This is a genomic window from Streptomyces sp. NBC_01116, from assembly GCF_041435495.1.
Taxonomy (GTDB): domain Bacteria; phylum Actinomycetota; class Actinomycetes; order Streptomycetales; family Streptomycetaceae; genus Streptomyces.
On sequence record NZ_CP108645.1, the window covers coordinates 57672 to 109828 of the forward strand.

Genomic DNA, 52157 nt, shown 5'->3' on the forward strand with positions numbered 1-52157 from the left:
GCAGCAGGGCTTCGGGGGTCAGGTCCTTCAGGTCGATGCCGAAGACGGTCAACGCGCAGCAGACGTCGAACTTGGTCCGGGTCCGGCGTGCCTGGCTCATGGGCAGCTGGTCGGCCCGTCGGCAGAACTCCTCCAGCAAGGGGTCCTGGGCGACGCCGCGGAACCAGGGCGAGTAGTGGGAGAAGCGGTTGCTGCGGAAGCCCAGCAGGGTGGGACGCACCAGTCGCAGGGCGAACGCCTGGCCGGCCGCGCAGTTCAGCTTCATGCGCAGGGGCCTGTTGTCTCCGGCGGCATCCCCGACGGGCCGTCCCTCGTTGTGGCCGGAGGCTGCCCATCGCTCCTGCCACGTGTCTCCGGGGAAGCTGGCGAGGTGGCCAAGGAAGGCCCGCATATGGCCTCGCTGCTTCCATTTCAGGGCCTCGGACTGGGAAAAGTGATCAGCCGCAATGCTAGCGATGTCCTCCGCCGGCGCTGTGCTGAAGTCACCCAACGAGCGGGGCGGCCGGGACGGCGGCGGAGGCGGAGCCGGGAGGATCGCGGTCGGCGTGTAAATGCCGTCCAGGACAGGCGCCTCGGCGTCATGGCGGCGGACCCGGTTCGTCGTCGGGCCCTTCAGTCGCATGCTGTTTCCGACCTCACTGCCCGGCACCGAACACCGCCTCAATGTCGTCTGCGGCGTACTGGGTCGGCCACGACACCGGCTGAACCGGCCGGGCGTAGTAGGCCCCGAGCTTGTCCAGCAGGTCGTCCAGGCCGACGGCCGTGTAGAGCTCGGTGGTGCTGATGTGCGCGTGGCGCAAGATCGTCTGTACTTCGTGCAGCTTCAGCTCCGGGTCCCGGGCCATCCGCTTCGCGGCGGTGTGGCGCAGGTCGTGCAGGGTCCAGTTCGCCCCGAGCACCTCGCAGGCTCGCTGGAAGACGCGGCGTGCCGCCCAGTAGGTCAGCGGGCGGGGCTCGCCCCGGCGGGTCCGCCAGACCGGCGCCCCCTCCGGCGGCAGCCCGTCCTCCTCCAGGTAAGCGGCCAGGTAGGCCAAGCCCTCCGGGGAGGTCGGGACCGGCTGCCGGGCCCGAGTGCCCTTGGAGATCACCCAGAGCTGGCCCTTGGTCCACTCGATGTCTCCGAGGCCGACTCCCAGCAGCTCGGACGCCCGCGAGGCGGAGGCGAGGTAGCTCGACAACAGTGCCTTGTCCCGGACGCACTTCATCTGTGCGAACAGCCCGTCCCACTGGTCATCGGGGATAGACCGCGGATGCCGGACCGGCACCTTCGGCCGCAACCGGGCCCGCCGGTGCTGGTGGCGGACCTCCAACGGCGAACGGTGGGCCAGCGCGGCCCGCCGGGCCGCGCTCTCCGGGACTGGGTTGACCACCGGGCCGCGGCCGAAGGGCTGGTGGAAGGCGTAGAAGCCGTGGACCACCGTCAGGTTGTGGGCGATCGTCGACGGCGCGTATCCGGCCCGCAGGGTGGGCTTGCCCGTCTTCGGGTTCACGGACCCGGCCGGGTGGCTGCCGGGGCGCCGTCGTTCGCGCTGAGGGTTGCGGGCATGCCGCAGCCAGCCCACCAGGGCGGCGGTCTCGGCCTCGGTGACCTGTCCCCATCCCACGTCCAGGGCCCAAAGCACCCGATGCCACCGCAGCAGGTCGTAGCCGTAGCTCCGGCAGGTCGCCGTACTGGCGTCGCCGAGCATCCGGTCCCGCAGGTAGGCGCTGACCGGCTCGATCTCACGGTCGGCGGCGTCGACCACCAGCCACGGCAGCGACGGTGTCGTACCCGCGACCACAGCCCCGACCCGCGGCAGCCGTACCCGCCCGTCAATCAGATCTCGATGAAGCGAAGGAGTCTCATGCATCCCAGCATGCTCACCAAACACGGCCCCCGAGGCGACCAGATCAACCAGATAGTGCAGTTAACAGACCCCGCCCTCCACCGCGTGATCGGGATCGGCGCGGCCGCCGTCACCACCTGGCTCACCACCCGCCCCGGCGCCCGCCGGTGACCCGCACCCGTCCGAAGCACCGACGAGCACTACTGTCCCGCCAGGCCGGAACGCCGGTCAGCCTCCCCGACGCCGTCGGCCAGGTCGTCGACCACCCCAACCCCTGCCGCACCAAGTGGTTCGACGAGAGCCCCTTCTCGTACTTCCGCATGGTCAAGCGGGTGGGCGAGGTCCTGGAGGACACCGGCATCTGGCCCGCCATCTGGCCGGTGCGGCTCTGGATCGTGGAGCCGGTCGGCGATGCCGGGAACTGGAGCCACCAGCACTTCTCCTACCGGCTGCTCTCCCACCAGATCCGCGTACTGGAGGAGACCGACCCCTGGCCCGCGCTCGGTGCCGGCGGCCGGGAGGTCCTCGACGTCATCCACGAGCAGACCCCCGAGCGGGCCGCCCGGTGGGCCGCCGACTGGGACGCCGACCCCGAGGGCATGCGCGAACGGCGCAGGAACTGGCGCCTGTGCGGCACCCGGGACATCGGCCGCGGGGAGTGGGCCCAGACCGCGGCCGACATGACCGCCTACGCCAGCCGCGAGTCCGCCGCCCAGCGCTGGGCCGAGCAACTGGCCACCAGCACCGTCGAACGGACCCTCGCCGCCGCCGACTTCAGTCAGGACGCGGTCGACTACGCCCGCTCCCGCGCCGTCGAGCTCACCGTCGCCGCCCAACACCAGACCCGGCTCAGCCCGTACGTCCTCGACGCGCTGCGCGGCGTCCGCCTCGATGCCGCGCCGACCGTCGCCGCCTGACCCAACTGACGGAGGAACCCACATGAGCAAGACCACCGCGACCGTCCGGGCCGTCCCCGACATGCTGCGCGCGTGGTCGGTGAGCTGGCCGCAGTACACGCCCACCGACGTCACGCCCCCCGCCCTGCTCCCCGCAGCTCTGGCCCACCAGATGCCCGACTGGGCCGAAGCCGCACCCAGCCCGACCGACGTACGCGACTGGGACCGCCGCCAGGCCGACGCGCTCGTCCCCTACCAGCTCGACGGGCAGGGCCGGCCGCTGAACCCGCACGGGCGCACCGGCCACACCGGCAGGAACCTCGGCAAGTGGGCCGAGAACCAGGCCGCTGACCCGATCGTCGTCGCGGGCTACGGCCAGGAGCGCCGCGTCCTGCTGATCACCCGGTCCGACATCGAGGTGGAGGCCATCCCCGGCGGGATGGTGGATCCGGGCGAGACCGCTCCGGCCGCGCTCGTCAGGGAGCTCCGTGAGGAGACGCGCGTCGACCTGCGCGACCACACCCCGGTGATCCTCGGCGTCGACCTGGTCGACGAGTGGCGCAACACGGACCACGCCTGGGTGTCCTCGACCTCCGCGCTCTACCAGCTCCCCACCACGGTGACCGCCATCGGCGCCAGCGACGCGCTGGACGCCAACTGGTGGCCCTTCGTCAGCATCGAGCAGCTCGACGCGACGATCACCGCCGCCGGGCGCACCCTGTACGCCGCCCACCGGCCTCTCCTGCAACGCGCTCTCGACCACCTCGCCCAGACGGCGACCACGCCCCCCACCTCGATCGCTGAGCTGATCGCCCAGCACGCTACGAACCTCGCGCACCTCACCGAGGAGCCCCTCGCCGAGACCGGGTCCGACCTCATCGACCAGCTCCGCGAAGCCGAAGAGCGCCTCGACCAGGTCGGCATCTCGGGAGCCGACGACCTGGGCACCGCAGCCGGGCTGCTCGACCAGGCGCTCGACGTGGAGCTGGACGGCGGCACACGGCTGGAGCAGCAGGTGTTCGTCGCCCGCGCCGCGGGCCTGCTGCGCGAGCTCGCGGACATGACCGCCGAATACCGCGCCATGGTCTGACCCGGACACCGCCAGGACTGACGCCCGGTCGCTGCCCGCCCCGCCCGACCGGGGCGGGCAGCGGCTCATCCGGACCGCCCTCACACCTCGCCCGCAAGGAGATGCCCCATGAAACCGTTCCGCCTGGAGAACGCACTGCCCGTCGACACGACGATCCCCGAGCCCTCGTTGGTCTGCCTGATCGGCGCGGCCGGTTCGGGCAAGTCGACCTGGGCCTCCACCTGGCCCGCCACGCAGGTCCTCGAACTCGACAAGTTCCGGGCGTTCGTGAGCGATGACGCGGGTTGCCAGGAATCGACCGGGGACGCGGTGTCCGCGCTCCAGGTCGTCCTGGAGGCCCGCCTCGCGCGCCGGAAGACGACGGTCGTCGACGCGACGAACACCGGGAAGTCCGTGCGGGCCGACCTGATCGCGACTGCCCGCCGCCACGGCGTTCCGACCGTCGCCCTGGTCGTCCCGACCCCGGTCTCCGTGTGCGTGGAGCGCCAGGAAGGCCGGCCCGCGAACCGGCGCGTTCCCGAGCAGGTCGTCCGCGCGCAGCACGCCGCGATGGTCGCCGCCCTCCCCGGCCTGCCCGCCGAAGGGTTCGACCACGTCGTTGTCGCGGAGCACCTCTACCGCTTGGAGGAGTTGCTCCAGCCGCTCAGCGACGCCCGGCGCGCGGAGCTCGGCTGGGACGACAGCGAGGGCCTGGGCGACCTGCTCCTGGTCCGTCGCACCTTCGGCCCCGAGATCCTGCCGATGTGGCGCTGGCGCGACGGCTCGCAGCTCGCCGGCGGCGACCGCGTTGCGGAGATCCGCCTCGGAGCGGACCGCATCATCCTCGCCCAGCGCAACGACATCGACGGCGAGGGCGACGTCGGCTTCGACGTCTTGGTCGGCTGCCCCGCCGACGACGAGTGCGAGGGCCCTGCATGGGTCCCGGCCTACAACGTCACCGACCTCCTGCGCGCCCTGACCGGCGAGCTGATGACCGATCCGGACGTGCGCTGCACCGTCCACCACCCGGAAGACGACCGGGACCTGGAGGACGACCCCGAGGGCCGCGCCGACCTCGAAGCGCAGGCCATGGAAGCGATCTACGGATGACAACCAACACCCGCGAGAACCCGGCCCCGACCACACCGGACACCGTCCCCGCGGGCTGCCAGTGGTTCACCGACCCCGACGGCGCGCTCTGTCTCGCACCGGGCTGCATGGCCCGGATCCAGGACCCCGACGCACAGTGCCTGTGCGACTCGCTCGCCGCCCGCCTCGACCAGCTCACCGAGAAACTGCGGGACCTGGAAGAGCGGCAGAGGTACGCGGATGTGTGGTGGCACGCCCTGAGCAGCGTCGTACGAGACCACCCCGACAAGAGGGCGATCCTCACCGAGACCCGCGCCCGCACCGGTGCCGATCCCCGGCCACACCACCGCAACACCTGACGCCAGCAGCACACCAAAACGCCCGGGACCGCCGAGGCAACGGCGGTCCCGAGCTGTTCCCCACCCGTGTATGAGACGAGAGGGAGACCTCAGTATGAATGCCCCTGCACGCTTACCGGGCCGGATCGGCCCGCGCACCCTCCTGATCACCACAGCCGTGCCGCTGACCGGCTGGGCGGTCCACGCCGTCACCCTGCACAAGCGCCTCGCCGCCACCCGCAAGGATCCGCTGACCGGGCTGCTGCGCCGCGACGCCTACACCGCCCGCGCCCGACGCCTCCTCGCCCGCCACGGCGACGACGTCACCGTGGTCATGGTCGACGCCGACCATTTCAAGTCCGTGAACGACACCCTGGGCCACGCGGCCGGGGACACGGTCCTCGCCGCGTTCGGCAGTCGGCTCTCCGCCTGGGCGGGCCCCCGCGCCGCAGTCGGCCGTCTCGGAGGCGACGAGTTCGCCGTCACTCTGGAGCTGAACGCCGACCGACGCGAGCGGCGACTGGAGCAGCTGGTCCGGATGCTGCACACCCCGGTCGTCCTGGACGACGGCCGCACGGTCGACGTCGCCGCGTCGGTCGGCGCCGCGACCCCGGACGTGCTGGGCACCCGCGACCTGAGCGCGTTGCAGAGGGCGGCCGACGCCGCGCTCTACGCGGGGAAGCACTCCGGCCGCGCAGTCGTCGCGACGGCCGCGCACGCGACCACGCCGTCCATCAACGGCCGCCGGGCCGGCCGCCCGGGCACCACCGTGTGGGGGCGAGCCGCATGAGCGTTGCACTCCTGCCCGAGGGTGACTGGATCCGGGGCATCAGCATCAAGCAGCCCTGGACGACCGCGATCCTGACCGGGTCCAAGACCATCGAGAATCGCCCGCAGCCCTGGTCGTGGCGCGGCTGGCTGCTGCTGCACGCAGGCCGCCAGGTCGACCGCCCCGCCCTGCGCGCGCCGATGGTCGCCCGGGCGATCCGCAGCCGGGAGCTGACGACCGGCGCGGTGATCGGGGTCGCGCGGCTGACCGGTTGTCACCAGGACCCGGATGGCGCCCCGCCCTGCACCGAGTTCGCGCAGCCCGGGGCGTGGCACCTGGAACTCGTCGACGTCCATGCCCTTGCCCTGCCGATTCCGGCGCGCGGACAGCTCGTGCCCTGGCGGCCGACCGAGGACCTCGTCGACCAGGTCCTCCAGCAGCTGCCGCACCTGCGGCCGTGACCCGAGCCCGCAACAGGAAGCAGCCCGTCGAGCCCGGCCTGATCCCCGCGCCCGGCGAGCTGCTCGACTGGCGGGACAGCCAGCACTTCGACCGGTGGCAGGCCCAGCCCTGCGCACTGTGTCAGCAGCCCACGCCGATGCGTTCCCACGCCAAGGAACCCGTCCACAAGGCCTGCGCAGAGAGCTGGATCGCAGCCAACCCGGTCGAGGCACGTCGGGGCCGCTTCGCCTCGGACTCCCAGCCCAAGAGCCGGCACGAGAGCAACCACGCCTGACCGGCAGCACCGTCACCGAGGTGATTCGGTCACCTCACCACGGACGCGCCCCGAGTCGTGACCCCGTACGAACTCCCGCGGTGAGCAAACCGGTGACCACACCCCGGTTCGCTCAGAACACGCACCCACCGCCACGAGAACGCAACCCCCGCGACCCTACTCCTGAACTCCTCCCCCGGAGGTCCCTCATGAGCATCAGCCACCAGGACCACGCATACCCCGAACCCGCAGCCCACCCGAACTGGTCCAGCCGCCACCACAAGCCCCGGCCCCTCACCCCGGCCCAGCAGAAGCAGAACCGAGACGCACTCCTCCGCGCCCAGCACACCCCCCGCCCCCGCCACACCACCATGAAGGCCGCCCGATGAACCCCCTCACCCTCGACGGATACCTCGACACGGCCCCGGAACCCGGCCCCACCCCGCAGCCGCCCACTTCGACCTGATCCGCCTCCTCGACCACCTGGACACCACCGAACCGGACTCCTGCGCGCAGGTCTTCGCGTGCACCACCGAAACCCCCGCAGGCACCGAGCTGATCCTGCACCGGGCCCAGCTCGGCGACCTCCTGCGCATCTCCGGCACCGTCACGGAGCCCGGCTCCCCCGGCGCTCCCCCGCATCTGCGCGTTCACGCGATTGACGTCCTCGACACCGCGCTGCTCACCACCCTGGGAGCCACGGTGCTGGAGCGCTACGGCACCTACGTCCTCGTGTTCGACGCCGACCGCGACGAGGTCCCCGTCTTCACCACCACCGGCCGCTGGGTCGGCGAAGCCGCCACCCCCGACGCCATCGGCCACCTCATCCACGCCTTCGAGAACACCAACCCGCCCTGAAGACCACCACGCCCTCCCCCGCCCCGCCCCGCCGGCCACGATGCCGCGCCACCGAACCCGACCCAGCAAGGAGGCCGCTCATGCTCACCTTCTTCAACCAGTTCCCCCAGCGGATCTCCGACGTCACCACCCAGCTCACCACCCACGGCATCCCGCTCACAGCCCCCACCACCCCGGCCTCTCTCCAGGACCCCAATGACCCGTGGGCCAGCAGCCGGCCCACCCCGCCGGTCGACCGCACCGCCCTCGCCTGGTGCACCGCGGCCCAGATGCTGAGCGCCCACCACCGCACCCCCCTCAGCACCCAGGTGCTCTCCGCCGACGCGCTGATCCGCGAGCTCGGAGTCCGCGGGCTCGCCCAGCTCCACATCGACCTCCACGACGGTGCCCCCATCGACTACCGTCTCACCCGCTGCCCGTGCTGCTCCGGCTGCGGCGAGGACCCCCTCCTCCAGGACTGCGCGGAACTCGACTGCCCCCCGCAGTACGAGTTCATCGGCCACGACCACATCTGCCCGGTCTGCATGGGCGCCGACTACCAGCCCGACTGGTTCGCCGAAGAACGCATCACGGACCTTGACCGACTGCTTGCTGATGCTCTCGGGCGTCGAGATGCCCAGGGCCTCTGGCCGAGGGTGAAAGCCCGTCACCGCATGAGACTGGCAAGGCGGAGCTAGCTCAGCAGTAGATCGCAGGCCCCGTACGTCCCAGCGCTGGAACGTACGGGGCCGATTGTGTTTCGGGGTATGCAGTCTGGCTTCCGGCTCTCAAGGTGTACCGCCGGACCTGCTGGCTGACTGCTCGTGCGGCGATGGTTGGGCCGAAAAGCCACTTCTGGGAGAAAAGCGACCGGCAGGAAGGGGGTTCTGCCAGGCGAACTCGAAGGTGTTGGTGTGATCGGGTGCGGCCTGGACCGCAAGGCCCCCAGCGGGCCGCCCAGGGATTTTCGTTGTCTGGATCGCGGTGTGAGCGAGATGTATGCCCGAGGTATTACGGCGTAATGAGCGACTCCTGACTGCGATTCAATACAAAACTAACGCGCCGATGGTGGAGTCGATCTTTGACGTTAGTAAGGTATGTGCATGACTTCGTCTGACTCAGGTGACCGCGAGAAGGTCGTCTCTAAGCTGCCCCCCGCCCTGCAGCAGGGTCTGAAGGTCCGCGCCGCACAGCACGGCACCGACATTCAGCACGCCGTCGAGGCCGGGATCACCGCATGGCGCCGGCTCGGAGCGAACCTCCCCACAGCCGACACTGGAGGAGCAAAGCCGTTCGCCACCTTCCTCCCACCAGGCCAGTGGGACGAGTTCCGCGAGGCCTGCTCCTCCCGCGGTGTGTCGCTCATCCAAGGGCTCACGCAGTCTGTGCTGTTCTGGCTCGACACCAACCCGGCCCCCGGCGTCGTCCGACCGGAACACCCCAAGCGGATCATCATCTGCAACCAGAAGGGCGGCGTAGGCAAGACCGCGCTCGCCGCCGGCGTCGGTGAGGCCTACGCCGAGGACAGCGACCAGCTGCATCCCGTGCGCATCTCCAAGCACTTCGCCGCCGCCCTCATCGAGCCCGACCAGGAACCGGCATCCCCCCTCGACTACGAGGACCTTCCCGGGCTCGGACTCCGCGTCCTCCTCGTCGACTTCGACCCTCAGTGCCACCTCACCAACCAACTCGGACACGACCCGCTGCCCATCGAGGGCGACTCCCTCACCAAGCACATGGCGGGCGAGGCCAAGGGCGACCTCAAGAACCTCATCGTCCCCATCGAGGACCCGCGCTTCGGTGACCGCCTGCATCTGCTGCCCGCGTGCACCGACGCCTTCCTCCTCGACGTGAAGCTCTCCAGCGTACGAGCCCGCGAAGCAGCCCTCGAACGCGTCCTCGGAACAGTCGAAGGCGACTACGACGTCGTCATCATCGACTGCCCCCCCAGCCTCGGCCTCAGCATGGATGCCGCCGCCTACTACGGACGCCGTCGTGACGGAGAAGCCCCCGGCAACTCCGGCATCCTCATCATCGTCCAGGCCGAAGACAGCTCCGCCGACGCATACGGACTGCTCACCGCACAGGTCGAAGACCTCCGCGCCGACATGCACCTCGAACTCGACTACCTCGGCATCGTCGTCAACCACTACGACGCCCGCCGCGGCTACATCGCCACCTCCTCCCTCCAGTCATGGATCGACATAAAGGACCCACGGGTCGTCGGCGTCATCGGAGACCTCAAGGAACAGAAGGAAGCCGTCCGCGTGAAGCGGCCCCTCCTCGCCTACGCCCCCCGCTGCGATCAGGCCGTCGGCATGCGTGCACTCACCCGGGAGATCTCGTGAGCAAGGCAGACACCCTCCGCGCGAGCGCGTCCTTCGGCCAGGCCAAGGGAGGCATCAGCGCGCGTCGCGCCGCAATCGAAGCCGCCGCCGCTGCCCCCACCGACGGCGCTCCCCCGCCGCTCAAGCTCCCTGTCGACGTCATCAGCCTCAACCCCGACAACCCTCGGGAGAAGCTGGGTGACCTGACCGACCTTGGAGCCAGCCTCCGAGACCACAAGCAGAAGACCGCCATCAGCATCATGAGCCGGTTTGCCTACCTGGAGGGCAACCCCGACCGGAAGAGCGACCTGGAGGAGGGAACCAAGTACGTCGTCATCGACGGCAACTCGCGCCTCGCAGCTGCACGCGAAGCAGGACTTCCTGACATCAGGGTGATGCTGGACGACGAGCTCGGCAGTAACCCCGACGAGATCCTCGAATCCGCGTTCGTCGCGAACGTTCATCGTCAGGACCTCGACCCCCTCGACGAAGCGAAGGTCCTCCAGAGGCTGCTGCAGATCCACAAAACCCAGGAAGCCCTCGCCACCCGCCTCCACCGGTCACAAGGATGGGTGTCACAGCGCCTGGCACTTCTCGGACTGACTCCGGAGCTCAAGGAGAAGCTGCAGTCCGGTGAGGAGTCCGCAGCTCTCCTGCGCCGCGTAGGGAAGAAGAAGCCCGCAGAGCAGGAGGAACACCTCCGCCGTCTCAAGGAGAACGAGCGGCGAGCCCCGCGCACGAACGCGGCGCCGAAGGCTCCCGCTATCCCGGCCCCCGCTCCCCCGGCCCAGGATCATTACGCCGTAATGACGCCTGCCTCACGCAGCGATCAGGAAGCCGACGCTCCGTCCAGCGAGAACGCTTCAGGCGGACTTTCGAACGCCGCTCCAAGGCCCAGCGAGAACGACGACACACCTACAGCCGCGAAGCCCCGGCAGCAAGGTGAGATTCTCATGGACGCTGCCTTTGACCAACTCGACGCGGAGCAGCGAAGCGCCTTCATCCTCCGCTACTTCCAGCGCAGCACGGGAGTCGAAGCCGTCACGGCAGACATGCGGGGGAGCCTCCCTTCCGAGGCACGAACCTCGCTCGCAGACATCCTCCAGCAGGTTGCCACTGGCCTTCGCGGGGACACGTAGCGTCCGAGAGTCCGGCGGAGGTATCACCCGAGAACGCGGCGAGACGTAGGTGGCCGGCACCCACATCGGCAGGTGCCGGCCATCTACGTCTCGCCGATGCGACAGACGTACCCGCTCTTCAGGGTGGCAAGCACTAAGTTGGAATCGGTGCGTTCCGCTGCCTCTTCTCCGCTGAAGGCGGTACTGGCATCCACCGCGGGGATCTGAGGGGGTCAGCGGAGGCGAGCGAGCCGGGGGAGACCGGTAGATGCATGGGATCTGCGCAGCATCGACGCCCCTACCCATCCCGGCTCAGGATTATTACGCCGTAATGACGACCGCCGCACTGGTCGCTGCCCACGTACGCACTCGGCGGCCCGACCTTGGGCTTACGGTTCGAGACCTTCTAGCCAGGCAGTCACGTCCAGGGACCGCTGCAGGGCTGGTCCAAAGAGGTGTGGGTTGGCGTTGGCCAGAACGCGGTAGTGACTGACAGCTTCGCGGACTGCGGTCAGGCCTTCTTCACGTCGGCCCATCTCACCCAGGTCGATGGAGAGGTTGTGGAGGGCGCTGGCGAGGTTGGGCAGGTGGGCGTCGGGGTTGGTTTTGGTCAGGGCGCGGCGGATTTCGACAGCCTCTTGAACTGCGGCCAAGGCCTCGCCACGCTGGCCCACCCCACTAATAACGCCGCATGCGTATGCCGGTCCCCGCCGGAGCTCCACCCGGGCCGCTGGCTTCCACCCGGCCGGAGTCGACCAGGGAGAGGAGAGATCTCCGTCCCCGGCCGTTGGCCCGACTATCCCGGCTCAGGCCGTGGTCATCGGCCGCCCGGTGTAGGCGTCGCGGCGGATGTCGGCGAGGAACTGGTGAACCTGGTCGACCTCCTGCATGCACTCGATCAGGAACCCCGCCGAGGTGTACGCGCACTGCGCCCCGCCACCCGAGTAGCACCACCGCCTGAGGTACCGGGTGACCACCGCCACCAGCTTGTCCATGACGTACCCAGCCTCACAGTCGACGTGCCCGGCCGGCACCACAGTGAGGTAGCGGTCCAGCAGCAGCGCACCGAACTCGCCCACCAGCTGCGCCAGCTCCTTGCCGTCCCGGTGGAACTCCTCCAGCCGGGCCCACGCTTCCTCGTCGTCCTGCCAGACCAGCTCCACGTAGTCGCAGGCCCGCAGGATCTGCTCCGGCGCGAGCTGGGGCACCTTGGGCGACGTCGTCTCCATGACAACTCCTTGCTGTTCGCCGGCCGGGCGCCTGGTGCGCCCGGCCGATCCCCACGGTGCGCGTCCGGCCTTGTGGACAGAGACCGCGCTCCGGGACGTGGCGTGCGGGCATGACTCCGGTCACGGACAAACCGAGAGGACAAGGGGCGGTCAAGGGACGTACCGGACACCGGCGGCCAGCGGGCGTCAGACCGCGGTCAAGGGGTGACCTCGCACGGTGGCTCCGGCCCGTACGCACATCCGCGTACGGGCCGGACCTGTCACCGATCCGGCCGCGTAGGGCCGGAGAATCCCGAGGATCCGATGACCGCCGCACCCGACCCGCACACCCGCCCCGCCCCGGCGGACAGCACCACGACAGCAAGCCCCAAGGCGAGCCCTGCGGCAAGCCCCGCACCCAGCCCCGCAGCCATCGGCCGCCGCCTGAGCGTTGTTGCTGATCAGACCCCTGATTCGCCTGTCCCGGCCGGTTGCAACTCCTCTTCTACAAGTACTGATGTACTTGGAGAAGCGTCCCGGCCCCGCAAGGCCGCAGTCGCGAAGGCCGGCGCGGACATCCGCGGCGAGGTCCTGCTGACCCTCGCCCAGCTGCGCCTTGCCACACCCCGCCAGCTCAAGGCGCTGCTGCTGCCGCACCAGCAGGACACCGACCACGTACGCCGGGCGCTGCGCAACCTTCTGGAGGAGTCCCCGGCCCTGGTCGGCCGGACCAACCGCGCCCAGCAGAGCTACTGGCACTGCACCCCGGCCGGCCTCGCCGAAGCAGCGGCCTCCGGTGAACTCGCACCCACCACCGGCCGGACCACCGGCAAGCGCATCGCCGCGAGCAAGACCGGCCTTCGCGAGCACGGCCTGGCCCTGGTCGACACCGTCATCGCCTTCCACCAGGCGCAGGTCGCCGACCACGCGGACTGGCGGGTGGAAGCGCCCCACCCCACCCCGGCCGGGAACCTCCTGCCCGACGGCGTGGTGCTCCTGGCAGACGGTTCCAGCGCGTTCGTGGAGATCGACCGCACCATGTCCTACGCCCGCCTGGTCGCCAAGCTGGAACGCTACGACGCCTACCGGGGCGCCCCGGCCGCCGGGCGCGGGAACGCCGCCCGGCCCCCGCGCTCGCACTGGCACGAGAACTACGCGGGCCCGTCCCTGGACCGCCCGTTCCCGCCGGTGCTGTTCGTCTTCGCTCCGGCCCGACGCCGCGCGGCCCCGGACACGAGAGAAGCCGCCTTCCATGAGCGGGCCGGCCGGGTGGGGAGCGTGGGCTACCGGCTCACCGTGGCGACCACGACCCTGCCCCTGCTGACGGAGCACGGGGCGGGCAGGGCGGTGTGGCGGGTCGTCGGCAACGGCCGCGGTGAGGAACGCCGAACGCTGGCCGCACTGCCGAAGGCGCGATGAGCACGGCGGGTCCGGCCGGTCTTCTCGCAGGCCGGACCCACCGCCGCCGGCCAGGCGATCGCGTTCCATATAGAGGGCGGCGTTGGAACGCTGTGACCAGCCATTTTCCAACACGGAGCCGCTCGTTGGAACGCGGGCTGTCGTGGTGGGGAGGTGCCTTAGCAGCGGAGAGACGGTCCGGCTTCCATCCGCTCGGTCCGGCTGGAACGCACAAGGGCTCGTCAACCAGGTAGGGCCAAGCCCTGGCCGGGGCTCCCCCGGACCCGCCTCATTCAGGGGCCCGTTTTTAAAACCGGCCCCCGATTCTGACGGCGGCGGCTGCCGGACCGAGGACGGCGTCGGCGCGGTTGGCAGCGGGGCGTGCACGATGGCGCCCTTGTTCGCCTCGGGGACCAGGCCGTACACGATGATGCACGAGGCGTCTATCCGGCCGGGGCTGTCCGGGGTCGGACGGCTGTCACGTCGGCCCTTCCTCTCCAGGTCGGTGAACACACCTCGGATGTCGGTGCGCAGGTCGCCGATGAACGCCACCACGGTCCGGTGGACGCGGTAGCGCTGTTCCGGGGTGAGGTGCCTCGGTGAGCAGCTTTGCGAATCGTCCTCCGAGCGCTTCGCCTGCTCGGCTTGATCGGCCTGGTCGACCGGCAAAGTACGAGCGTCCTGGTTTGGCTGTACGTAGTCGACAGACGGCAGCCTGTATGGCGGTCAGGGCGGAGATGTGCGTGAGCCCGTTGCGGGGGTGGTGAGGAGGGGGCCGGGGCCGGCGGCCCTGCGGCCGGGGACGGCGGGGGAGAGGTAGCCGCGTGCTCGGGCTGCTTTGATCCAGTCCTTGATGGTCGGTTCCGGACGGTTGAACAGGTCAGCCAGGCGCCGGTGCAGGCCAGGTCCCTTGGTAGCTTCCCGGAGATAGGCGTGGGCCACGATCTGAAGCAGTTCGCCATCGAGCGGGGGCCGGCCTCGCTGTGCCGGCTGCGCGAGCGCGTTGGCGTTCTCCAGAGCTTGCCGGGACGCTGGTGTGAGGCCTGGGTCTGCTGCTCGGGCTCGGCCCAGGACGATGACGCCTTCCTCTTTCCATGTCTGGTCGGCCAGCTCGGCCTGAGCCAAGGCCACGATCTGACCGACAGGGATGCGACGCAGCACGTCACCCGAGATCGGTGCGTATTCTGCGACCTCCGCAGTCTCTTCCCCAGGACCGACGAAGTCTCCCCAGTCGTCCCAGTGCCCCCACTTCGGTTGCCAAAGCTCAAGCTCGACTACTCCGAGGCCGGAGCCCTGGTTCGCCAGGATGCCGTAGACCGTGACCGGCAGATCGGCTGCCTTGTAGAGGAAGTCCGCGACGTAACCAGGGCCCCGCCCTCGTTCCTTGACGAACAGGGTCAAAGACGGCCCCGGCACGGCGTTCTCGGGGATCTCCGCCAGATCGGGGTAGTTGCTCCAGGGTTCCAGCACGGTGGTGACGAGAGAACCCTTCCAGAGGTCCACCTCCTGACTGCTGCGCGCACAGTCGTAGGAGCGATCACGGACACGAGGATGGTCCGGCTTCACACGGAGCTCATCCTCGGGAGCATCAGGGTTGACGTAGTCATCGGTGCTGAACACTGGCTCGGGCATGCGTCCAGGCTAAAGACAACCGGCTCGCGCAGAGGAGGAGAAAAGGGGATGACTAGGCGTGCGGAACAAGTCACCCTGACCATGCCCGCAAACCCGGAGCCTGCTCCGGCCAGCCTTGACACAGTCACCCGCTGCTGCAATTACCCAGAGCCGAGGGAGCATCATCAGGAATCTCCTGTAGACCTGGCGGCATGAAGCTCAACGACCTCGGCCCGCTGATGGCCCGCCGCCAAGACGGCCGCCTCAGCTTCGACCGATTCCGCTCCGACCCGGCACTGGCCGCCCTGCACTGGCCGGACGACGTCCTGGAACAGTTCCTCTTCGAGCACGGCGACAACGGCGCTTTCGTGCACGACTACGGCACCATCGACCTTCGGCACATCACCTGGCAGCTGGAGACCATCCCCGCTGCGGACTTCCACACCATGCCGACCGGGAAGACCCACGCCGGCTGCATCGAGAGCTACGCCGCCCACCCGGTGCACTGGGTCGCGGTCCGGCCCCCAGAAGTCGGCCGGCACTGGGAAGAGCACGGGACCTGGCTGCGACCGCCGCTCCTGATCGACCGGCGCCTCCTGGACCCGGCGGACAACGGACTGCAGGTCCTCGAGGGACGTACGCGCGTCGGCGTCCTGCGCGGCCGGGCTCGCGAGCAGCTGCGCGTCGCCCTCAACCACCACGCGTGGGTGGGACGTCCGTAGAGGCGAACAGTGCTCGCTGCGTACGCTGCCAGCATGAAGGCGTTCTTGCGGAGGGGTGCCGATGACTGAGAAACCCGTCTGTGCCCACCGCTCATCGGGATACGGCGACACACAACGAACGGTTGATCTGAGGCTGGGATGAGCATCCGTGACTGAGGCCGCGCATAACACCGTGGGCACCAAGGACACACGTCTGATCGTGGTCCGCGGGAACAGCGCCTCGGGCAAGTCGTCCGTCGCGGCCGGCCTGCGCGAGAAGTTCGGCCGCAACCTCGCCATCGTGGGCCAGGACAACCTCCGCCGGATCGTGCTCCGCGAACGCGACCGGCTCGGCGGCGCCAACATCGGCCTGATCGACCTCACCACCCGCTACGCCCTCGACAACGGCTTCCACGTAGTTGTCGAAGGCATTCTCTACGCCGACCGCTACGGCCCCATGCTCCAGGACCTGGTGCGCGCCCACCGCGGCGTCTCCCGCTGCTACTACCTCGATGTGCCGTACGCGGAAACGGTGCGACGGCACGCGACGAAGCTGGATGCCGAGTACCTCCAGCAGGTCACCCCCGATCACCTCAGCGACTGGTACCGGGCCAAAGACCTGCTGCCCGGCGCCCTGGAGACCGTCATCGGGGCGGACAGCTCCTCGGAGGACACCGTCGCGCAGATCCTGCACGAGAGCGGGCTGGACGAGATCGCCCCGATCGACCGGTGAGCCCGCAACCGGCCCCCTGCTCGCCGCACGAACCGGTGATGGGGCTGGCCCGACCGGTCTGTGCCGCGCGGCCGTGCAGGACGGGTGTCGACCAGGAGTCCAGCGTGTTCGTGGGCTCTTGGCACTGTCACTCGTTGCTGTGGTTTCCCAGCGCGTGGCGTGCTGCGGCAAGGAACGTCCGACGGGTCTCGGTCAGGCGAGTGGACTGGCCCGTCATGTAGTCGAGGACGGTGACCCGGCCCTCGTGGACGGCATCGCGCAACAAGACAGCAGCCTCTTCGCGTGGCAGGTCGGTCCTCTCCAGGAACTGCACCGCAGTCTCGTACACGTGCCGCAGGGCAGCGTAGGCCTCACCGATGGATTCGAACGGGTGGCCACCTCGCGGTACGTAGTGGCCGAGAGCACTGATCGTTCCCGGACGGACACCGGGCGGCGCTTCCACAGCCGTATAGGCGTCACGCATGCCGGCGAGACGGACCTGGAGGTCGAGCAGCGCATTGACCGCATCGGTGACCGGTGTGCTCAACTGCTCCCGCCGTGTGACAGCGTTCCTCTCCTCCACCTGCCTGGCATAGAGGGCACGCCAGGTGCGGGCAGCGAAGCTGCTGCTCAGCGCCGCTTCAGCGATCTCATCGCAACAGGCCACCAGTTCCTGCGCGGCCCCCACCAGTTCCGCGTCACCCTCCAGCTCCAGGACAGCCAGCGCCCGCTGGAGATCACGGTTGGCCGGTCGCAGACTGTCCGGTACGCCCGTGCCGTCCAGGACCTGGTCCAGAATCCCGACCAGTTCCCCGATGGCGAGGAGGAACACCGAGCATGCCTCCCGGCGTACGCCGCGCAGCCACTGGTCGTGAGCCGAGTCCGACTGTGCTCGGACAGTGTCCAGCGCTGCTTGGTAGGCCGTCTCCGCCTGGCGGAGACCCGCCTGGTGCGTGGCACCGGCAGTCTGGAGGGCAGCGCGAAGCTGCCAGCGCCCGATCAGTAGCGTGCACGGCACCCCCACCACCGCTACCGAGGTGGTCACGACCAGCGCGATCCCTTGTAAGTCCATCGCAGCTCATCGTGCCAATCCGCAACAGACAAAGCACGGGATTCAGCACACAGGCTGGACCTGCGGCATCCCAAGGCGACCGGGGGCAACGGTACGGAGAATCTGATGTACACCAGAACCATAAAAACCATCGCAGAAGTGGCGGCGCGGCCAACCGAGTTACCCGCCTGACCCACCAGCGCGGGAGGCACCTGCTTCCGCTGCGACGAGCCCTTCCACGCCACCTCGTGCCAGAACTGCGGAGGGTTCCGCATCGACGGCTCCTTCGGCGTCTCCGGCACACGATCGAGAACCTCCCCGAAACGGTGCGGTGCTGGGACTGCTCCCACCCCAACCCGCTGCGCGACCCCGGGGGAGACGGCGGGCGCACGGTGACCTGAGAGGAAGCAAGCCGGTTAGGCCGTGTTTTAGAAGTTGCTGGTGTGCTGGGTAGGCCGTCCGGGAAAGTCGCGGGCGGCCATCCAGATGGTGAGGTCGCGGGCGATCCGATCGATGCTGGTCTCGGTGACGACGTCGTGCTCGCGGCGGGTGGTGTCGCGGCGGACGACCTCGTAGCCGCCTTCGTCCAGGACCGCGACGGAGGTGAACCAGGCTGGGTCGTCCTCGTCGGGCTGGATGACCACGAAGGTGTTGTCCGAAGTGTTGAGGTCGTTGATCAGCATGAACAGTGCGTCCTCGGACGGGTCCTCGATGTGGTCGCCGCTCTCACTCTCTGCCCGGTAGTACGCAGCCTCCATCGCCCCTGTTTCCCCTCTGTCCGCCGACCTGACTGCGGCCAGAATGACATGCGGGACCGACACTTCCGGCAGGTCACAGCCACTCGTTGATCGCGGCGACGAAGACGGTCGCTTCGAATCGGACCGCGAGCTTGTCGAAGCGGGTGGCCACCGCCCGGTTTCGCTTCAGCCGGTTGATGCCGCACTCGACCGCGTGCCGGGCTTTGTAGTCCTCACGGTCGAAGGCCGGAGGCCGCCCGCCAGACATACCCCGGCGCTTACGGTTGCCGGCCTGATCGGCAGGTTCCGGAATCGTGCACCGGATCCCGCGCTGACGCAGATACGCACGGTTCGCGCGCGACGAGTAGGCCTTGTCACCACGCACCCGCAACGGACGAACCCGGGGCCGGCCAGGTCCCAGGCGAGGCACCCGGATCGCCTCCAGCATGGCCGCGAACTGCGGGCTGTCTCCTCGCTGACCGGCTGTGACCAGCAGCGATAACGGCCGCTGCCCTTGTTCGCAGGCCAGATGAATCTTCGTGGTCCAGCCACCGCGGGAACGGCCCAGGCCGTGGTCGTCGGGTTCGTCCTGGAGGCCGCCCGGCGGTTCCTTCTGGGATTGGCCGTCCCGCCGCGCACCGGCCGCGTGCTGATGGGCCCGGCAGATCGTGGAGTCGACGTTCACCTCCCAGGTGATCAAACCAGCGGCGTCCGCCCGAGCCTGCAGCCCGGTCAGCACCGACGCCCAGACACCATCGCGCTGCCAGCGACGAAAGAGCCCGTAGACCGTCTGCCACGGCCCGTACTCGGTCGGCAGATCCCGCCACGGGGCCCCGGTCCGCACCCGCCAGCGGATCCCGTCGATCAACCGCCGCCGGCACAACGACGGTCTGCCCAACACCGTGACCGGCAACAACGGCCCCAGCACCGCCCACTGGTCATCTGAAAGATCCCCTCGCCCCGCACCGCGATCATCCCGGCACGAGGCCAGACCCGGAGCCCAGTTCTAAAACGCGGCCTAGCCCGGCATGAAGATTTCGTATCTGCCCGCCGGGCCCGCCGATGATGTTCCGTACGAGCTGTGGGAGGGCGAGGAGGAGGCCCTAGCAGCGGCCGCCGCCGCCGGTTCCCGGGCGGCGGAGTGGATCCGCTCCCTGCCGAGTGCGCCGTCGCCCTGCCCGGTCGGAGCCTGGCTCGCCGGAGAGCTCCCGCAGGCGATCGAGGCGGCGACGTCCTCCCTGGACCCGGGGGACTGCGACCGTATGGACCCCGAGGGGGTGATAGTCGATGGCACGGGCGGCATCGACGAGGAGACCCGCAGCAAGATGGCCGCCGTGCCGTGCGCGGTCGAGGACGCCCTGTGGCTCATCCCGGGCCAGCAGATCCGGCTCGTAGCAGTGGCCTCCCTGGTCACCGGAGCGGCCCGGCTTCTCGCGGAAGACCCGGGCACCGCCATCACCACGGGAGAGCTGCCACGGATGTGGGTCCTGGTGGACCACGCCATCGCCTGAAGCACGGCAACCAGGCCGGCGGCGTGCCCGAAGCGACAAGAAAATCGAACAAACGATCTAATGGCGAGATGAACGCGACTGACTTCCCTGACGACCTGGTGCCGACACAGCACGCCTGGAACGCCACCTACGCAGCGCTCGCCGCACTCCGCCCCCGCGACACCACCGCCCTGCGCCGACGCCTCCTGCTCCTGTCCGGACGCCTGCGGTGGCACCCCTACTGGGAGACCGCCTCTTCGGTACCGGCCGCCCGCTCCGAGCTGCGCCAGGCGGTCCGCGCTCAGCGGGCCGGCCGGGCAGCGTGATTGGACGCGCGGCTGAAACGCCACACTGAAACGCGAGCGTGAAACGGAGACCCGCGTTTCACGCTGACCTGCTAGAACACGCACGAGGCGGAGCGGGCGCAGGCGCGTTTCACTCCGTGTTGCAGGAGCATGGCGCGGCTGGTGTCGAGTCAGATGCGCTTGCCCCCTTCCTCGTCGACAAGGAAGGGGTTGTCCCAGAGGCGCTTGATTTTTGCTTCGGGGTTGATGGTGGCCTGGGCGCTTCCATTCCCCCGGCGCGGGCGCTGCCTCGGGCGGCAGGCGGGGTAGCGGACGAGGCAGTCGGTGTGGAGCTGGGAGAAGCCCGGGTTCGTACTGGGCATCGCTGACGCTGGTGCAGAGCCTGAGGAGGTCCGATTGTTGGTGCCCGTGGGTGAAGATGAGGCGATGCAGGAGAAGCGAGCAGAAGAGTATGGCCGGTGCGCCACGGTTCTGGACGTCGACTTTCAGGTACCTGGTGCGGCTGCGATTTTCGATCAGGCGTTAACGAACGGGTTGGCAGCCATCGTCGCTCACACCTGGCAGGGAGAAGAGATCGAGAAACGCAAGAACGGTGATCACCGGCTGAAAGCGGCATCGCAGCTGCTGAAGGTCATCGCAGAGAGATGCGATGAAGCCCACGAGGGCATATACGCAGTCCCCGACGCAGCCGTCGAATCGAAGATCACAGTGGACGTAGCGGCTCTGAGCGATGCACTGGAGCAGACGCAGCGCGTGCGACACGCACGCGGCGTGGGTGAGATCGACAAGCGGCACGTTGTGGCGCTGCTAGATCTCGATGGTCATTCGTGCCTGGGCCAGGTCAGTGAGGAACAGCGGGAATCCGACTGGGTCAAGCACCAGATCCAGGACCGGTACGAACGGCTGCGAGCCCAGGATTACCTGGAACTGATCGGCGAGCTGGAAGCCGATCGGCGCATCGCACTGGCAGCCGACCACCGGCCTGCGCACCCCGATGAACTGGCCGACGGCATGGACGTGACGGATTGCCCAGTCTGCGGACGGGAAACCCTCGCAGTATCTGGCATCGACGACTTCGGGGCTGGCTACGGCCCGGGTGTCTGCCTGGTGTGCTCCTACGTCCGCAGTTCCGACGCAGCCCACGACCTGGCGCTGAACCACATGCTCGCCCGCCACATGGACGACTGAGCAGTTACAGCCCGCCTTCTGGCTGGGCGAGGAGACACCGCAGCAGCGGCTGATAGCAGCGTGATAGTGCCGAGGAACCCGCTTGGAGGGGCATCACCTCTTACGCACGGCGATGTGTACCGAACTGTCTGCAGCCGGTACCGTCGCCGCATGTCTGGGGAGAACAACACACAAAGCACCGCTGTCGACGGGGTAGTTGGCGTGGCCAGCGCCGCTCTGCCAGTGCAGAGCGGTCCGCCGCTGACGGAGTTCGAGCTCGCGGTCGGCGAGCGCAAGATCCTCCAGTTCAAGAGGAAACCTCAGATCACGGCCATCGCCGAACTGGTGTGGAACGCCCTGGACGCCAACGCCACCGAGGTCAACGTCGAACTGCGCCGCTCCAGCATGAACGCGATCACTGACGTCGTGGTGACCGACAACGGTCACGGCATGACACCTGCGCGAGCCCGCACCGCCTTCCAGGCCTACGGCACCACCTGGAAGACCAGCAGGACTCATACCGAAGGCGGAGAGCGAATCCTGCACGGCCGCAACGGTGAGGGGCGCCTCTTCGCCTTCGCCCTGGGCGACCAGCTCACATGGGAGTCAGCGGCCGTGGCCGACGACACCTTGGTAGGGGTACGGATCACCGGCAACGCCGACCACGCCACCGTTTGGCAGGTCGAAGAGACCGAGCCGTCCCGGGAGACGCCCGGCACCACCGTCCGCATTTCCGTGCCGCAGGGCAAGCCGCTTGGCCGCCTGGAGCGTGATGATGCCCTCGCGAACCTCACCGCGAAGCTGGCGTTCTATCTCCTGGCCTACCCCCACGCACGCGTCACGTTCGACGGCAGGCACTTGGACCCCAGCGACATCATGGTGGGCGAACCCGTCGACCTGGAGCTGGAGCTGCCTCAGGAGTACGCCGGTGAAGACCCGCCCCCGGTCGTCACCTTCGTCGAGTGGAACAAGCGGATGGGCGACCGCAAGATGCTCCTGTGCAACGCCGACGGCATCGCCTTGGGAGAGCACGGCAGAGACTGGTCCGACGGCATCATCAGCTTTACCCCCTACCTGCGGACCAACCTGTTCAACGGCCTGACCATCGACGACCTGCATGGCCTGACCATGCACCACCCCGGGCTCCTGAACGCGGCTGTCACCGCCGTGCAGCAGCACCTCACAGTCCGCGGCGCCCAGATCTCCGCAGAGGTCGTACGGCAGCTCAAGACCGAAGGCATCTACCCCTACGACGACCAGCCGGCCACCGGCGCGCTCGCCATAGAGCGCCAGACCTTCGACGTCGTGATCACAGCTGCCCGCCACGCACTGCCCAACAAGGGACCGGCACGCAACCTCTCCGTCAACCTCATCCGCACGGCCCTCGAGAGCAGCCCCGGCGACCTCCACACCATCCTCGAGAAGGTTCTGGCGCTCAGCGACGATGACCGCCTGCACCTGAAGAACCTCCTCGACAGCACCGACCTGACCCACGTCATCGGCGCGGCCACCACCGTCACCAACCGCCTGAACTTCATCCAGGCCCTGCGCAAGCTCCTCGCCGACGACCACCTGCGCAAGAACCTGCGAGAGGTCGACCAGCTCCACCCCATGATCAACCAAAACCTGTGGCTCTTCGGCGAGGACTGGAACATGACCCGAAGCGAGGTCGGGCTCACCAACGTCCTACAAGCCCACTTGGAAGACCACCTCGGTGAAGACATCGTCCTGGAGCACGAACTCGAAGCCGTCACCCAGCCCGACGGGCGCAGCGGCCGCGTCGACATCCTCATGTTCCGCAGCCGCCGCAACGACAACTCCACCGAGCGCCTGGTCATCGAACTCAAACGACCCACCGTGAAGGTCGGCCCGAAGGAACTCGAACAGATCAGAAGCTACGCCAGCGCAATCGTGGACGACCCGCAGTACCGCGGAGTCGGCTGCAAATGGCGCTTCTACCTCGTCACCTACGAGTACTCCGACAAGATCCACCGCGCGATCCGACAGAAGGACCGCCCCGCCGGCCTTGCCGACGTACAGGACGATTACGAAGTCTGGGTCAAGAGCTGGGGCGAGATCCTCGACGCAGGAGAGAGCAGACTGCGGTTCTTCCAGGAACAGCTCAACTACGAGGCCACCGACGACCGCGTCACCCAGCACTTGCGCGAGAGCTACTCCCACTTCATTCCCGAAGCCCTGGCACAGCAGGAAAACTAGGCTGCGACAGTCGATCCGCAGACGTTGCGGAAGAGGCGCAGTGAGGCTTGAGACATGAGCCCGAAGCCTCACAAGACCTTGTCCGCACTGGAGGCCCCGGATCAAGAGGTCCGGGGCCCGGCCCGTGCGGTGCGCTGGTGTGGTTAGTAGTCGTCGCGTTCGGAGGGCGGCCCGTACTCCTCGATGAGGTCGCAGGTGCACGTGCCGCTCTCGTAGGACGTCTTGTCGCATTCGTCGTGGTGGTGCCGCTGTTGCAGACCTGTCGGCGGTGCGGGCTGCAGGGCGGGCCGTGCCGGGGCGGCCTCGATGGCCGGTGGGGGTCCGGCCCAGTCCATGCCCAGTTTCGCGAGGGCGGCGAGCTGATCGGTGTCCAGCCGGTCCCTTCTCGATTTGGTGTTCGAGATCCATACGCCGAGCTTCACAGGCACCGGCTCGGCTTCGCTGTCGACGGCGACCTCGACGACCGCGCCGCGAGGCACCGGCCGGTCTACGCCTTCCTGCTCCACCCACTGCGTGAGGGCGGCCAGACCTCGCTGGAACGCCGCTTGCGCCCTGCCCGGCCCCTTCGCCTTGGCCTTCGTCGTACGGGGTGCTGCCGGGGCGGGAGAAGCGGGCTCAGTGACGGGAATGCCCAGCGCGGCCAGCCGCTCCCGCTGTCCGGGCATCAGCTGCGCCTGAACGCCCGCGTTCTGCTGCGCCCACCTCCACGTACCGATGTCGTCCCCGTCGAACGTGACACCCGGCGCGATGTAGGGCAGGACGCCGTCGGCGTCGACCAGGTCGGCGAGCACCCGGTAGTGCCGCTGCCAGTTCAGCGGCCAGGGGCAGTTCCAGTCCGCGTCGATCGCCGTCAGCTGCTCCGCGCGCCGTGCTGCCCGCTCGGGATCTTTACCGAGGCCGCCTTTGCGGCGGAGGTTGGCCAGGTGCTGCCCGATCGGCACCATGCCCTCGGCTTCGCTCTCGCCCCACATGGCGTCCTGCCGGGGTGCGAGGTGCCCGGCCGCCTTCCGGTAGGAGCGGAGCGCGGCGAGCTTGTTCTCCCACGCTTCCTCGCCCGGTTCCCACACCATCCCGGCCTCCGGCGCGTCCAGCAGGATCTTGCGCCGCTCCTCCAGCTCACCGGCCCGCAGGGCTTTCCGCTGCTGATGGACCCATCGGCCAAGCGGGAACGACTTCGTGACCCCCACCTCGGCCTCGACGTCGTAGGGGACGGCGTGGACGCCGGTGATCTCGTTCTCCGTCCGCCACCGGATGAGTGCCTGGTAGCCCTCCAGCCAGACCAGGGACTCCGGCCGGTAGACCCGCGTTCGGAGGAAGGCCGCGATGGTCGCGGCGTCACGCGGGCTGGAGAAGTGGAGCAGGGCGGCTTCGGCGGCGGCCTGGGTGTCGTCGTCCTCCTGGTCCTCGCCGTCACCCTCCCCGCCGGTTCCGACGATCTGCCCGTTCTCGTCGCGCCGGACGTGGACCTTGCGCTTCCCGCTCGTGAGCGCCCGGGAGGCGAGCTGCTCGACCAGGCGCTCATCGTGGCTGCGCAGCCCTTGGAGCACGGCCACGAGCGGCTTGAAGCTGGCGCTGGCGACCATGTCGGTGGGGTCCTCGCCGGGCTCCAGGAACACCGGCACGATGATGCGGGCGACCTTGGTGGAGCCGTCCTTGTTGAGGCGGAGCGCCCTGCCGATGTTCTGCACGATCTCGACCTGCGAGCCGCGGGTGTCCGCGAAGCACACTGCCTCGACCCCGCGCTCGCCGGTGATGTCGACGCCTTCCCCGAGCACGCGCACGGAGGCGAGGAAAGCGCGGTGAACCCGGCGCCCGGCTGCGTCGATGCCGTTGGCGAACTGCCTCAGCGCCTCGCGTCGTTCGGAGACGAGGTGGTCGCCGCACAGCCATGCCGACCACACCCGGTCCGGGGGTACGTGGCGGCCGGCCTCCAGCTCGTAGAAGTCCGCGTCGATGGAGGAGTTCGGTAGCCGGTCGGCGGCGGCCAGGTCGGCGTCGGAGGCGTCGTTGACGTACAGCTCGGCAGCGGTCTCGGGCAGCTTCTCCGCGAACGCGCGCGCCTCCTCAACCTTCTGGTGGAACGTCATCACCGTCCGGAGATTCCGCGCGGCCGCGTGCTCCAGGAGCGCCGTCTGCAACAGAGCCAGCCGCCGGCCCCGCCGCGCCTCCTCCGACTCCCCGAGAACCGGCGAGGGGTCACGGATCTCCAGCACGTCGATCTCGAACCCGGCGAGGATCTCCCGCTCGATCGCCTCGTTCAGACCCAGCTCCGCGAGCCACGCGCCGTACGTGCCCTCCGGGTCATCGGCCATGGTCGCGATCTCCGCCTCCTGGCCGCCGGATCCCTTCTGCGGGCGGGCCGCGGCGAGGATGCGCGGGGTCGCGGTCAGATAGAGCCGGAAGTCGGCGGGGATCCGCTGGTTGTCGTGGATCGCCGCCCACGGACGCCCAAGATCACCAGCAGTTCCGTGAGCCTCGTCCACGATCGCAAGCGAAAAACCGTCCATACGCTGCCCGTACAGCCGCTCCCCGCCCGCAAGAGCGGCCTCCAGCGGCCCACGAACCTTCCCCTGGCCCGTCGTCGGCGCGGTGATGTCCTCGCGGTCCACGAGGGAGGCGTACGTGGCGAACACGACGACCGGCCCGGTACCGGCCCACAGGGCGAGCTGGATCGGGTTCGTGGTGGTGCGCACCCCCAGCGAGTTGAGCACCGGGTCGTTCTCCAGCGAGCACACCGCGACCATCGGCGCCCGGTGGCCCACCGCCCGCCACGCCTGGGCGGTCTGTGCGAGCAGGTCCAGGGTCGGGACGGTGACGAGGATCCGGCCGTCCGCGAAGCTCTCCAGTGCGCATGCGGCGGCCGTGATCGTCTTGCCGGAGCCGGTCGCGGACACGATCGTGCCCCGGGCGCCCTGCGGCGGTACGGGTGATCTTGTAGGGAAGCCCACCCACTTCCGGAAGGCCGCTTTCTGGTCTGCCTGGTGTTCGCGGAGTCTGATCACTTCAGGCTCCTTGGGGGGTGGCGGTTGTCGGCTGGGGTGCGGTTGGTTCGGGGCTTGGTGCTGGTTGTTGCTTGCGTCGTCGGCGTAGTTCGCGTTGGGCTTGGGCTCGGGCGCATTCGCGGGTGCAGTACTTGATGCCGCTGGTGCGGTACTGGCCGTATTCGGCGCGGCCGCGCTGGCGTACGAAGGGGCGCCGGCAGGTCTCGTTCGCGCATTCGCGGACGGTGGCGCCTTCGGCCATGTGGTTGTAGAGCTGGAGGAAGGCCACGGAGTAGATGGTGGGGTGGCGGTCGGCGAGGCCGCCGATGCCGATGCTGAACGGTTGCAGGGCTGCCTGCATCGCGCCTCTCAGCTGGCTGAGCCGGTCCCACAGGAGGTACTCGGACAGGACTTCGAGGTCTTGCGGCCATCCGTCGTCCCGGTGGGCGTTGCCGACCCGGAGCCGGGCCAGCCGGGCTTCGGTGACCTCGGGGGCGATGAGCTCGTCCAGGCCTCCTTCGCGGCAGCAGGCGAGCCACGTCGTGACGGCTTCCTGGGCTTCCCGGATGTAGATCTTGAGGAGGTCGCGGTGCATGCCGGACCCCCCGGTGTCGCCGTTGCCGCGGTCCGCGAGTTCCTCCAGGTGCCGCTGCTCGTCCTCGCCCCAGTCGGCTGCGGCGAGGCCGGTGCCGAAGTCGCAGAACATCCCGTAGGTGCCGATCCAGTCGGCCAGGGCCGGCAGATCGTCGGGGTGGAGTTCCAGCAGTTCACGCAGGTAGAAGTCATCGGGAAGAGCGGCCGACTCCCGCACGGCGCGCGGGTCCTGGAGGTCCCACAGGATCCAGTCCCCGTCGACGCGGACGCCGGTGACCGGTTCCAGCGGTGGCGCCGGAACGGGAGTCCCCGGCCAGAGCGTGGGACGAAACCGTGGGTCAACGTATGCCGCCATGACCGAATCCTAACCCCTACGGTGGTAGCACGAAGCACTCTTGCTTCGTACCACTCTCATCACACTGTGGGACCAAGGGGGAGCAGTGCCGACCTGGCCGGAACGCAAGGAGATAGGTGACCGACACGAGAGCCGGGTCATGCAGGCCCTGCAAGCCCGCGGATGGACGGTGCAGCCCTGCGGCCAGGGCATCTACCCCGCCCCGATCCAGGACGCGCTGCGCCGCACCCGCTCCACCCTGCGGCAGTTCCCCGACCTCATCGCCGCCCGCGGAGCCGACCTCGTCACCATCGACGCCAAGGAGCGCATGCCCAGCACCTGCAGCGACCGCTACGCGATCAGCACCGCCACCGTGAACGCCGGCCTGCTCTTCACCGCCGCCCACGCCCCCACACCGCTCTACTACGTCCTGGGCGACATGAACGTCCTCACGCCCGCAGAAGTCCTCCACTACACAGCGCACGCTCTGCGACACCGGAGCGGCGCCTATCACCTCGTCAGCAGCCACCAGGCCCACGCATTCGACGACGTCTTCGGCCCGAAGGCATCGCGCGTGGCCCGAGCTGCCGACACGCGGCGCCCGTAACACACGGATGGCCCGTACCTGTCGCCGCTACCGCTGTACGCGCCTATGTCGAGACCCGCGTCCGTAACCGCAACTGCGCGGAGGAGAGCTGTGGTGCACCACTTGCTCCTCGCGGTCTTCGGTCAGGGCCGAGCACGGATGCGTCAAGGGGCGCTGTGGCGAATTGTCGCAGCGCCGCTTCTCGCTTGAACCTGAAGGAGTACGTCGTGCGTCGTCTCGTCGCCACTGCCGCTCTGCTCGGTGCCGCGCTCGCGGCCCCGCTGGCCCTCACCGTCCCCGCCCAGGCGGCCGCCCCCGCTCACGCGGCCAGCGCCGCCGGTTACTGACCTCCGGGCATGCACTGGAATCCCATCTCGGAGGACTGCTGCCCGAACTGAGGAACTTCTGGTGCGGGGGCGGGCCTGACGCCGGCCGCTTCTCTTGTGCCGCCTCGGACCAGCCGATAGCGGTCGCTGCTGCGCAGGATCCGATGCCCCCGCCGCACGTCATCGCGGCGAGGGCGTCGTGCTGCCCGTGCCGGGCATCGGGATTTGGAGCTGCCCATGTGTTGCGCCCCCGGGGAGCAATTCACACTGGCGGATGAACACCTGCGGCATTGGGGCTGCATCGGGCGTTGGCAGCCCGGAAAGAGCCTTCCTATTCGGCACAGTTGGCGGTGTGAACGCATTCAACCTCCGCACCAGGCTCGTGCGCGGCGCAGTGTTGGCCGCAGTGATTATGCCCATGGCAGCCGCTCTGACTGTTCCGGCCCATGCCCTGCCGGCCCGCCCACCCCAGGCAACTCACGTCCGGGCGGAACCTGAACCCTGCTACACCCTGTCAGGTCTCGACCGCAAGCTGCAGCCCATCCTGGACAAGCTGCGCGCAGCCCCCGATCACGCTGCGGCCCAGGCCGCTGCGACGGACTATGCCACTGCAGTCAAAGGCTTCAGCGAGCTGTGCAGCGAGGGAAACGACCATCCTGTCGCCGACCTCGCCACCGTTCTGAGGCATGTTGTCGACGCCTTCCACTCCTACAGCGAGGGATGTGGCATCGACTGTCAGACGACCGAGTGGATTGACAAGGGTGATGATCCGACAGCCCGCTTCCTGACGGTTGTTCTCGGCAATATGGGCGGGATGTACAGCGTGACTGCCAAGTCCGTCGCCGTCCAAGCCGACGCATACCCGAAGGTGCTCGACCTCAAGTGGACCGGTACCGACTTCGTCCTCACGAAGGAGCAGTGACGGCGGTTGGGGGCTCGCGCCGTCGGCGCGAGCCCCCAACCCGGTAAGCCGCCAACAAAGCCCCGTGCTGCAGCAGGCCGACACCTCGAAGACGGGGATTCCCGGAGAGCAAGTCTGCCCCACCCCCGAGCGACGGGTGGGCAGATTCAGGAAGCCTTGTCGCGGGCCGGCAGCCTTGTTGGGGCGCGGTCCACGGCCCCACCTCGAAGGGGGTGCGCAGACGGGCTCACCACGTGCATCTCGTGCTCATCCCGCCCGCCGGGAAGTCGATATCGCGTCTGAACACACGACGTCTTAGCTGAGCTTGTTGCTCGACGTCCCGAAGATCGTCAGACCTTAAGGATCAAGCTAGTCCTCCTCGTCACCGTCCTCGGGCGCGTCTGCGTCGCGGAAGGGGCGCAGGCCCTGGCCGGGGCCGGTGGCGGTGGCGGTGATGTTGAACAGGTAGCGGCCCAGGAAGTTGATGTGCCGGTTCTTGAACGGGGGGAGCCGGGCGGCGTTCTCGTCCTTGGTGTCGTGGCTCTTGGCAGGGAGCCGGGTCACGGCGGCGTCCAGGTAGCGGGTGTTCCACAGCACGACGGCGTTGAGAACCAATCCCAGACTGGCCAACTGATCTTCCCGGCCCTCGCGGTACGCCTGGCGGATCTGGCCCCGGCCGCCGTGACGGATCGCGCGGGCGAGCCGGTGGCGGGACCCGTGCGGTCCTCGCGGCGAACCCTCGCGCGCGGCGTCCGGTACCGCGGTGCCGGGCGCGGGAACGATTCGCCAGGGCCCAGGGCGCCCGCAACGGCGGAGCGCAGGTGCGGACGCGCCCACCACCGGGGACCGGGGGCTGGGCCCGCGTCGGGGTGGATGCGAGGCCGGGCACGGGTGCCGGCTGGCTGGAGTGCTCCGTCGATGGGCTCCGGCTGCGTCACGGGCGCGCGGGGGGAAACGCTTCTGCGTTGTGGGATGAGGCGATGGTGGTCGGATGAGTCTCGCCGTTGTGCGGGAGTCCTGCCCCGCCGGCGGGGCAGGTTCCGCCGCCTGGTGGGGGCGGCGGTGAGTACCCAGTCATGAGAGAAGGGAACACTTCTGTGGCGTCAGGGACAGTGAAGTCGTACAACCCCGAGAGGGGCTTCGGCTACATCACGCCGGACGGTGGGGGTGCGGACGTCTGGTTCCACCACTCCTCGATCAACGGAACCGGCTTCGAGAACGTGAGCGAAGGCCAGACGGTTGAGTACACGGCCCGCAGCGGGCAGAAGGGCCCGATCGCCGAAAGTGTCCAGCCCGCCTTCTGACCGGTTCAGGGCGTAGTGCCCCTCCAGCGGGCCGCGACCGGAGCTCTTTCCCGGTAGCTCGGATGCCGAGAGCGGGGCGCTGTCGCGTCGTGGTTGCTGGCCAGGCCCGGTGCCTGGTCGATTGCTCCCCTCATATGGCTGCAGCGCGCTGAGCAGGCATCCAGGTACGTCTGAGTCTTCCCACGAATCGAGCACTGGATGGATCGTCAAGTCGGTTTGGATGCTGATGGTTCGGTGCCGTATGCGCTGGTGAGGTGGCGGTAGACCTCTCGTGCGACGAAGCGCTTGAGGCATCGGAAGATGTCCTTCGTCTTGAGCCCTTCGAGGGTGCGTCGTGCCACGTAGTCGCGGGTGCGAGGGGCGTGACGTATGCGGACGAGGACGATGGTGTGCAGTGTGCGGTTGGCCTGGCGCTCTCCGCCGCGGTTGAGGCGGGGATCTTGTTGCTCCACCACGCGGGGGAAAACGGTTCTGCCCGGGAAGGCGGCGGGGCTGTGATGGGGTGGGCTTTCCCGCCGTGTGTGCTGGTTGCGCTCCGGCGGGCCCGGCCGGGGCCCGATGGCGGGCCGGATGAGAGAACACCCGATGGTGACAGGAGCAGATGTATGCGTCTCACTCGCGTTCTGACGGCTTGCGGGCTGGCCGTGGCGGTGTTGGTCGGCGGTGCCGGTGCGGCTTCCGCGGCCGGCAACGACGATGAAGAGAGCGTCAACGGCAACCACGCCGTCCAGGCATTCGGCAACTCAGCCCTCGGCGGCCCCCAGGTTCCGCAGCTCGGTCTGCTGCAAGAGCGAATCGAGTGCGGCGGCTCGGTTCAGGGCGAGCCCGGTTCGCACCATCAGTGTGCCCAGGGCTCCACCCAGGCCGCGGGCGACGAGCTCTCGACCATCCTCGATGACGTCCCGGCCCCCTCCGGGAACGGTGCTGCCAACAACTGATGCGCATTGCGAGCCGTCCGCGGACCTGACCGGTCTGAGGTACGGCCCGGCAGCACGGGTAAGAGGGCCGAGCCGGGACTCCCGCCCGACTTGTGCCCGACAGCTACGAAGATCCTCGACAGCATCAGGCACTCAGGGTGGCGTACCGCCTGGCCGGGATCGGTCCGAGACGCCCGGCGGCACCTCCGATCGGACGACTCGCGCTCTCGGGACGCCGTGTCGGACGTGCGGAGGGGCCGGGAGCGGTGGAATGGTCCTGCGAACCATCCGTCCGACCTCAGGAGTTCTTGTGCGCACGCCTGTGTTTGTCCTTGCTGCGGCCTCGGCTGCCATCCTTGTCCTGACCGCAGCGGGAGCCGCCGCCGCGGACGATGGCTCCAAGTGGACCCCGAGCGCTGAGTTCACCACGAGCCAGAGCGAAGGAGGCGGCACCACGGCCACCGTGCAGAACGGAGACGGCAGCCAGAGCACCGTCACGTTCTTCGACGGCAGGGGCAACTTCTCGGGGGCCGCGCAGTTCCCCGACGAAGGTCCGGCCGGCCGGTAGGGCACGCCCACCGGCCCACGACGTTGAGGACGAGCTTGATGCCCCGGGCAACGCATCCCTGGGCTGATCGGGATGCTCAACCAGGCGCGACCGTGACTAGGACCGGAATCGGGCGGGAGCCACGCGGCTCGGGCATACAGGGTGATCATGCTCCAAGGGTGTGCTGTTCGCCCGAAGGGTCGCCTGTTCGGCCGCGGCTTGTGCCGGTGGACTGGTCACGGTTGTCCGGAGTAGTCACTGTCAGGCCGTGATTCCGGGGACGGTCCTGGGGGTGAGCGGGCCCTGCCCCGGTAGGGCGCGCACTACCGACGCGCCGCCCGCCAACTGCTGGCGCAGGTGGTCAATCGCCGTGGTGGCGTGGTGCAGGGCGCCGGCCAGTGATTCGACGTCGGCCTTGAGCTGGGCGAGTTCCTTCGCGTCGGCGGCCCGGAGTTCCTTCAGCTTGTGGACCTGGTGGCGCAGCGGCCGCTCGCTGTCCGGTGTCTGCCGGCGGGCGGACGCGGGCGTAGAAGTCGGCCTTGAGTTCGGTGTGGCGCTGAGTGAGGGCGTTGCGGGGGACCTGGGCCTCGGCCGCGAGGGCGACGATCGTCAGCGCGCCGTTGGAGTGTCGGGGGTGCCGTTCAGGATGCGGTCCATCGCCGCGTGGATGCGGTCGCGCTCGTCGGGGGCGGGACTCACTCGGTCGGCTCCTGGTGATGGATGCGGTCGTGTTCGTGGAGGACGGCCAGATCGCGCAACTGCCCGGCACGTCGGGCCCGGCCTTCCAGCAGTGCCGGGAACGGCAGCCGGTCGATGCCCGCGCCCCGGAACTCACCACACGGCCCGCCGTATTCTCCACGGCGGCCGGCTGGAGGGTTGCTCCCGGCGTTGGCTGAGTCGGCCCGGACGGGCGTGATCTTGGGGGTGGGGCCGGGGAAGCTGGAAGAGGACCTTCTTCGCGGCGGCGTAGTCGTGCAGGTCTGGCGCGGTGGCCATGACCATCAGTGGCAGGCCCTTGGTGTCGACGGCGCGTCCCGAGCAGCACCTTCGTCGGTCTCCGCTGCCCTGCTGGAGATCTTGTGTGATCGGTACCCCGGAACTCGGCCCGTTCATCCATGGTGGCTGGGTACGGGGCGTGTTTCCGGGAATTATCGTTCCTGCTCATGGCTCGACAAAGAGACTCGACCGGGTAGTCGATCCAGATTGGCAACCAGAACTGAGAAATTGAGACATCTTTGAGTGCAGAATCCTTTCCTTCTCACTCGCGCGGGTGAGAGGCCGCATGGCCGCTCTCGACATGTGACACGGTTTCAGTTGTCAGGCATCCACGAGATATTTGCCAGATCCCAGGCGGTCTTTCTCTTCTGGGAAGGTCCACGGCGGCGCAAAGTTTCGCGTCTCCATGGACGGATCAAATCAGATTTCCGGCAATTCATCTGGCGGGACGCGCACTGAACGAGCGAAGAAGGAGACGGGGTATGGAGAACAAGATCGGTTTCGAGGACGGTGTGGACGCCGCCACGCAGGGCGGCCACGGAAAGGGGTGGTGGTTCTTCAAGAACGAGTGGGCGGTGAAGGTGACGGGGAACGACCATGGCGACCCGATCCGCCTCGGGTCCGACGGTGGCTGGCCCGCGGTCAACAAAACGGTTTTCGAGCACGGCGTGGATGCTGCGGCCGCTGCCGGCCACGAGGAAGGGTGGTGGTTCTTCAAGGACCAGTGGACCATCAAGGTGGATGACGGTCGCGTTCCGCTGTGGGGGCCTGGCGATATCACTGCTGAGGGCGCCTGGCCGAACCTGAAGGGATCCATCTTCGAGAACGGCTTTGACGCCGTTGTCCGGACGGGTCACGAGGAGGGGTGGTGGTTCTTCAAGGGCAACCAGACGGCGAGGGTGGTCGAGGGACAGCCCGTGGTGAATGTCGATATCACCTCGGATCATGCATGGCCCATGCTGAAGGGCACCGTATTCGCGGAGAAGATCGAGGCCGCGTGCCTGGGCGGGCACCAGGGCGAGTGGTGGTTCTTCAACGGCAACCAGACCGTGAAGGTCAAGGGCGACAACATCGACCAGGGTCCCGAATTCATTACCGCCACGCAAGCTTGGCCCATGCTCAAGGGACTCTGAATTCCCTCAAGCCCCTGTGAGCGGCATGGGAGGCCTCAACGCCTCGCCGATGCGATTCTCTGACGGAAAAATCGGTATCGCCTCCCTTTGAGGTAGATCGACGAACCAGCCCCTCGCGACAGCGAGCGGGCGGGGCATCGCACACTCCGCGGCGGCGGGTTGATTCTCCCGTGGAATTGACCCGCCGCATAACTGAGACGCCGCCACTCATGGCGGTCGGATATTTTCCGTACGCCCGAGAGGTTTCCTTCATGCAGCCGACCACCGGCACCGTACCGGGAGAAGCGGATGCGCTGCTCCTGACCGGGATCTATCGCGCTGGGTCCCAGCCACCGGAGATCAGTCTGTACTCGGTGTGTCTGTCACCCATGCTTCCCCTGAAGAGGCAATGGGTGTGGAGTCCTGTCAACGACAAAAACCTGAACGGAAGCATGTGGGATGGGCTGCGTGATAGCTCATCGGTCACGGAGGTGAAGTGGGCCGACGGCGGAAGGAAGGTCGTGGCCCTGGTCGGCGACTACATCGTTCTGATCGCCGTACCGCAGCACCACGCAGAGGACCCCAGACTGGTATCCGCGATCAAGCTGGAGGAGAGTGCCTCCAACGCACACTCGGTCGAGGTACTTCCCCACAACAGAGTCGCAGTCGCCGACGGCGGACGGAACGCGGGCACGTCCGGCGTGCAGATCTACGCACTCGACGGTGGTGCGGGAAGTGGGCGGGCCGGCGGCCCCCGGATCGCCAACGGCCCGTGCCTGCAGAAACTGACAGGTTTCCCCTCCACGCACGGGCTGCTCTGGGACCAGACACAGCAGGTTCTGTGGGCGGTGGGCGACACCGCCTGGCCTCGGGGCCGTTCGCAAGGACTGCTGAGGGCTTACGGCTACGACGCATCCCAGCAGATGCTTGCTTCGGAACCCGTCGCCGAGCAGAAAGTGGGATCGGGTAAACGCACCTTGGAGGACCCGGAGTGGTGGGACGGCCCCCACGACATCGCCGGCGTCCCCGGCAAGCGGCAGCTTCTGATCACCACCGAGGAAAACGTCTTCCTCTGCGACATCAGTACAGGACAGGTCTCCGAGCCCGTCCAGGCACCTCAACTGGATGCCTTCACCTCGCACAGCGAACACCGTACCGAGGCAGACCGGCCACGCTCCCGCTTCAAGTCCATCGGCATGCGCGCGTCCGGCGCAATCATCTACACCCAGCCCTCCGCATGGAGGGACGATTACCCGGACATGATCGGCATCTACCTGGACCCGGACAAGAACACCGTCACCAACCTGGGGCGCACCACCTACAAGGCGCGCTGGTTCGAGGCGGTCGCCGGATGGGAAACACCCCCGATCGAACCTTCATTCTGACCGCGGGAGAGGCTGCACCGGCGGCAGCCGCCGATGCAGCCTCGACATCGCCAGCCGATACGGCCGGTAATGTCGGAACTGAAACGAGAACAACACCCCGAGTGCCGCCGTGCCGCGACGACTCGGATACCTGCTCGACAGGATCGAACTCGACGGCGTCTTCGCACCCGCCGAAGCCGGCGGATCAATGGCATGGACGAAGTCCCGGACGTGGACCGGGCCGTGCCGGTCGGCAGACGGACCCTGGCGGCACGCGAGAGCGGCTCGCCTGGTCCGGCTCAGCGCCGACGGACGCCCCTGTCCCGGGCCCTGAGGCGGCGAGCACGGCTTCGATGTCGAGCGCCACCCCATCGGCCACCCCACGCTCTCCGCGTCCGCTGAGCCACTGACACCACGGTGCGCAGCTCCGGGGCGGCTGAATGTGCGGTTCGAAGCGAGCAGTCGCAAGGTGTGCGTGGAGATCATCGACCGCGACTGACCTGACAGTTGACACCCATTTAACGCCTACATGTCGCACTTTGAGGTTATGTGTGATGTGCCGCGGCGACGCGCGGGGGGAAACGCTTTTGCCCGGGACGGCCGCGTAGGAGTGGTGGATTTACTGTCGCCGAGGTTGCGTGACGCCCGGCGGTTCAGCCCGGGGCCCGGTGTCTGGGTTTCCGGGGGTCTTCCAGCAGCTCCAGAAAGGGAACGTCATGGCGACGGGAACGGTGAAGTGGTTCAACGCGGAGAAGGGCTACGGGGCGATCAACCCGGACGACGGCAGCGCGGAGGTGTACGTGCACCACACCGCGGTCCTCGGTTCCGGGTTCCGCAATCTGGATGAGGGCCAGGCCGTCGAGTACGAGGTGACCAACGGGGCCAAGGGCCCCGAGGCGCAGAACGTCACCGGCGCCTGAACCCCGGGCCCGGGGCGGGATGACACAACCCCCGCCCCGGGCCCCACCGGCCGGAAGGGTGCCCCGCTCGCCAGGCTCCCGGAGACCGACCCCTGTTGGCGAAGATCCCCTGGCCGGCCCCGTATCGGCTGGTGCCGCGATGTGCGGGAGCTGAAGTTGCACCGGGAACTCCGGGCCTGACCCGCGAGGACGCAGTGCGTCCGCCGCACCGACGGTCACTCCGACACCTACGGCCCCTACACACAGGATGTCGCCATCGCCGACTGGCTCCTCCAGGACCACTACCGGATCTACCGGGCCGACGGCGAGAAGGTGATCCAGGAGTTCACCGTCACCGTCCCCGACACCCACGCCTGCCTCAGCTCCGGATGCGCCGACCAGGTCCAGTGCCGGAGCTCAGCAGGTGCGCTCTCCAGCCCGACCTCCCGGTGGTGGCCCGGCCGACGCCGGAAGCCGCAGGGCCGCGTCGTGGTGAGTCCAGCGCCAGCAGCAGAAAGGGAGCATTAACGGGGCCCCGGCACCCCGAAGGCAGAGCGGTACCGGGGTCTTCGAGCGCCGGTCCGCAGGGTGGTACAGCGGTAGGACGTACTGCTTGAGCACCAGACACGGCGAGGATGCATCAGCTCCTGGGGTACGACCCGCCCATCGGCCGTCCGGTCTCCCGTACCTCAGACGGATACGCAATCCTCGCCGTTCTCACCGCCTCAGGACGGATCAGGTCGCCCCTCCGCTGACTGCGGAGCCCGTGTGCGCGAAATTCCTGGCGAAAGATGCCCTCATCTGTCACAGATATCCGGCAGCAGAGGAGAGGGCTCCCGACACAGGGTGGTATCAACGGGTGCGGACCGGGTCGCCCAGCCGGCCCCGCGTTCCGGTTCTCCGCGAGTGTCCCCCTCCCTCCAGTGGTCCGCACCCGGCGACCGAGGCACCCTTCCACGTGGTCGCCGGGGGCGTGCTCCTTGCCGCCCCCGGGCCCGGCGGCGGGACAGGCTCCCGGAAGAACCGGGTCGTGCAAGGCCGCCCGGTGCGAGGGCTGTGCCGCTGCGGCGAGCGTGTATCCGCGAGTACTCGGCCGTGGCTGCCGGTCCTGCCGCCACCAGCCGACCGCATCAGGGGACACGTCCGCGCCGACATCCGCGACCGGCTACAGGGCACGGGGCCTTCGGCGATCACCCGCCGGAGTCCTTCCCGAAGCCTGCGGCCTCCCGGCTGTTCCCGCCTCCAGGCACTAGCGACCGGGAGACCACATTCCATACCCCTCTGCCGTCGTGCAGCTCAGCGGGGGGCGGAGCCGGACATCGACCTGGTCCGGTCCTTCCACGGGCGGTCTGGGAGGCTGTAGTCGGGCATCGACCCGGTCTGGGCGTGAGTCTTCCTGCCCGTGGACATCGGGTGGTGGTTCCACCGGCCGCCCTCGCACCACGAAACGGGGTTGTAGTGCAGGGAGGTTCCCCCGCCCTGCCGGCACTCGACGTCGCTGACCGTCTTGTTGTTCCGGGCGTTGAACGCTGCCACAAATGCCTCCAGACGCGCGATATCCGGATCCTTGCAGACGGCCGGCTCCAGTCGTTCAAACATCTCCTGATTCAGTTTCGTCGTTGCCTCTTCCTCCGTCATGCCAGGGTTCTTTTCCCTCATCTTCTTCACCGCCTCTGCCCGCTCCTGCATCTCCTCCCGCATTTCTGCTTCCGAGCGGTTCACGAACTTCTCGTTCAGGCTCTTCTTGAGGGCGGCGTCACACTCTTTGGACTTGGCCTGAAGGGAGGCCACTCCGCTGTGGCCCAGGCCCTGGAACCATTCCGCTTCGGCCTTCAGCGCTGCGGGCAGCGGACTGTCGTCGGCGGCGACGGGGGCCGCAACGCCCGAGAGCACCCCGAAACTCAAGGCGAGAGTGGTGAACGTACTGGCGAGGTTCCTCATGAGGGCTCCTAACAGGAACGGCAGACAGAGAAAAGAGGCGGGCGGCAGCGTGACCCACCGGGCCGCCCCTCTCAACCTGACACCCCGGTTGCGACGGGACCGGTCTCACCACGGCCCCCTCCCTCGTTCAGCCCACCCCAGGGACGTCGGCAGCGTCCACGGAACACCCGACTGAGAGTCAAGGCCGCATACACACGAGCCCTCGACGCCTCCGGTTCAGCGGGTTCGTCCGAATCCGCGTCCATGGTCGCTGCCCACGCGGCGCCGGAGCACGTCGTCGGCGATATACCGGCAACCGACCGCCCTAGGCGGTGATGTACCAGTTCGCCGGGTCCTGTTCCCGCCGCCACACCGACGGCTGCTCCGGGACGCGCGCGATGTCCCCGGCGCCGAAGCCCAGGTCGACGCCGGTGTCGACGACGCGGGCAGCAGAGTGACCGGCGTTACCCGCCCGCCAGGCCAGTCGTTGACTGGTGCATGAACAAGCTTTCCTCTGCTCGACTCGCGGCGGTCGGCGTGGCGATGGCCTTGGCCGTCGCCTTGCCTGCCGCTCCGGCCTCCGCCGAGAATTCCATCGAGATCACCACTGTCGGCCCGGCCGAGCTGACGGTCGACTACGCCTGCGATGCCTCGGCAGGAGTCGTCGAAATCAAGGCGATGGTGGGCGATCTCAACGCAGACAGCCCGTCAGCCACCGGAACTCAGACTGACGTCACGTGCGAAGGCTCTCGCCACTCCGCCACGATCGCTCTCGACGGTGAGCAGCCATCAGCAGGGCAGACCGTGCAAGTGCGCGTTGCGCTGGTCGACGGTGACGGCAATGTCGTCACAGGGCAGGCCAGAATGGTCACCCTCGGGTAGTGCCAGCATCAGAGCCACGCCCTCCGTCCTCGGTTCCTCCGACGCCAAGCCGATCGCGGCGTTCCGTGGCCATATGCGAAGTGTTCCGGTCGCCGACGGTGTGGTGGCGAGGCGATCGTGCACAGCGCGATGTGGCGAGGCGCGACCACAGAGTTGTGACCGAGCGCGAACGTGGTTCCGCGCGACAAATTCACGCTCGGAGGTCACATGCCGATGGCATCGCGAGCACGGCTCAGACTGTGTGAGCCGTGCTCGCGGGCAGCTGAAACGCCGCATCAGCCGCCCGTTCTGTCCGCATCAACGCATCCCGCCGGCCTCACCACTGGAACGGGATCGGAGCCGCACCGAGTGCACCGGTCCGGTCGTTGGGCATCGGGCGGTGCCCATCCGGGGTGCCGGGGAAGGGTGGGGGTGTGCCGGTGGTGGAAGCGGTCGGGGAAGCGGCTCGTTGGTTCGAGACCTATCTGTGCCGGCCTCATGAGGGTGTGGGGCGGCCCGGGGCGGTGTGCCCGTTCATGGTCCCGGCCCTGCGCGCCGACGGCGTACGGGTCCACGTGTTCCCCGGTAGTGCGGACCTGGACGGTCTGCTGTCCGCGGTCGATGCCATGGCCGAGGTCCTGCGGGGCGATGGGTGGCCGACGTCCAACCGCGCTCTGCACGCCGTGGTCACCGTCCTGCCCGACCTTCCCCAGGCAGACGAAGAGCTCTTGGACCAGGTGCAGGAGAAGGTCAGGACACCTCTGGCGCGGGAGGGGATGATGCTCGGCCAGTTCCACTCCCGGTGCGAGCAGGGTGCCGCGCGCAACCCCGGGTTTCCGGTGTCCCGTTCCCCGATCCCGATGCTGGCGCTGCGATGGATGGCCCTGCACGATGTGCTGTTCGTCCACGACGACGCGGACCGGTTCGCCGCCTATGAGGAGCGGTTCGGGACCGTGTACCGGTCGGGTCGCACCGTGGACCCGCTGTTCGCCCGCCTCTACCAGCAGGCACACCGCTAGGAGTGCGGGTGCCGCACCCGACAAAGTCAGGAAGCCAGGCTGCTGAGCGTCTGGGCGAGCTCCCGCGCCGTAGGCCGGCCTTGGTGGGCGCTGAGCAGGGCCTGCCGCAGGACAGCTTGGAGCTCGGGCCATGGTGTCTCGGCCCGCAGGGGGATGCGGCCGGTGGCGATCTGGGTGCGGAGCTGGTCCGAGGTCAGCTCCTTCGGTGTGATGCCGGCGGCCGGGTAGTCCAGGGGCCAGGTTCCGGTGACGCAGGTCCACAGGGTGGCGGCCAGGGTGTAGACGTCGGCCGCCCTACCCGCGTCCGGAGGCATGTCGCCCGCACCGTGCAGCGCCAGCTCCGGCGGCACGAGGTGGTCGATGCCCACCCCCGTAACCGGTGGCGGCCGCATTCCCTCCCGCCAGCTCCACGCCAGGTCGATCAGACGGACACCGCCGGGGGTGTGGATCCCGTGGTCCGGCTGGAGATCGGCATGGACCCAGCCCATGCCGTGCAGCGCGTCGACCGTCCGGCATAGTTCCACCGCCGCGCCGAGCCCCGCCCGCCGCCCTGTGCCGTTCTCCCGGAACGGGGTGAAGGCTTCCCACGTGGACGGCCCCTCGAACCACCGCGCCACCAACCACGCACTGCCCGGCCCCAGGCCCGCGGCGAGCAGATGCCCGGACCACCCCAACACCCGGAGAACCTCCGCCTCCCGCGAAACGGCTGCCGCGCCGTCGCCGGTGCCGATCTTCACGGCGAACCTCCCGCCGGCACCCGCTGCCTCCCACACCACCGCACCCCGGCGGGACGTCACCTCACGCAACCGGAAGCCGCTCCCGCAGCGGGCCTCGATCACCGCAAGAGCCTCTGCGTGCCCGGACGGAAATTGCTCCATCACTCGGACTCTCCTCCGTTGCGTTCGGCCCTCCGGCCGCGAATGCCGTCTCAGGACTCCCGAGCAGCGTGTGCGCCGACCTTCGGGGTGGGCCAGCGTTCGTCGGCCCCAGATGATGCCCGGAACTCCGCTCCGTGTGGTGGTCTTCCGGTCATGGCCGGGCCAGGGGGAGGGACCATACGTAGGCGAATGCGGCGCCTGCCTGGTGATCAAAGGTGTCGCCGGTTTCGTAGGTGGCCAGGGATCCGCTGTAGCGGGAGTTCGGGGAATGCCGGGCGACGACGGCGTGTGAGCCCTTGTACAGCTCCAGGGTGATGTCGCCGGTCATGGCGGTCTGGAGGCTGGAGACGAAGGCGTCCAGGGCGCGGCGCAGGTCGGAGAACCAGTAGCCGTAGTAGACGAGTTCGGCGTAGCGCAGGGCCATGGACTGTTTGTGGTGGAGTGTTTCGCGGTCGAGGACGATCGCTTCGAGTTCCTGGTGCGCGGTCATCAGTACGGTCGCGGCCGGTGCTTCGTAGATGCCGCGGGTCTTGAAGCCGACGATGCGGTTCTCGACGATGTCGACGCGGCCCACTCCGTGCCGTGCGGCGACGGCGTTGAGCCGGTGCACGAGCTCGGGAAGGGAGAGCCTCTGCCCGTTGAGGGCGACGGGGGTCCCGGTCTCGAACCCGATGGTGACTTGCTCCGGGTGGTCCGGGGCTGTCTTGGGGTCGGCGGTGAGCTGCCAGGCACGTGCGGGCGGTGGCCGGCCGATGTCGTCCAGTTCGCCGCACTCGATGCTGGTGCCCCAGATGTTGGTGTCGATGCTGTAGGGGCTGTCGGGGGTGACCGGTACCTGGATCCCGTGTTCCCGGGCGTAGGCGAGTTCCGACTCCCGGGTGGTCAGTTCCCAGTCGATGACGGGCGCCAGGACCCGCAGGTCGGGGTCGAGAGCGGCGACACTGGTGAAGAAGCGCACCTGGTCGTTGCCCTTGCCCGTCGCCCCGTGGGCGACCGCGTCCGCCCTCTCCGCCTGGGCGATCTCGACCATGCGTTGGGCGATCAGCGAACGCGAGAGCGGCGCGGCCACCAGGTACTTGTTCTCGTATCGGGCGTGGGCCTGCAGGGCGGGCAGTGCGAAGTCGCTCAGGAAGCGGTCGGTGAGCGGCTCGACGTACACCTTCGAGGCGCCGGTGCGCAGCGCCCGCTCCTCGATCGTGTCCAGCGGCTCGATCTGGCCGATGTCCGCGCAGAACGCGATGATCTCGGCGTCGTACCGCTCCTTGAGCCAGTGCAGGGCCACGGAGGTGTCCAGGCCTCCTGAATAGGCGAGCACGATCTTCATAGGGCCCTCCAGAGATGATGCCGGGCAAGGGGGCGACGCCGGTGGCATCCAACGCCTGCAGCGTCCAGGACGCTCCGCACAGACCACGGAACCCCTCCCGGAGTCTGTCCATCCCGCACGCACCGCACCCCCGCCCCGGGGCCCCGGAGCCCCCGCCTCGCGAGAGCCCGGCACCTCGCTGAGGCACTTGACCGACCACCGTCTCTCTGACAGGACAGAGCTGCTCCGTCACACCCCGGCATGCCAGCGGGGTCGGGGTGCTCGTCACCCGGTGGGCGACACTGACATGTCGTCACCGCGAGGTTGTTGGGGCCTGCGTCGGCCATCGACGTGGGAGTCGGATCCGGAACAACCAGATTGTTCCCGGGCCGGTTTGCGGACGGGGCTGCGCGGCCATGGATCGACCGGCTTCGACCTGGTCGTCTGCGGCACTCCTGCCCCCGATGGCAGCAGCATCCCCTCCCGGCCACCTGCGGCCAGCGGATGCTTCGCGAGCCACCAGCTGCTGCTGGCAGGGGCACTGCGCAGTGTCCGTGTCAGCGGCCGGTGACGGCTAGGGGGGGAACCCGTCCGACGCTGGACGTCCGTGGCGGGATTAGCCGATGGTGTGGGTTTTGCTCATCGTCGCCTTGGCGACACTGTCCGCGTCGCACCCGCCCTCGGCGCCGGCGAGGTCGATGGCCCCGTCGCCCTGGACGGCCTCGGCCTCCGCAGGGGAACTCACCACAGCCTGGTCGGAGCGTCCGCGCCCCCGGACTCACCACGCCACTCACCACGGCGGCCGGCTCCTCACCATGTGGCCGCGGTACTCACCACGCCACTGACCATGCGGTGGTGAGTGGGTCGAACAGCCCCGCTGTAGCGGCAGGGTCCGGCCTCGCGTTCCGCCGGCTCCTCGCGCCCGACCGCTCCCAGCTCGTCCGTTCGGCCGGTCCAGAGGTTGCGAAGGGGGTTGTCAGGGGCTTGGGAAGGGGGAGATCCACCTCGTGATCGCAGGACCCGACAACGACAGGCCAATGGTCGGGGTCGTCCCGTCGCGGTGGCGGACGCCGTGGGAAGCCGCCGGGGCCGGGCAGGGGCGGGCTCGCTCACGGATGCTGTCGGGGGAGTGGTCTATCGGGTACGGGCAGGGCCCCGGCGAGACGCCTCGCCGGGGCCCTTGGTCTGCCTTCGCCTCGCGAAGGCCAGGTTCAGAGGTTTCGCCGGAACCGCCCGATGTTCACGGCTGGGTGCGTAGCCCGCTGATAGCCGCTGTTGCCTGTCGGCGTGGGGTCAGGGCGAGGTGACCGTCCGCGGCTGGTAGCCGGACTGCTGTCCGGTGATCCGAACGGTGTAGACGTGTCCGGCAGGGTTGGCCGGCACGGTGAAGGTGGCGGCGCGCGCGGCGGTGATCGCCGTGCCGTTGTCGAGCCATTGGTAGCGGTAGCAGGAGCCGGCGGTCCAGTTGGTCGGGACGGCGGTGAGGGTGGCGCCGGCGGTCGGGGTGCCGGTGACGGCGGCGGTGCCCTGCTGGGCCGGCAGCGTGGTGTTGGTGCCCGAGGGGTTGGTCAAGGTGACGGTGACCTGCGCGGTGCCGGTGACGGCGCCGGTCGCGTCCACACGCACGGACAGGCCGCCGGCAGTGTAGGTCTCCGCGGCCTGGAGCGAGAGATTGCGCGGCGAGGTGGCCTGGGTGATCGCCTGCAGGACGCTCTGGCTGTTCCCGCCCGACAGGGCCTTCACCTTGTCCACGGTGACGCCGGGGACGAAGCCCGATGCCGCCACGAGCGACTCGGCGTAGTACGCGCCGGCGTCGCGGCCGGACTTGTTGCGCCAGTCGAGGAAGTACGTATCACTGGTCGTCGGGTCGACGATCTTGAGGCCGCGGGTGCCGTCCTTGGTGCCGCGCCCCCACAGGTCGTACGTCGCGGTGACGTCGTGCTGGCCGCTGCCCAGGCTGAGCGCGGGGACTTCGCATGTCTTGGTGACGCCGAGCCGGGCGCGCTCGAATGAGCCCAGCGCCGTGGACAGGAACGGCGGCCTCCCCGCGAGGCCGATCACGGAGGCCGCCATGACCGAGTAGAAGTCGCGCCCCCCTTCCTCGGCGCAGGTCGTCGTCCCGCCGGACGCCGTGCAGCGCACCGCGTTCGCGTGGTCGAAGCTGAAGTTGTGGCCGAGCTCGTGCACCAGGGAGGTGTCGATGATGCTCGGGCTGTCGGAGACGAACACGTCGCCGCCGCTGTTGAGTCCGTTCGCCAGGGAGCCGATGGAGGCGATGCCGGTGGGGCCGCATCCGCTCGGGGCGAGCACGATCAGGTGGTTGCCGGTGGCGCCGCCGAAGGTCACGCCGGGGAACAGGGCGTGCCCGGCGGTCCACGCACTGCTGTGGACGTTCGAGGCGGAGCAGTCCCCGTTGATCGTCGGCAGGCCGGCCGTGCGGGTGAACGAGGAGATCGCCTGATCGCTCTGGTCGACCCAGTAGTCCAGTGCCCCGTCCACGTGTGCCAGGAGCTGGGCGTCGGTCTCCGGGAACGTCCGGCCCTGGGGACTGGTGTCGATCAACTTCACCACATAGGCCTGGTGGACGGCCGTCGTGATCGCCGCCGGGACAGCCGCGACCGGCGTGACCGGACCGGCGTGCGCGGGCACAGCCGCGGTCAGGGCGCCGCCGAGCACGAGCGCGCACGCGGCGCCGGCGGCCGCTACTCGATGGCGCCGACGGCCGGAACGGCCCCGGCGCCCGGGGGGCGGGGTGGCAGACAGGTGCATGTGGGCCTCCTTGTCGCACGACCCACCCAGCGGGACGTCGTGCGGACGGTGGTGAAGGACAGGCGCGAGCACAGCCCCGATACACCGAAGCCGCACCGAAATCCTCGCCGCCCGTCACAAAGAGCGTTCATGCAATCACGGAGAATGGCCGAAGGATGGCAGTCATGCCCTGAAATACCCCCTTGCAGCGCCACCCCGGCTGGTCACACCACGGCGCTCCTCACCCCACCACCGACCCATCGGCACGAGCACTCAATGATCAGCGCGAGGGCATCCCCAAGCCCTCGGACGCGTTCTCGGTCTGCCTATACGTCCCGGAACTCGTGATCATGCAAAGCCCCCCTCACCTGGGCCAACGGTATGCCGCAGATCGAGAACAGGCACTGAACCTTTGAGGTGTCATACCTGGAGGGGGGCCTGCGGATAGCCGTCCGCAGGCCCCCCTCCAGGTGATCTGGGGTCAGGGGCAGGTGGCCAGGACGATGGAGATGACGGTGCAGGTCGCGGACGCGCTGTCGTTGGCGGCGTTGGGGTCGGCGGGTGCGGAGGCCGTGCGTACGCCGGTGACCGTCACATGCCCCAGGGACAGCAGGTTCAGGGGGATACGGAACGTCTTGTTCACCGCGGTGCCGTTGGCGATCGGCCCGTAGGTGCAGGTAACGGTGCCGGTGGCGGTGGTGCAGCCGGTGGAGAGGTTCGTGGCGCTCGCGCCGGGCGGCAGGCTGGCGGTCACGGTGGCCGAGGTGGCTGCGCCGGGTCCCAGGTCGCGGGCGGTCAGGGTGTAGGTGAGGTAGGGCACCAGGATGCCCAGGTGCGGCTGTGCGGTGACGTCCACGTCGATGTCAGCGGCGGCGGCCACGTAGGTGAACTGGTCGGCGGCGGAGGTCGCGCTGGTGCCGCCTGGGGTGGTGACCTGGACGTCGACGGTTCCTGCGGCGTGGGCGGGGGAGGTGACGGTGCAGGAGGTCGCGGTGCAGGTCAGGCCGGTGCCGGGGGTGCCGCCGAAGGTGACGGCGGTCGCGCCGGTGAAGTTGGTGCCGGTCACCGTCACGACGGTGGAGCCGGTGGTCGGGCCGGAGGTGGGACTGATCGCGGTCACGACGGGAGCGGGCGGCGGCACCAGGTCCGGGGCGATGTCGTAGGGGCGGGTGCCGACGGTGACGGTGGCGACGCTCGTCCGGGTACTGGTGTCGATGACCGACACGGTTCCGGCGTTGAAGTTGGTCACATAGGCGTAGGACCCGGTGGCGTTGAACGCGGCGGCGACCGGGCCGGTGCCGACCGCGATGGTCGCGGCGACGGTGTTGGTCGCGGCATCGATCACCGAGACGTTGTTGCTGGTCTGGTTGGTGACGTAGACCTCACTGCCGTCCGGGGAGACCGCGACGCCCTGCGGCAGGGAGCCGACCGTGATCGTCGCGGCGATGGTGTTGGCCGGTGTATTGATCACCGAGACCGTGTTGCCGACCTGGTTCGCCACGTACAGCAGAGTCCCGGCCGGGTTGCTCTTCAGGACCAGAGGGCCGCGGCCGACCGTGATGGTGTCGACCACGGTGGCGGTCGCGGTGCTGATCACCGAGATGGTGCCGTTGGCTGGGCTGACGCCCTGGTTGGCGACGTAGACGCGGGAGCCGTCGGGGCTGGCCGTGATCCGGAACGGTGCGGTGCCCACGGGGATCGCCGTGCCGGTGATCGTGTTGGTGGAGGTGTCGATCACCGAGACGGTCTGACTGGTGACGTTGACCACGTACACCCGCGTGCCGTCCGGACTGACCGCGATGCCCGCCGGTCGGGAGAACCCGCTGATCGTGGCGGTCACCGAGTTGGTGGAGGTGTCGATCACCGAGACGGTGCCGGCGCCGTTGTTGGTGACGTAGACCCGGGTCCCGGCCGCGTTCTCCGTCACCCCCTGCGGAGTGCTGCCCACCGGGATCGTCGCGGTCACCGAGTTGGTGGCCACGTCGATCACCGAGACGTTGTTGGATCCCGCATTGGCGGTGTAGGCCACATTGGGACCCGCAGCCCAGGCCGCCGGAGCGTCCACCACCGCCAGCCCGGTCACAGCCAGCGCGGCGGAACAGGCCACGGCAATCAGCGGTCGGGATATCAGGCGTATAGGCCAGGTTCTTCGTAAACGGGAGAACTTCACTGTCTCTCCTTCCAGTCCGCACCCCGCCGGCGGGAGCCGTCAGCCCTCGATGGACCGGCAGAGGCGCGGTCGTACCGAACTCGGCGGGACTGCCCAGGACTTGCACCACACGGGCGACCCTCCGCAGCCAAGCTGGCACAGCGCGTACCCATCCGAATCCGAAATCGATGAACAAGCCGTACCCTCAACCACATTGGCCGCAAAACACCGCCCGCGGGCCGCCGGAAGAGACAGTATTCGCCGAACACGCGAAGGCCCAGGCGAACCCCGATTCCGTCCAATCCCCCCTTAGCGGCCGTTGACGTGCAGCTACCGGGTTTAGAAACAGGCACTGACGTACAGAGGGTGCCGGTGACGTACGCGGCGGCGGCGGCCGGGACCGAGAGCCGGCCCCGGGCGGGTTGCACCGGGCGGGGGATCCACGGTTGTCTACGCAGGTGCGCCCAGAGTCGCACCGGGGGTTGCACCGGAGGTGGGAACCCCCCTTCCGCGATTCCGCGCGTTCTGCCTGGTCAGGCCTGGTGGGCAAGCCGGGCAACCGCGCCGACACCTCTTCTCCGCGTAGTCGGGGAAGAGGGTGTTCTCCTTCTCGGGCGGCGGCCGGGTGCACGGCCGGGATTCTGCTGTAACCGTCCCCGTGCTGGGGGTTACGGTGATCGCGGACCTGATCACGAACGCACCACGGGGGTGGCCTGGATGACGGCTCGGCTGAAACGTTGGACGGGCCTGTGCGCGGCTGTGCCGCTCGCGCTCGCCCTGGCCGCATGTGGTGGCGCCGACGATCCCGTACCGCCTCCTGCGGCGCCTCCGGCGCCTTCCTCGCCGACACCGTCGGTGGACCCGGACGCGGCGGAGAAGGCGGCGGTGCTCGAGGCGTACGAGGGGATGTCGGCGGCGGAGCTGGAGACGTACGCGACCGGCAAGCTGGCGCCGGAGCTGGAGGCGTACGCAGGGCACAAGGCGCTCGCGGACATCAAGTCCACCCTGTTCTGGTACCAGCAGCAGGGGACGGTGATGCGCGGTGAGCCGGTGCGCTCGCCGGAGGTGGACACGATCGATACCACGTCCGATCCGCTCCGGGCGACGATCGTGGACTGCGTGGACTCCAACGGCTACGACAAGGTCAAGAAGGGCTCGGGCAAGGCGGCGGCGACACCGTCCGGGCCGCGCCGCCACTACGTGACCTCGACCGCGCAGCGGGCCGGGACGGGCGAGTGGAAGATCTACACCTCCACGATCGAGCGGGACCGTACATGCTGACCGCGCGCCGTACGGCGGCGGCCTCCGTGCTCGCGCTCCTGGCCCTCCTGGCGCCGGCACCATCCGCGGTCGCGGACGGACCGGGCGGCTCGGTCCAGTGCCCGCCGAAAGAACTGGACTGCGACCTCACCGCAGTGGACCCGGGCACCGCGCCGGGCACCCCGGTGGACAGCAAGCCGGCCAAGCCCGGCAAGGGCGGCCGGGGCAGCAGCGCCCCGGAGTGCGCGATCGACGGCAAGGCCGTCCCCTGCTCCTCCGACATGGGCACCTTCAACCACGCCGATGCCTGCTACTGGCGCGCCCTCGACCCGCAGCCGGGCCCGGAAGACCCGCTCTGGACGTTCGCGACCGGCGTCCCGGCCACCTGGAAGCCGGGCGCCCCCGGCAAGCTCTACAACGTCACCTGCCCCGGCGCGGGCCGGGAGCTGGCGGGCGGGACGATGTTCTCCGCGTCCGCGCCGGCCGCCGCGCCGACGATCGATCCGGAGGTGGTGGCCCGGCAGGCGGTGGAGTCGATGCGGCTCACCGGCCCGGTGATCGCGAACCCGAGGGCGGAGGGCACCTACGTGGTCGGGATGCCGTTCTGGATGTGGGCCACCCCCTCCCCGACCACGTACGGGCCGGTCACGGCCTCCGCCACAGCCGGAGGCGTCACCGTGTCCGCCACCGCGAAGGTGACCTGGGCCGTGTGGGACATGGGCGACGGCGAGACCGTCACCTGCCCCGGGCCCGGCACGAAGTACACCGCCGACCACGGCAAGAACATGTCCCCCGACTGCGGCCACCGATACCGCCGCTCCTCCACCGACGAACCGGACAGCCGCTACGCCGGGTCCACCACCACCACGTGGTCGGTGGACTGGACCGTCACGGCGGGCGGCGCCCAGACCGGCACGCTCACCACCACCCGCGAGACCGCCTGGACGGCCCGGGTCGGTGAGGTCCAGGTCCTCAACACCAACTGACCCCGGGCGTGGTGAGTTCCACTCACCACCGCAGGTCACAGCCCTCAAACGCCGGGAACTCACCACGGCGGCGCGGCCACTCACCACGCGGCCCGCCGTACTCACCACGCCACTCACCACGCGGTGGTGAGTGGGCCGACCAGCCACCTGCGACGGCCGGTCCGGCCCCGCGCTCCGCCGGCTCCTCGCACGGGCCGCACCCCGCCCGTCCGATCTGCCCGTTTCCTGAGGGTGCACAGGGGGGTGCGCAGAGGGGTGCGAAGGGGGGTGCGCTCGTCCTGGGCGGCCTCTCCCGTTTCCCCAGGTCAGGCCCTGGTTTCTGTGTGGTGAGTGGTCAGACTTCCTCTTCTGCTGCCCTTCCTGCTCCCGGTGTTGTGGGGGAGTGGTGGGTGGTTTGGGGCGGTGGCGGTCATTGGAAGCCGACGGGGCGCTGCGCTGGCCGTGGGGGGCCGCGTCGGCCGGTGGCCGCCGCGCCCCGAGGGAGGTGCGGGGCGAATTCTCTTTGTTGCAAAGGGGGTTACTAAGGGGGTTGCAAAGGAGGTTGCTAAGGGAGTTGCAGAGGGGGTTGCTAAGGGGGTTGCACTCGTCCCGGACGACCCCTCTCAGTTCCCCCAGGTCAGGCCGTTTTTTTGGCGTGGTGAGTGGTCAGACTTCCTCTTCTGGCTGCCCTTTCTGTTCTGGGGGGTGGGGTGTTTGGGGGGTTGGGTTGGTGGCCGGATCGGAAGGCGGGCGCTGCGCTGGCTGTGAGGGGATCGCGTCGGCCGGTGGCCGCCGCGCCCCGGGGTGGGGCGGGCAGGGCGCTCAGGGGCACCTCCAGGCAGCCCTGGGGGCCCAAGGGCTGCCAGGCCTGGAGGGCTTGTAGGGCGATTCGTTGGGCTCGGCGCCTTGTCATGCGAAGCGTGTCCGTCGAGCCATCCGATCACGCAGGATAGGTGCGATCTCTCGACTGGGTGTCGGTGGTGGTGAGAGTCGGTGGTCTTGTTCTGGGGTGGAGTGTTCCGGGGCTGGTCAGCGGCAATTTGCGTGTGGGTGGGCCGCTGTCGTTAAGTGAGAGATCGTTGTGCGGGATCACTGTCATGGGGGTTTATCCCATAGCGGCTGATGCTGTCTCAGGGGCGAGAGTCCTCACTCGCCGTTCTCACCGCCTCAGGACAGATCAGGGCTCCCCTCGGCTGAGCCCGAAGGCCTTGTGCGCGAAATACTGTCGAACTCACGGATCTTGGGTGCAAGCTGATCCACAGCCCGGCTCAGCCGGCTCAATTCCCCTGCCATATAGGCTTCGTAAACCTCCTTCTCAAGCCGGATAACGTCACCCCGCACGACCTCCCACACGTCAAGATCAGTGGCGGCGTCGCACAGACCTCCGGTTGCAGCCTTGATGCTCTTCCGAAGGCCCACGACGTTTCGAGCTTCCGCATAGCCAGATTGCGTGCTTCTGATTTTCTCGGCCGAATTGAGAGCCCTCGCCAGGGTGTGCCCGCATTTCCCGGTGTCGGCCTGAGCGGCCGGAGCAGTCAGGCCGATGCTGCCAAGGGCCACCACCGCAGTGGCAGCGGCGACACCGACAGCGTGAAGCGAACGCTTCATCAGATCTCCCTAGATAGTCGGGCACCCAGCTATACCAACTCCCCTCCCATCCATCACGGCTCTCAACCAGCGGCGCGCCGAACCCGCATGCGCGGGTTACACGGACCGGTCATTGATCCAGGTACGCGTATCGCACCGCTGCCAGCTTCGGCTGCTCAGACCTTGGGCTCATCGCGGTGCAGCCACCGCGCGCCGCCCTCACGCTGCACCTGGTGCTGCTCGTGCGGGCCGTCCAGCCTGCGGTTTCCCCTGGAGGGGAACGTTGCAGGAGTCGCCCGCAACGCTTCCAACACCTCCGGCTCCCACGGAGTCAGACGCACAGGCAGCATCGCTGCAGCTCAGGGCACATTTTGTGAACAGACCCCGAAATCCTGCAACGCGTGGTCGGCCGCGTCCAGATCAGTGGCGGCGAAGGAGTCACGTACCTCCGCGGGTATCTCTCGATCGCTTCAGCGATGGGACGGGACTGAGAGAAGCTCTCACCAAAGAGGGCCAGGAAAGAACGTGGTACACCAGTATTCAGGGACCCCGGAGAATACCCCTGAGAGGCATACACGGGGTGACGCAGAATCCCATTCTCCACCCAGGAATTCGATGTTACCTCTAAGGTTCCATAACCTCTCCGGGGGTGTGGCCTGGTTCCACCAACTCAACATGCTGCATCACCTGATGCAGCCCAGTCGCCCGGAGGACCCCCCGGCCACCCTTCCGTGTAGCCAGCCCGGCCCGCGCCAGCGGGCCGAAGGCCGTGGAGGCGTAGCCGGAGGGGCCGTTGGGCGGGGGAGCGCAGCGGGCCGGCCCAACCCGGTACGGAGCGAAGCGGAGAACCGGTCAGGCCTTGCACAGCAAGGCCAGGCCTGGGAGCGCAGCGGACAGGCCGTCACCACCCAGGCGCAGCCTGGGTGGTGGGCGACTCGCGCAGCGAGTCGCCAGCGCGGACGCGGAGCGTCCGCGCAACCACCGGGCGCAGCCCGGTGGTTCGCTTGCCCATCGCGCAGCGATGG

The 52157-nt window shown here is 68.8% G+C and carries 51 protein-coding genes and 3 pseudogenes (1 of these 54 only partly in view); 33 read left to right on the plus strand and 21 right to left on the minus strand.

Features of this window, described 5'->3' with window-relative positions; all coding sequences use genetic code 11:
• Window positions 1-265, minus strand: the 5' portion of a protein-coding gene (locus tag OG245_RS37570; RefSeq protein ID WP_371628116.1) for a tyrosine-type recombinase/integrase. Its footprint begins 1790 nt before the window's first position; only the first 265 of its 2055 coding nucleotides appear in the window; the start codon lies at window positions 263-265; its stop codon lies off the left edge, out of view.
• Between the two features lie 370 nt (window positions 266-635).
• Window positions 636-1781: a tyrosine-type recombinase/integrase gene (locus OG245_RS37575; protein WP_371628117.1), complete on the minus strand. Its 1146-nt coding sequence runs from the start codon at window positions 1779-1781 to the stop codon at window positions 636-638.
• A gap of 63 nt (window positions 1782-1844) precedes the next feature.
• Between OG245_RS37575 and OG245_RS37580 the strand changes: the two genes are divergently transcribed.
• The 13 genes from OG245_RS37580 (at window position 1845) to OG245_RS37640 (ending at window position 11005) form a co-directional block, all read left to right on the plus strand.
• Window positions 1845-1997: a hypothetical protein gene (locus OG245_RS37580; protein ID WP_331761842.1), complete on the plus strand. Its 153-nt coding sequence runs from the start codon at window positions 1845-1847 to the stop codon at window positions 1995-1997.
• Window positions 1994-2743: a hypothetical protein gene (locus tag OG245_RS37585; protein WP_331745346.1), complete on the plus strand. Its 750-nt coding sequence runs from the start codon at window positions 1994-1996 to the stop codon at window positions 2741-2743. Before OG245_RS37580 ends, OG245_RS37585 begins: the two co-directional genes overlap by 4 nt.
• 22 nt (window positions 2744-2765) lie before the next feature.
• Window positions 2766-3812: an NUDIX domain-containing protein gene (locus OG245_RS37590; protein ID WP_331745349.1), complete on the plus strand. Its 1047-nt coding sequence runs from the start codon at window positions 2766-2768 to the stop codon at window positions 3810-3812.
• A gap of 108 nt (window positions 3813-3920) precedes the next feature.
• Window positions 3921-4901: an ATP-binding protein gene (locus OG245_RS37595; protein ID WP_331745351.1), complete on the plus strand. Its 981-nt coding sequence runs from the start codon at window positions 3921-3923 to the stop codon at window positions 4899-4901.
• The gene (locus OG245_RS37600) at window positions 4898-5239 is read left to right on the plus strand and encodes a hypothetical protein (RefSeq protein ID WP_331728649.1); all 342 of its coding nucleotides are present in this window, start codon (window positions 4898-4900) and stop codon (window positions 5237-5239) included. Before OG245_RS37595 ends, OG245_RS37600 begins: the two co-directional genes overlap by 4 nt.
• Before the next feature lie 94 nt (window positions 5240-5333).
• Window positions 5334-6008, plus strand: a complete 675-nt coding sequence (locus OG245_RS37605; protein WP_331745353.1) for a GGDEF domain-containing protein — start codon at window positions 5334-5336, stop codon at window positions 6006-6008.
• Window positions 6005-6448: a hypothetical protein gene (locus OG245_RS37610; RefSeq protein WP_331745356.1), complete on the plus strand. Its 444-nt coding sequence runs from the start codon at window positions 6005-6007 to the stop codon at window positions 6446-6448. The genes OG245_RS37605 and OG245_RS37610 overlap by 4 nt, the downstream gene beginning before the upstream one ends.
• On the plus strand, window positions 6445-6723 hold the full coding sequence (locus OG245_RS37615) for a hypothetical protein (RefSeq protein WP_331745360.1): 279 nt from the start codon (window positions 6445-6447) through the stop codon (window positions 6721-6723). Before OG245_RS37610 ends, OG245_RS37615 begins: the two co-directional genes overlap by 4 nt.
• 188 nt (window positions 6724-6911) lie before the next feature.
• Window positions 6912-7091, plus strand: coding sequence for a hypothetical protein (locus OG245_RS37620; protein ID WP_371628118.1), 180 nt, complete (start codon window positions 6912-6914; stop codon window positions 7089-7091).
• A 313-nt stretch (window positions 7092-7404) separates the two neighbouring features.
• Complete coding sequence (locus OG245_RS37625) at window positions 7405-7560, plus strand: hypothetical protein (RefSeq protein WP_331745363.1); 156 nt, start codon at window positions 7405-7407, stop codon at window positions 7558-7560.
• Window positions 7561-7640: 80 nt separating this feature from the next.
• Window positions 7641-8237 carry a hypothetical protein gene (locus tag OG245_RS37630; RefSeq protein WP_331745365.1) on the plus strand — a complete coding sequence of 199 codons (597 nt, stop codon included), beginning with the start codon at window positions 7641-7643 and terminating at the stop codon, window positions 8235-8237.
• A gap of 405 nt (window positions 8238-8642) precedes the next feature.
• The gene (locus OG245_RS37635) at window positions 8643-9887 is read left to right on the plus strand and encodes a ParA family protein (RefSeq protein WP_331745368.1); all 1245 of its coding nucleotides are present in this window, start codon (window positions 8643-8645) and stop codon (window positions 9885-9887) included.
• Window positions 9884-11005: a ParB/RepB/Spo0J family partition protein gene (locus OG245_RS37640; RefSeq protein WP_331745370.1), complete on the plus strand. Its 1122-nt coding sequence runs from the start codon at window positions 9884-9886 to the stop codon at window positions 11003-11005. The genes OG245_RS37635 and OG245_RS37640 overlap by 4 nt, the downstream gene beginning before the upstream one ends.
• A 368-nt stretch (window positions 11006-11373) precedes the next feature.
• Here the strand turns inward: OG245_RS37640 and OG245_RS37645 are convergent, their stop codons facing one another.
• Together OG245_RS37645 and OG245_RS37650 are read right to left on the minus strand one after the other, a co-directional pair.
• Window positions 11374-11637: a hypothetical protein gene (locus OG245_RS37645; RefSeq protein ID WP_331745373.1), complete on the minus strand. Its 264-nt coding sequence runs from the start codon at window positions 11635-11637 to the stop codon at window positions 11374-11376.
• Window positions 11638-11790: 153 nt separating this feature from the next.
• The gene (locus OG245_RS37650; protein WP_331745376.1) at window positions 11791-12213 is read right to left on the minus strand and encodes a hypothetical protein; all 423 of its coding nucleotides are present in this window, start codon (window positions 12211-12213) and stop codon (window positions 11791-11793) included.
• Between the two features lie 303 nt (window positions 12214-12516).
• Here OG245_RS37650 and OG245_RS37655 point away from each other — a divergent pair, with 303 nt between their 5' ends.
• On the plus strand, window positions 12517-13611 hold the full coding sequence (locus tag OG245_RS37655) for a replication-relaxation family protein (protein WP_331745378.1): 1095 nt from the start codon (window positions 12517-12519) through the stop codon (window positions 13609-13611).
• A gap of 705 nt (window positions 13612-14316) precedes the next feature.
• Here OG245_RS37655 and OG245_RS37660 read toward each other — a convergent pair.
• A complete protein-coding gene (locus OG245_RS37660; protein ID WP_331745380.1) occupies window positions 14317-15222 on the minus strand; it encodes a hypothetical protein in 906 nt (301 codons plus the stop codon).
• A gap of 191 nt (window positions 15223-15413) precedes the next feature.
• Here OG245_RS37660 and OG245_RS37665 point away from each other — a divergent pair, with 191 nt between their 5' ends.
• Complete coding sequence (locus OG245_RS37665; RefSeq protein WP_331745382.1) at window positions 15414-15923, plus strand: hypothetical protein; 510 nt, start codon at window positions 15414-15416, stop codon at window positions 15921-15923.
• 148 nt (window positions 15924-16071) lie between these two features.
• The gene (locus OG245_RS37670) at window positions 16072-16635 is read left to right on the plus strand and encodes a kinase (protein ID WP_331745384.1); all 564 of its coding nucleotides are present in this window, start codon (window positions 16072-16074) and stop codon (window positions 16633-16635) included.
• 127 nt (window positions 16636-16762) lie between these two features.
• On the opposite strand, the gene OG245_RS37675 is transcribed toward OG245_RS37670, so the two are convergent.
• From OG245_RS37675 to OG245_RS37685, 3 genes are all read right to left on the minus strand, one after another.
• Complete coding sequence (locus OG245_RS37675; protein ID WP_331745386.1) at window positions 16763-17686, minus strand: hypothetical protein; 924 nt, start codon at window positions 17684-17686, stop codon at window positions 16763-16765.
• Between the two features lie 407 nt (window positions 17687-18093).
• Window positions 18094-18423 carry a hypothetical protein gene (locus tag OG245_RS37680; protein WP_331745389.1) on the minus strand — a complete coding sequence of 110 codons (330 nt, stop codon included), beginning with the start codon at window positions 18421-18423 and terminating at the stop codon, window positions 18094-18096.
• A gap of 73 nt (window positions 18424-18496) precedes the next feature.
• The gene (locus OG245_RS37685) at window positions 18497-19393 is read right to left on the minus strand and encodes an IS5 family transposase (protein ID WP_331745443.1); all 897 of its coding nucleotides are present in this window, start codon (window positions 19391-19393) and stop codon (window positions 18497-18499) included.
• Window positions 19394-19430: 37 nt separating this feature from the next.
• Here OG245_RS37685 and OG245_RS37690 point away from each other — a divergent pair, with 37 nt between their 5' ends.
• Together OG245_RS37690 and OG245_RS37695 are read left to right on the plus strand one after the other, a co-directional pair.
• On the plus strand, window positions 19431-19913 hold the full coding sequence (locus OG245_RS37690) for a hypothetical protein (RefSeq protein ID WP_331745391.1): 483 nt from the start codon (window positions 19431-19433) through the stop codon (window positions 19911-19913).
• A gap of 68 nt (window positions 19914-19981) precedes the next feature.
• Window positions 19982-20218 carry a hypothetical protein gene (locus OG245_RS37695; RefSeq protein ID WP_331745445.1) on the plus strand — a complete coding sequence of 79 codons (237 nt, stop codon included), beginning with the start codon at window positions 19982-19984 and terminating at the stop codon, window positions 20216-20218.
• A gap of 149 nt (window positions 20219-20367) precedes the next feature.
• Here the strand turns inward: OG245_RS37695 and OG245_RS37700 are convergent, their stop codons facing one another.
• Window positions 20368-20559, minus strand: a complete 192-nt coding sequence (locus OG245_RS37700) for a hypothetical protein (protein WP_331745394.1) — start codon at window positions 20557-20559, stop codon at window positions 20368-20370.
• Window positions 20560-20623: 64 nt separating this feature from the next.
• On the opposite strand from OG245_RS37700, the gene OG245_RS37705 reads away from it, so the two are divergent.
• Both OG245_RS37705 and OG245_RS37710 read left to right on the plus strand, forming a co-directional pair.
• Complete coding sequence (locus tag OG245_RS37705) at window positions 20624-21385, plus strand: hypothetical protein (protein WP_371628119.1); 762 nt, start codon at window positions 20624-20626, stop codon at window positions 21383-21385.
• 150 nt (window positions 21386-21535) lie between these two features.
• On the plus strand, window positions 21536-23581 hold the full coding sequence (locus OG245_RS37710; protein WP_331745400.1) for an ATP-binding protein: 2046 nt from the start codon (window positions 21536-21538) through the stop codon (window positions 23579-23581).
• Window positions 23582-23724: 143 nt separating this feature from the next.
• On the opposite strand, the gene OG245_RS37715 is transcribed toward OG245_RS37710, so the two are convergent.
• Window positions 23725-26583, minus strand: coding sequence for a Helicase associated domain protein (locus OG245_RS37715; protein WP_331745402.1), 2859 nt, complete (start codon window positions 26581-26583; stop codon window positions 23725-23727).
• A 1-nt stretch (window position 26584) separates the two neighbouring features.
• Window positions 26585-27511: a hypothetical protein gene (locus OG245_RS37720; protein WP_331745404.1), complete on the minus strand. Its 927-nt coding sequence runs from the start codon at window positions 27509-27511 to the stop codon at window positions 26585-26587.
• 139 nt (window positions 27512-27650) lie between these two features.
• On the opposite strand from OG245_RS37720, the gene OG245_RS37725 reads away from it, so the two are divergent.
• Window positions 27651-28097, plus strand: a complete 447-nt coding sequence (locus tag OG245_RS37725; protein WP_331745406.1) for a hypothetical protein — start codon at window positions 27651-27653, stop codon at window positions 28095-28097.
• Window positions 28098-28754: 657 nt separating this feature from the next.
• Window positions 28755-29324, plus strand: a complete 570-nt coding sequence (locus OG245_RS37730) for a hypothetical protein (protein WP_371628120.1) — start codon at window positions 28755-28757, stop codon at window positions 29322-29324.
• 348 nt (window positions 29325-29672) lie between these two features.
• Here the strand turns inward: OG245_RS37730 and OG245_RS37735 are convergent.
• Window positions 29673-30017: pseudogene (locus OG245_RS37735) on the minus strand (Tn3 family transposase); the annotation flags it as partial.
• A 383-nt stretch (window positions 30018-30400) separates the two neighbouring features.
• On the opposite strand from OG245_RS37735, the gene OG245_RS37740 reads away from it, so the two are divergent.
• Window positions 30401-30607 carry a cold shock domain-containing protein gene (locus OG245_RS37740; protein ID WP_329359712.1) on the plus strand — a complete coding sequence of 69 codons (207 nt, stop codon included), beginning with the start codon at window positions 30401-30403 and terminating at the stop codon, window positions 30605-30607.
• A gap of 206 nt (window positions 30608-30813) precedes the next feature.
• On the opposite strand, the pseudogene OG245_RS37745 reads toward OG245_RS37740, so the two are convergent.
• Window positions 30814-31041: pseudogene (locus tag OG245_RS37745) on the minus strand (IS110 family transposase); the annotation flags it as partial.
• Window positions 31042-31212: 171 nt separating this feature from the next.
• Here OG245_RS37745 and OG245_RS37750 point away from each other — a divergent pair.
• The 3 genes from OG245_RS37750 (at window position 31213) to OG245_RS37760 (ending at window position 32967) form a co-directional block, all read left to right on the plus strand.
• Window positions 31213-31545 carry an RdlA protein gene (locus tag OG245_RS37750; RefSeq protein ID WP_331745413.1) on the plus strand — a complete coding sequence of 111 codons (333 nt, stop codon included), beginning with the start codon at window positions 31213-31215 and terminating at the stop codon, window positions 31543-31545.
• A 289-nt stretch (window positions 31546-31834) separates the two neighbouring features.
• Window positions 31835-32092, plus strand: coding sequence for a hypothetical protein (locus tag OG245_RS37755; protein ID WP_371628121.1), 258 nt, complete (start codon window positions 31835-31837; stop codon window positions 32090-32092).
• A 695-nt stretch (window positions 32093-32787) separates the two neighbouring features.
• Window positions 32788-32967, plus strand: coding sequence for a hypothetical protein (locus OG245_RS37760; RefSeq protein WP_331745449.1), 180 nt, complete (start codon window positions 32788-32790; stop codon window positions 32965-32967).
• Here OG245_RS37760 and OG245_RS37765 read toward each other — a convergent pair.
• Window positions 32953-33097, minus strand: a pseudogene (locus tag OG245_RS37765) (IS5/IS1182 family transposase); the annotation flags it as partial. The gene OG245_RS37760 and the pseudogene OG245_RS37765 sit on opposite strands and share 15 nt — an antisense overlap.
• Window positions 33098-33549: 452 nt before the next feature.
• On the opposite strand from OG245_RS37765, the gene OG245_RS37770 reads away from it, so the two are divergent.
• From OG245_RS37770 to OG245_RS37780, 3 genes are all read left to right on the plus strand, one after another.
• A complete protein-coding gene (locus tag OG245_RS37770) occupies window positions 33550-34200 on the plus strand; it encodes a hypothetical protein (RefSeq protein WP_331745418.1) in 651 nt (216 codons plus the stop codon).
• 251 nt (window positions 34201-34451) lie between these two features.
• A complete protein-coding gene (locus tag OG245_RS37775; RefSeq protein ID WP_371628122.1) occupies window positions 34452-35564 on the plus strand; it encodes a hypothetical protein in 1113 nt (370 codons plus the stop codon).
• Between the two features lie 695 nt (window positions 35565-36259).
• A complete protein-coding gene (locus OG245_RS37780; RefSeq protein WP_331735581.1) occupies window positions 36260-36463 on the plus strand; it encodes a cold shock domain-containing protein in 204 nt (67 codons plus the stop codon).
• A 1275-nt stretch (window positions 36464-37738) separates the two neighbouring features.
• Here OG245_RS37780 and OG245_RS37785 read toward each other — a convergent pair.
• Window positions 37739-38383 carry a hypothetical protein gene (locus OG245_RS37785; protein ID WP_331745423.1) on the minus strand — a complete coding sequence of 215 codons (645 nt, stop codon included), beginning with the start codon at window positions 38381-38383 and terminating at the stop codon, window positions 37739-37741.
• 477 nt (window positions 38384-38860) lie between these two features.
• On the opposite strand from OG245_RS37785, the gene OG245_RS37790 reads away from it, so the two are divergent.
• On the plus strand, window positions 38861-39244 hold the full coding sequence (locus OG245_RS37790) for a hypothetical protein (RefSeq protein WP_331745426.1): 384 nt from the start codon (window positions 38861-38863) through the stop codon (window positions 39242-39244).
• Window positions 39245-39657: 413 nt separating this feature from the next.
• Window positions 39658-40242, plus strand: coding sequence for a DUF6875 domain-containing protein (locus OG245_RS37795; protein WP_371628123.1), 585 nt, complete (start codon window positions 39658-39660; stop codon window positions 40240-40242).
• Between the two features lie 26 nt (window positions 40243-40268).
• On the opposite strand, the gene OG245_RS37800 is transcribed toward OG245_RS37795, so the two are convergent.
• The 5 genes from OG245_RS37800 to OG245_RS37820 all read right to left on the minus strand — a co-directional run bounded on the left by OG245_RS37800 (window position 40269) and on the right by OG245_RS37820 (window position 47278).
• Window positions 40269-40979 carry a hypothetical protein gene (locus tag OG245_RS37800; RefSeq protein ID WP_371628124.1) on the minus strand — a complete coding sequence of 237 codons (711 nt, stop codon included), beginning with the start codon at window positions 40977-40979 and terminating at the stop codon, window positions 40269-40271.
• Window positions 40980-41271: 292 nt separating this feature from the next.
• A complete protein-coding gene (locus tag OG245_RS37805) occupies window positions 41272-42444 on the minus strand; it encodes an argininosuccinate synthase (protein WP_331745431.1) in 1173 nt (390 codons plus the stop codon).
• A gap of 595 nt (window positions 42445-43039) precedes the next feature.
• On the minus strand, window positions 43040-43168 hold the full coding sequence (locus OG245_RS37810) for a hypothetical protein (protein WP_354402238.1): 129 nt from the start codon (window positions 43166-43168) through the stop codon (window positions 43040-43042).
• Window positions 43169-43716: 548 nt separating this feature from the next.
• The gene (locus OG245_RS37815) at window positions 43717-45192 is read right to left on the minus strand and encodes a hypothetical protein (protein ID WP_371628125.1); all 1476 of its coding nucleotides are present in this window, start codon (window positions 45190-45192) and stop codon (window positions 43717-43719) included.
• Window positions 45193-45652: 460 nt separating this feature from the next.
• Window positions 45653-47278 carry a beta-propeller fold lactonase family protein gene (locus OG245_RS37820; RefSeq protein WP_371628126.1) on the minus strand — a complete coding sequence of 542 codons (1626 nt, stop codon included), beginning with the start codon at window positions 47276-47278 and terminating at the stop codon, window positions 45653-45655.
• Window positions 47279-48037: 759 nt separating this feature from the next.
• On the opposite strand from OG245_RS37820, the gene OG245_RS37825 reads away from it, so the two are divergent.
• Both OG245_RS37825 and OG245_RS37830 read left to right on the plus strand, forming a co-directional pair.
• Window positions 48038-48601, plus strand: coding sequence for a hypothetical protein (locus OG245_RS37825; RefSeq protein WP_331745437.1), 564 nt, complete (start codon window positions 48038-48040; stop codon window positions 48599-48601).
• A complete protein-coding gene (locus tag OG245_RS37830) occupies window positions 48595-49566 on the plus strand; it encodes an ATP/GTP-binding protein (RefSeq protein WP_331745439.1) in 972 nt (323 codons plus the stop codon). Before OG245_RS37825 ends, OG245_RS37830 begins: the two co-directional genes overlap by 7 nt.
• Before the next feature lie 1146 nt (window positions 49567-50712).
• Here the strand turns inward: OG245_RS37830 and OG245_RS37835 are convergent.
• Entirely contained in the window at window positions 50713-51153 is a 441-nt protein-coding gene (locus tag OG245_RS37835) for a hypothetical protein (RefSeq protein ID WP_331745440.1), read from the minus strand.
• Window positions 51154-52157: the final 1004 nt, after the last annotated feature.

Bases quoted from the DNA above. Each gene is read 5' to 3' on its own strand.
- OG245_RS37580 (WP_331761842.1), top strand. From the start codon at position 1,845: ATGCATCCCAGCATGCTCACCAAACACGGCCCCCGAGGCGACCAGATC.
- OG245_RS37775 (WP_371628122.1), top strand. From the start codon at position 34,452: ATGCAGCCGACCACCGGCACCGTACCGGGAGAAGCGGATGCGCTGCTC.
- OG245_RS37605 (WP_331745353.1), top strand. From the start codon at position 5,334: ATGAATGCCCCTGCACGCTTACCGGGCCGGATCGGCCCGCGCACCCTC.
- OG245_RS37830 (WP_331745439.1), top strand. From the start codon at position 48,595: ATGCTGACCGCGCGCCGTACGGCGGCGGCCTCCGTGCTCGCGCTCCTG.
- OG245_RS37750 (WP_331745413.1), top strand. From the start codon at position 31,213: ATGCGTCTCACTCGCGTTCTGACGGCTTGCGGGCTGGCCGTGGCGGTG.
- OG245_RS37595 (WP_331745351.1), top strand. From the start codon at position 3,921: ATGAAACCGTTCCGCCTGGAGAACGCACTGCCCGTCGACACGACGATC.
- OG245_RS37790 (WP_331745426.1), top strand. From the start codon at position 38,861: ATGAACAAGCTTTCCTCTGCTCGACTCGCGGCGGTCGGCGTGGCGATG.
- OG245_RS37600 (WP_331728649.1), top strand. From the start codon at position 4,898: ATGACAACCAACACCCGCGAGAACCCGGCCCCGACCACACCGGACACC.
- OG245_RS37630 (WP_331745365.1), top strand. From the start codon at position 7,641: ATGCTCACCTTCTTCAACCAGTTCCCCCAGCGGATCTCCGACGTCACC.
- OG245_RS37660 (WP_331745380.1), bottom strand. From the start codon at position 15,222: ATGCCCGAGCCAGTGTTCAGCACCGATGACTACGTCAACCCTGATGCT.
- OG245_RS37825 (WP_331745437.1), top strand. From the start codon at position 48,038: ATGACGGCTCGGCTGAAACGTTGGACGGGCCTGTGCGCGGCTGTGCCG.
- OG245_RS37620 (WP_371628118.1), top strand. From the start codon at position 6,912: ATGAGCATCAGCCACCAGGACCACGCATACCCCGAACCCGCAGCCCAC.
- OG245_RS37675 (WP_331745386.1), bottom strand. From the start codon at position 17,686: ATGGACTTACAAGGGATCGCGCTGGTCGTGACCACCTCGGTAGCGGTG.
- OG245_RS37725 (WP_331745406.1), top strand. From the start codon at position 27,651: ATGCAGGCCCTGCAAGCCCGCGGATGGACGGTGCAGCCCTGCGGCCAG.
- OG245_RS37695 (WP_331745445.1), top strand. From the start codon at position 19,982: ATGAACGCGACTGACTTCCCTGACGACCTGGTGCCGACACAGCACGCC.
- OG245_RS37835 (WP_331745440.1), bottom strand. From the start codon at position 51,153: ATGAAGCGTTCGCTTCACGCTGTCGGTGTCGCCGCTGCCACTGCGGTG.
- OG245_RS37710 (WP_331745400.1), top strand. From the start codon at position 21,536: ATGTCTGGGGAGAACAACACACAAAGCACCGCTGTCGACGGGGTAGTT.
- OG245_RS37805 (WP_331745431.1), bottom strand. From the start codon at position 42,444: ATGAAGATCGTGCTCGCCTATTCAGGAGGCCTGGACACCTCCGTGGCC.
- OG245_RS37700 (WP_331745394.1), bottom strand. From the start codon at position 20,559: ATGCCCAGTACGAACCCGGGCTTCTCCCAGCTCCACACCGACTGCCTC.
- OG245_RS37665 (WP_331745382.1), top strand. From the start codon at position 15,414: ATGAAGCTCAACGACCTCGGCCCGCTGATGGCCCGCCGCCAAGACGGC.
- OG245_RS37590 (WP_331745349.1), top strand. From the start codon at position 2,766: ATGAGCAAGACCACCGCGACCGTCCGGGCCGTCCCCGACATGCTGCGC.
- OG245_RS37770 (WP_331745418.1), top strand. From the start codon at position 33,550: ATGGAGAACAAGATCGGTTTCGAGGACGGTGTGGACGCCGCCACGCAG.
- OG245_RS37635 (WP_331745368.1), top strand. From the start codon at position 8,643: ATGACTTCGTCTGACTCAGGTGACCGCGAGAAGGTCGTCTCTAAGCTG.
- OG245_RS37705 (WP_371628119.1), top strand. From the start codon at position 20,624: ATGCAGGAGAAGCGAGCAGAAGAGTATGGCCGGTGCGCCACGGTTCTG.
- OG245_RS37650 (WP_331745376.1), bottom strand. From the start codon at position 12,213: ATGGAGACGACGTCGCCCAAGGTGCCCCAGCTCGCGCCGGAGCAGATC.
- OG245_RS37655 (WP_331745378.1), top strand. From the start codon at position 12,517: ATGACCGCCGCACCCGACCCGCACACCCGCCCCGCCCCGGCGGACAGC.
- OG245_RS37785 (WP_331745423.1), bottom strand. From the start codon at position 38,383: ATGAGGAACCTCGCCAGTACGTTCACCACTCTCGCCTTGAGTTTCGGG.
- OG245_RS37680 (WP_331745389.1), bottom strand. From the start codon at position 18,423: ATGGAGGCTGCGTACTACCGGGCAGAGAGTGAGAGCGGCGACCACATC.
- OG245_RS37815 (WP_371628125.1), bottom strand. From the start codon at position 45,192: ATGCACCTGTCTGCCACCCCGCCCCCCGGGCGCCGGGGCCGTTCCGGC.
- OG245_RS37760 (WP_331745449.1), top strand. From the start codon at position 32,788: ATGGATGCGGTCGTGTTCGTGGAGGACGGCCAGATCGCGCAACTGCCC.
- OG245_RS37720 (WP_331745404.1), bottom strand. From the start codon at position 27,511: ATGGCGGCATACGTTGACCCACGGTTTCGTCCCACGCTCTGGCCGGGG.
- OG245_RS37780 (WP_331735581.1), top strand. From the start codon at position 36,260: ATGGCGACGGGAACGGTGAAGTGGTTCAACGCGGAGAAGGGCTACGGG.
- OG245_RS37690 (WP_331745391.1), top strand. From the start codon at position 19,431: ATGAAGATTTCGTATCTGCCCGCCGGGCCCGCCGATGATGTTCCGTAC.
- OG245_RS37610 (WP_331745356.1), top strand. From the start codon at position 6,005: ATGAGCGTTGCACTCCTGCCCGAGGGTGACTGGATCCGGGGCATCAGC.